The sequence below is a fragment of the Hungatella hominis genome (assembly GCF_014288005.1).
Taxonomy (GTDB): Bacteria; Bacillota; Clostridia; order Lachnospirales; family Lachnospiraceae; genus Hungatella; species Hungatella effluvii.
The window spans coordinates 692,058-749,728 of sequence record NZ_JACOPB010000002.1 but is presented as its reverse complement, the minus strand read 5'-3'; the positions used below and the strand labels follow the sequence as shown (position 1 = coordinate 749,728).

Annotated in this window: 51 protein-coding genes and 1 riboswitch (2 of these 52 cut by a window edge); of the genes, 46 read left to right on the top strand and 5 right to left on the bottom strand. The window is 51.7% G+C overall.

Annotation, left to right across the window (positions count from 1 at the left end):
• The 10 genes from H8S75_RS07615 to H8S75_RS07570 form a co-directional block, all read left to right on the top strand.
• A protein-coding gene (locus H8S75_RS07615) for a TFIIB-type zinc ribbon-containing protein (protein ID WP_147338527.1) crosses the window boundary here: on the top strand, positions 1-780 show its 3' portion. It extends 222 nt beyond the left edge of the window; 780 of the gene's 1,002 nt are visible here — the last part of the coding sequence; the start codon falls outside the window, past its left edge; the stop codon is at positions 778-780.
• A 228-nt stretch (positions 781-1,008) separates the two neighbouring features.
• On the top strand, positions 1,009-1,923 hold the full coding sequence (locus tag H8S75_RS07610) for a hypothetical protein (RefSeq protein WP_187020461.1): 915 nt from the start codon (positions 1,009-1,011) through the stop codon (positions 1,921-1,923).
• A 1-nt stretch (position 1,924) separates the two neighbouring features.
• Positions 1,925-3,235, top strand: a complete 1,311-nt coding sequence (locus H8S75_RS07605) for an adenylosuccinate synthetase (protein WP_187020459.1) — start codon at positions 1,925-1,927, stop codon at positions 3,233-3,235.
• On the top strand, positions 3,220-4,704 hold the full coding sequence (locus H8S75_RS07600; protein WP_187020457.1) for a sensor histidine kinase: 1,485 nt from the start codon (positions 3,220-3,222) through the stop codon (positions 4,702-4,704). The genes H8S75_RS07605 and H8S75_RS07600 overlap by 16 nt, the downstream gene beginning before the upstream one ends.
• A gap of 2 nt (positions 4,705-4,706) precedes the next feature.
• Positions 4,707-5,564: a response regulator transcription factor gene (locus H8S75_RS07595; RefSeq protein ID WP_187020456.1), complete on the top strand. Its 858-nt coding sequence runs from the start codon at positions 4,707-4,709 to the stop codon at positions 5,562-5,564.
• Between the two features lie 190 nt (positions 5,565-5,754).
• Positions 5,755-6,858 (top strand): TRAP transporter substrate-binding protein, encoded by a 1,104-nt coding sequence (locus H8S75_RS07590; RefSeq protein WP_187020454.1) that lies wholly within the window; start codon positions 5,755-5,757, stop codon positions 6,856-6,858.
• A gap of 281 nt (positions 6,859-7,139) precedes the next feature.
• Positions 7,140-7,667 carry a TRAP transporter small permease gene (locus H8S75_RS07585; RefSeq protein ID WP_187020453.1) on the top strand — a complete coding sequence of 176 codons (528 nt, stop codon included), beginning with the start codon at positions 7,140-7,142 and terminating at the stop codon, positions 7,665-7,667.
• Positions 7,664-8,959 (top strand): TRAP transporter large permease, encoded by a 1,296-nt coding sequence (locus tag H8S75_RS07580; protein WP_187020451.1) that lies wholly within the window; start codon positions 7,664-7,666, stop codon positions 8,957-8,959. Before H8S75_RS07585 ends, H8S75_RS07580 begins: the two co-directional genes overlap by 4 nt.
• Before the next feature lie 29 nt (positions 8,960-8,988).
• Positions 8,989-9,459, top strand: a complete 471-nt coding sequence (locus H8S75_RS07575; protein ID WP_187020449.1) for a YcxB family protein — start codon at positions 8,989-8,991, stop codon at positions 9,457-9,459.
• A gap of 67 nt (positions 9,460-9,526) precedes the next feature.
• Complete coding sequence (locus H8S75_RS07570) at positions 9,527-10,498, top strand: TRAP transporter substrate-binding protein (protein ID WP_187020627.1); 972 nt, start codon at positions 9,527-9,529, stop codon at positions 10,496-10,498.
• Between the two features lie 52 nt (positions 10,499-10,550).
• Here H8S75_RS07570 and H8S75_RS07565 read toward each other — a convergent pair whose 3' ends face one another.
• Positions 10,551-13,451 carry a hybrid sensor histidine kinase/response regulator gene (locus H8S75_RS07565; RefSeq protein ID WP_187020448.1) on the bottom strand — a complete coding sequence of 967 codons (2,901 nt, stop codon included), beginning with the start codon at positions 13,449-13,451 and terminating at the stop codon, positions 10,551-10,553.
• A 228-nt stretch (positions 13,452-13,679) separates the two neighbouring features.
• Here H8S75_RS07565 and H8S75_RS07560 point away from each other — a divergent pair, with 228 nt between their 5' ends.
• From H8S75_RS07560 to ttdB, 6 genes are all read left to right on the top strand, one after another.
• Positions 13,680-14,249 (top strand): DUF1847 domain-containing protein, encoded by a 570-nt coding sequence (locus H8S75_RS07560; protein WP_432764179.1) that lies wholly within the window; start codon positions 13,680-13,682, stop codon positions 14,247-14,249.
• 31 nt (positions 14,250-14,280) lie between these two features.
• Positions 14,281-14,919 carry a GntR family transcriptional regulator gene (locus H8S75_RS07555; RefSeq protein ID WP_187020444.1) on the top strand — a complete coding sequence of 213 codons (639 nt, stop codon included), beginning with the start codon at positions 14,281-14,283 and terminating at the stop codon, positions 14,917-14,919.
• On the top strand, positions 14,912-15,562 hold the full coding sequence (locus H8S75_RS07550) for a GntR family transcriptional regulator (RefSeq protein WP_025530027.1): 651 nt from the start codon (positions 14,912-14,914) through the stop codon (positions 15,560-15,562). Before H8S75_RS07555 ends, H8S75_RS07550 begins: the two co-directional genes overlap by 8 nt.
• A gap of 187 nt (positions 15,563-15,749) precedes the next feature.
• Positions 15,750-17,018 carry an SLC13 family permease gene (locus H8S75_RS07545; RefSeq protein ID WP_110321719.1) on the top strand — a complete coding sequence of 423 codons (1,269 nt, stop codon included), beginning with the start codon at positions 15,750-15,752 and terminating at the stop codon, positions 17,016-17,018.
• Positions 17,019-17,102: 84 nt separating this feature from the next.
• Positions 17,103-18,002 carry a L(+)-tartrate dehydratase subunit alpha gene (ttdA, locus tag H8S75_RS07540; protein WP_187020443.1) on the top strand — a complete coding sequence of 300 codons (900 nt, stop codon included), beginning with the start codon at positions 17,103-17,105 and terminating at the stop codon, positions 18,000-18,002.
• Positions 18,002-18,619, top strand: a complete 618-nt coding sequence (gene ttdB, locus H8S75_RS07535; protein WP_187020441.1) for a L(+)-tartrate dehydratase subunit beta — start codon at positions 18,002-18,004, stop codon at positions 18,617-18,619. The genes ttdA and ttdB overlap by 1 nt, the downstream gene beginning before the upstream one ends.
• A 114-nt stretch (positions 18,620-18,733) precedes the next feature.
• Here the strand turns inward: ttdB and H8S75_RS07530 are convergent, their stop codons facing one another.
• From H8S75_RS07530 to H8S75_RS07520, 3 genes are all read right to left on the bottom strand, one after another.
• Positions 18,734-19,798: a carbon-nitrogen hydrolase family protein gene (locus tag H8S75_RS07530; RefSeq protein ID WP_187020439.1), complete on the bottom strand. Its 1,065-nt coding sequence runs from the start codon at positions 19,796-19,798 to the stop codon at positions 18,734-18,736.
• A gap of 76 nt (positions 19,799-19,874) precedes the next feature.
• Positions 19,875-21,284, bottom strand: a complete 1,410-nt coding sequence (locus tag H8S75_RS07525) for an SLC13 family permease (protein WP_187020437.1) — start codon at positions 21,282-21,284, stop codon at positions 19,875-19,877.
• Positions 21,285-21,786: 502 nt separating this feature from the next.
• The gene (locus tag H8S75_RS07520) at positions 21,787-22,686 is read right to left on the bottom strand and encodes a LysR family transcriptional regulator (RefSeq protein ID WP_187020435.1); all 900 of its coding nucleotides are present in this window, start codon (positions 22,684-22,686) and stop codon (positions 21,787-21,789) included.
• A gap of 122 nt (positions 22,687-22,808) precedes the next feature.
• Between H8S75_RS07520 and mdcA the strand changes: the two genes are divergently transcribed.
• From mdcA to H8S75_RS07470, 11 genes are all read left to right on the top strand, one after another.
• Positions 22,809-24,446: a malonate decarboxylase subunit alpha gene (mdcA, locus tag H8S75_RS07515; RefSeq protein WP_187020434.1), complete on the top strand. Its 1,638-nt coding sequence runs from the start codon at positions 22,809-22,811 to the stop codon at positions 24,444-24,446.
• 20 nt (positions 24,447-24,466) lie between these two features.
• Positions 24,467-26,014 carry an acyl-CoA carboxylase subunit beta gene (locus tag H8S75_RS07510; protein ID WP_187020432.1) on the top strand — a complete coding sequence of 516 codons (1,548 nt, stop codon included), beginning with the start codon at positions 24,467-24,469 and terminating at the stop codon, positions 26,012-26,014.
• A gap of 10 nt (positions 26,015-26,024) precedes the next feature.
• On the top strand, positions 26,025-26,348 hold the full coding sequence (locus H8S75_RS07505; RefSeq protein WP_187020430.1) for an OadG family transporter subunit: 324 nt from the start codon (positions 26,025-26,027) through the stop codon (positions 26,346-26,348).
• A gap of 24 nt (positions 26,349-26,372) precedes the next feature.
• Positions 26,373-26,768, top strand: a complete 396-nt coding sequence (locus tag H8S75_RS07500) for an acyl-CoA carboxylase biotin carboxyl carrier protein subunit (protein WP_187020429.1) — start codon at positions 26,373-26,375, stop codon at positions 26,766-26,768.
• 97 nt (positions 26,769-26,865) lie between these two features.
• Positions 26,866-27,945 (top strand): sodium ion-translocating decarboxylase subunit beta, encoded by a 1,080-nt coding sequence (locus H8S75_RS07495; protein ID WP_432764182.1) that lies wholly within the window; start codon positions 26,866-26,868, stop codon positions 27,943-27,945.
• A 220-nt stretch (positions 27,946-28,165) separates the two neighbouring features.
• Positions 28,166-29,656, top strand: a complete 1,491-nt coding sequence (locus tag H8S75_RS07490) for a DEAD/DEAH box helicase (RefSeq protein WP_432764178.1) — start codon at positions 28,166-28,168, stop codon at positions 29,654-29,656.
• Positions 29,653-30,981 (top strand): sensor histidine kinase, encoded by a 1,329-nt coding sequence (locus tag H8S75_RS07485; protein WP_187020425.1) that lies wholly within the window; start codon positions 29,653-29,655, stop codon positions 30,979-30,981. Before H8S75_RS07490 ends, H8S75_RS07485 begins: the two co-directional genes overlap by 4 nt.
• A gap of 41 nt (positions 30,982-31,022) precedes the next feature.
• Complete coding sequence (locus H8S75_RS07480) at positions 31,023-32,018, top strand: alpha/beta hydrolase (RefSeq protein ID WP_187020423.1); 996 nt, start codon at positions 31,023-31,025, stop codon at positions 32,016-32,018.
• Between the two features lie 140 nt (positions 32,019-32,158).
• Positions 32,159-32,494 carry a hypothetical protein gene (locus H8S75_RS32605; RefSeq protein WP_243270195.1) on the top strand — a complete coding sequence of 112 codons (336 nt, stop codon included), beginning with the start codon at positions 32,159-32,161 and terminating at the stop codon, positions 32,492-32,494.
• A gap of 14 nt (positions 32,495-32,508) precedes the next feature.
• Complete coding sequence (locus H8S75_RS07475) at positions 32,509-33,267, top strand: hypothetical protein (RefSeq protein WP_243270194.1); 759 nt, start codon at positions 32,509-32,511, stop codon at positions 33,265-33,267.
• A 105-nt stretch (positions 33,268-33,372) separates the two neighbouring features.
• Positions 33,373-34,191: a MerR family transcriptional regulator gene (locus tag H8S75_RS07470; protein WP_187020421.1), complete on the top strand. Its 819-nt coding sequence runs from the start codon at positions 33,373-33,375 to the stop codon at positions 34,189-34,191.
• Here H8S75_RS07470 and H8S75_RS07465 read toward each other — a convergent pair whose 3' ends face one another.
• Positions 34,192-35,970: a hypothetical protein gene (locus tag H8S75_RS07465; protein ID WP_187020420.1), complete on the bottom strand. Its 1,779-nt coding sequence runs from the start codon at positions 35,968-35,970 to the stop codon at positions 34,192-34,194.
• Positions 35,971-36,130: 160 nt separating this feature from the next.
• Between H8S75_RS07465 and H8S75_RS07460 the strand changes: the two genes are divergently transcribed.
• The 19 genes from H8S75_RS07460 to H8S75_RS07370 form a co-directional block, all read left to right on the top strand.
• Complete coding sequence (locus H8S75_RS07460; RefSeq protein ID WP_187020418.1) at positions 36,131-37,852, top strand: sensor histidine kinase; 1,722 nt, start codon at positions 36,131-36,133, stop codon at positions 37,850-37,852.
• The gene (locus H8S75_RS07455) at positions 37,830-38,546 is read left to right on the top strand and encodes a response regulator transcription factor (protein ID WP_025531541.1); all 717 of its coding nucleotides are present in this window, start codon (positions 37,830-37,832) and stop codon (positions 38,544-38,546) included. Before H8S75_RS07460 ends, H8S75_RS07455 begins: the two co-directional genes overlap by 23 nt.
• A 158-nt stretch (positions 38,547-38,704) precedes the next feature.
• Entirely contained in the window at positions 38,705-40,078 is a 1,374-nt protein-coding gene (locus H8S75_RS07450; RefSeq protein WP_187020416.1) for an ABC transporter substrate-binding protein, read from the top strand.
• Positions 40,079-40,204: 126 nt separating this feature from the next.
• Positions 40,205-41,092, top strand: coding sequence for a carbohydrate ABC transporter permease (locus tag H8S75_RS07445; protein WP_187020415.1), 888 nt, complete (start codon positions 40,205-40,207; stop codon positions 41,090-41,092).
• Between the two features lie 11 nt (positions 41,093-41,103).
• Entirely contained in the window at positions 41,104-41,937 is an 834-nt protein-coding gene (locus H8S75_RS07440; protein ID WP_002604948.1) for a carbohydrate ABC transporter permease, read from the top strand.
• Between the two features lie 10 nt (positions 41,938-41,947).
• Positions 41,948-43,285: a sulfatase family protein gene (locus tag H8S75_RS07435; protein ID WP_187020413.1), complete on the top strand. Its 1,338-nt coding sequence runs from the start codon at positions 41,948-41,950 to the stop codon at positions 43,283-43,285.
• A gap of 344 nt (positions 43,286-43,629) precedes the next feature.
• Complete coding sequence (locus H8S75_RS07430) at positions 43,630-44,658, top strand: DUF6709 family protein (protein ID WP_187020412.1); 1,029 nt, start codon at positions 43,630-43,632, stop codon at positions 44,656-44,658.
• A gap of 56 nt (positions 44,659-44,714) precedes the next feature.
• Complete coding sequence (locus H8S75_RS07425; protein WP_187020410.1) at positions 44,715-45,473, top strand: hypothetical protein; 759 nt, start codon at positions 44,715-44,717, stop codon at positions 45,471-45,473.
• A gap of 42 nt (positions 45,474-45,515) precedes the next feature.
• A riboswitch (Fluoride riboswitch) is annotated at positions 45,516-45,597 on the top strand.
• 115 nt (positions 45,598-45,712) lie between these two features.
• Positions 45,713-46,891: a cation:proton antiporter gene (locus H8S75_RS07420; RefSeq protein WP_187020408.1), complete on the top strand. Its 1,179-nt coding sequence runs from the start codon at positions 45,713-45,715 to the stop codon at positions 46,889-46,891.
• A gap of 384 nt (positions 46,892-47,275) precedes the next feature.
• On the top strand, positions 47,276-47,671 hold the full coding sequence (locus H8S75_RS07415; RefSeq protein WP_187020406.1) for a hypothetical protein: 396 nt from the start codon (positions 47,276-47,278) through the stop codon (positions 47,669-47,671).
• Complete coding sequence (locus H8S75_RS07410; RefSeq protein ID WP_187020405.1) at positions 47,649-48,350, top strand: LytR/AlgR family response regulator transcription factor; 702 nt, start codon at positions 47,649-47,651, stop codon at positions 48,348-48,350. Before H8S75_RS07415 ends, H8S75_RS07410 begins: the two co-directional genes overlap by 23 nt.
• 130 nt (positions 48,351-48,480) lie before the next feature.
• Complete coding sequence (locus tag H8S75_RS07405) at positions 48,481-49,647, top strand: MFS transporter (protein WP_187020403.1); 1,167 nt, start codon at positions 48,481-48,483, stop codon at positions 49,645-49,647.
• A 1-nt stretch (position 49,648) separates the two neighbouring features.
• On the top strand, positions 49,649-50,686 hold the full coding sequence (locus H8S75_RS07400; protein WP_187020402.1) for an aldose epimerase family protein: 1,038 nt from the start codon (positions 49,649-49,651) through the stop codon (positions 50,684-50,686).
• A gap of 17 nt (positions 50,687-50,703) precedes the next feature.
• The gene (locus tag H8S75_RS07395) at positions 50,704-51,972 is read left to right on the top strand and encodes an ROK family transcriptional regulator (RefSeq protein WP_187020400.1); all 1,269 of its coding nucleotides are present in this window, start codon (positions 50,704-50,706) and stop codon (positions 51,970-51,972) included.
• Between the two features lie 53 nt (positions 51,973-52,025).
• A complete protein-coding gene (locus H8S75_RS07390) occupies positions 52,026-52,979 on the top strand; it encodes an aldo/keto reductase (RefSeq protein ID WP_187020399.1) in 954 nt (317 codons plus the stop codon).
• A 15-nt stretch (positions 52,980-52,994) separates the two neighbouring features.
• A complete protein-coding gene (locus tag H8S75_RS07385) occupies positions 52,995-54,119 on the top strand; it encodes a galactose ABC transporter substrate-binding protein (RefSeq protein ID WP_187020397.1) in 1,125 nt (374 codons plus the stop codon).
• A gap of 159 nt (positions 54,120-54,278) precedes the next feature.
• Positions 54,279-55,793: a sugar ABC transporter ATP-binding protein gene (locus H8S75_RS07380; protein ID WP_187020395.1), complete on the top strand. Its 1,515-nt coding sequence runs from the start codon at positions 54,279-54,281 to the stop codon at positions 55,791-55,793.
• 52 nt (positions 55,794-55,845) lie between these two features.
• Positions 55,846-56,859, top strand: a complete 1,014-nt coding sequence (gene mglC / locus H8S75_RS07375) for a galactose/methyl galactoside ABC transporter permease MglC (RefSeq protein WP_002604934.1) — start codon at positions 55,846-55,848, stop codon at positions 56,857-56,859.
• A 26-nt stretch (positions 56,860-56,885) separates the two neighbouring features.
• A protein-coding gene (locus tag H8S75_RS07370; protein WP_187020394.1) for an L-fucose/L-arabinose isomerase family protein crosses the window boundary here: on the top strand, positions 56,886-57,671 show its 5' portion. Its footprint extends 705 nt past the window's final position; 786 of the gene's 1,491 nt are visible here — the first part of the coding sequence; the start codon lies at positions 56,886-56,888; its stop codon lies off the right edge, out of view.

Below are 57,671 nucleotides of genomic sequence, written 5' to 3'. Positions count from 1 at the left end.
GTCAGGGAGGATGGGGAGATCATTGCCATCCGCTGCCTCTGGAGGATGAAGGCCGATTTCTGTACCGTGTATGTGGCGAAGAAGAATGTGATTTACACGTTTGATAAACAGTATGAAGCCTATGCGGACCGTTACATCAAGATGGTTTCGGAGGTGAAGTATCCGAACCGGGAGATGGAACAGGAGCTGAAAAACTACATTCCGCAGGTGGTGACCCACTGCCGCCTGGAAGACGGAGGCCGCATGGTGGCCATAGAAAAGAAGCCGGGCGTCTATCCATTACGGCTGTTAGGCATTCTGCTGGACCGCCATGCGGCCTGGGTGATCAGCCGGCTGGAGAATTTGTGCTGCCTCCTCTCCTATAGCGGAATCGTTTTAAATGGCCTGACGCTGGACAATTTATTTGTGGAGCCAGCCACCCATCAGATCTACTTATACGGCGGATGGTGGTTCGCCGGATATCAGAACGGAACGATGAGCGGAATCTCCGCGGACGCAAGAAAATGCATCTACAGGAAATACCTGGAGAGCAAGCGATGCCATTTCTCCACGGACTTGGAATCGCTGCGTCTTGCGGCGGCAAAGCTGCTGGGATGCGAGACAAGGGAGGCGGTGGAAGGCCTTCTGACTCTGCCGGAACCGTTCCGGGAGTTCTTGCTGGAGCCGGCAGCAGGCAGTGCTGGAAGCGATTTTGCCGAGTGGGACAGAGTGCTGGAGGCCTCGTACGGGGAACGGAAATTCATTCCCCTTCCCGTTACGGATGAGGAAATCTATAGCTAGTACAGCGTTGCATAAGTTCCGGTGAATTCTGCACTCGCTATTCACGCCAGGATCACGCCCACGAAGCTAGACGTAGGGTCCACTACGCCGTCGCTTCGCGGACGCGCCCCTGACGCAAATATCAAGCACACAATTCACCGAAACTTACGCAATGCTGTACTAGTACTGCGTATTATCAGGGCAGTATACCGCAATAAAAGATCTATCACATATGCAGGAGGAAACAGTATGGGACACGGAAGTTACCAGAGTAAGGATTGGAATAATTTACGATCAGCAAGAAACATCAATCAGAATTCCACGGTGAACGATATCTACCGTTCCAGGCAGATGAGACCGAACCTGGACCCCAACGGGGTGAAATACCGGGAATCGTGTGACTCTATGGACAATCCGGCGTCCACCGCAATTATTTTCGGGCTGGATGTGACGGGCTCCATGGGATACTTATCGGAAGAGATCGCCAAGGGCGCCTTAAACCGCACCATGCTGGAGATCTACGAGAAGGAGCCTGTTACGAACCCGCATATTATGTTCCAGGCCATCGGGGACTCCAAGACGGATGATGCGCCTCTCCAGGTGACCCAGTTCGAGGCGGATATCCGGATTGCGGAACAGCTTTTGGATGTCTGGTTCGAGGGACGGGGCGGCGGTAACGGCGGGGAGTCTTATCTGCTTTCCTGGTATTTTGCGGATAAGCATACGAAGATTGACTGCTATGACAAACGCGGAGAAAAGGGATTCTTATTTACCATAGGCGACGAGCGGTGCCATAAGATTCTGACGAAAGCGGAGATCAAGCGCGTGTTCGGGGATCTGGCTTTCCGGGATTGCAGCGCCGAGGCCCTCTATGAAAAGGCCTCCCGCAGATATGAGATTTTCCATATCGTGATGAAGGCCGGAGCCTACAAGGCACAGAACAGCGGGAAAGACTGGAAGCAGCTGATCGGATCCCGTGCCGTAGAGCTTGATCCGAATGATCTGGATGTGCTTCCGGAGGTTTTTGTCAGCCTGATGCAGGCGGCCAGAGGCATGGAGACAAAGGCAATTACCGCGCAGTGGAGCGGAAAGGCCGCGGACGTGGTTGCAGAGATTATAAAAGGAATCAGAAAAGAAGAGGGAGAGGGCTTCCTGACATTTTGACATGGGTGATTACGGGAAAGAGATAAAAGCGGTTATTGGCAAGAATTTTGGTGACGAGGGAAAGGGAAAATGTGTGGACCTCCTCTGTGCTGAGGCCATGGAACAGGGAAAAAAGGCTGTTGTAGTGCGCCATAACGGCGGCGCGCAGGCGGGCCACACGGTGGAAGGGGAAAATTTCCGGTTTGTATTCCACCAGCTGGGGAGCGGCTGCTTCAGAGAGACGCCGTTTTACTGGAGTGAGACATTTCTCCCCGATCTGGTAAAGCTGGGGGAGGAGGCGGAAGCATTTGAACGGATACGCGGTGACAACGGGGCCGGACATGACGCGGTGGCCGCCTATGCAAGCCCGGACTGCGTCTGTGTGACCGTCTTTGACGTGCTGCTGAACAGTCTGGCGGAGGAGCTTCGGAGGGAGGCGCGCCACGGCTCCTGCGGCATGGGGATCTATGAGACGGTCCACCGCGCCAGGTCAGTTACGGGCGGCGCAGTGACCTTCCGTCTCGGTGATCTGGAGGGAAAAAGCACGGAGGAGATTGCCGGGATGCTGAAAAGGATACGGGACTGTTACGTACCCGGACGACTGGAGGAAATATGCAGGGAGCTGGACGGCGGTCCGGAAGCGCCCTTTGACCGTCACGGTGACCCGTGCGCAGAGCGTGCGGGTGATCGTTGGGACAGGCTGTGGGATCATGAGTGGTTCCGCCTTCTGCGTGATGACAATGTGCTCTGGAACGCATCAGATCTGATGCGGGAAAATTTTAACCGCTACGTCATCACGGCAGATCCCAGCCAGGTCCTGGAACCGTTCGATACGGTGATCTGCGAAGGCGCCCAGGGACTTTTGCTGGACGAGGACAATACGGAGTACTATCCTCATTTGACGCCGTCCCACACGGGACTGTTCAATGTGAGCCGCCTTCTGGCATCGGCAAGAATCGAGCCTGCATCGCTGGACGTCCGCTATGTGACACGGTCCTACGTGACGAGGCACGGCGGAGGGCGGCTGGATCATGAGTGCCGGAAAGAGGAGATCAATCCCTTCATCCAGGACTTAACCAATCTGCCCAATCCCTGGCAGGGAGAGCTGCGGTTTGCAAAGCATCCTGACGTGAACGGGTTCTTTGCCCCGCTGGAAATGGATCTGGGGAATTTACCCGCACGGCTTAAGAAGCGCCTGTGTGCGCGGATCGAGGTGACCCATCTGGATGAGACAGACGGGCGGATTCTGTGCTGCGGCCGCCCCCGGGAACTGGAGGAGTTTCAAAAAGAATGTGAGAACATGGGGAAGGAAGTGCTATGTTTCAAAATATAAAAGAAATCTGGTTGACAATCTCTCTGAAGCGGAAGATCGGCTCTTTCGCCGTCATGGTAATTCTGGTCATGGGGCTTTCCGTGGCCTTTAATATTCGTATTATGGATTTCTCTCTGGGCAGTTTCAATGTCATACTCGACGATAATTCACGGTGTCACGATTTCCAGGAGGCGATGGAACTGGAAATAAAAGCGTTTGAAGTGTATGTGAGAGACCGTACACAGGAAAACAGGGATGAGTACGTCCTGGCCTGCGTCAGGTCGGAGCGGTGCCTCCGCTCCCTGCCCTTCGACTATGAGCGGATCGGCGAGGAACGGTATGCCAGGACCTGGAATGTGAAGAACGGTTATGAGGGGTACTGCATGGCCCGCGATCAGCTGCTGGAGATGGATTCCGGCTCTGAGGACTTTATTCCCCGTCTGTACGAAATTTATGATATGCAGTCTTACATTCAGACCTACGCCAGAAGACTGGTGCAGGTAACCTTAAAAGAGGGAAATGCGACCTACCAGGAAAAGGTTCCGGTGTTCTGCCAGCTGCCGTATCTGATCCTTCTGTTCTCCGCTGTTATGATGGTGGTGGCTTTATGTCTGACGAAGCTGCTGTCCAGCACCCTGATCGATCCGCTGGTCAAGCTGGCCCATACCTCCAGAAAGATCGCCAGAAATGATTTCAGCAGCAAGGACATAACCGTTGAAAATAAAGATGAGATGGGGGAACTGGTCAGCGCCTTCAACAAGATGAAGCACGCCACGGAGGGGTATATCAACACCCTGAAGGAGAACAACGAGATGGCCGAGCTTCTCCACAAGGAGGAGCTGGAGAAGATGGAGATGGAGAAACGTCTGGACGCCACGCGGCTGGAGGTGCTGAAGAGCCAGATAAATCCTCATTTTCTGTTTAACACATTAAATATGATCGCATGCACGGCAAAGCTGGAGGATGCGAAGACCACGGAGCGGATGATCGCCAGCATGAGCAACCTGTTCCGGTATAATTTAAAGACATCGGAACAGATTGTGGCGCTGGATCAGGAACTGAAGGTGGTGGAGGATTACATGTATCTTCAGCAGATGCGTTTCGGCAGCCGTATCGGGTATGAGTGCCGGATCGATGTGGATGCCAGGCAGGTGATGGTCCCGGCCTTCACGCTGCAGCCGGTGGTGGAAAATGCCATTATCCACGGCCTGTCGCGGAAAGAGCAGGGCGGAAGGGTCTTTTTAAAGGTGTGGAAGGACGGAAACAGCGTAATAATCTCCGTGGCCGACACCGGCCTGGGAATGGACGAGGAGACGCTGGAGGAACTGGTGACCGCGCTGAAGAACAGCCACACGGCAAAGATGGGAATCGGCCTGGGCAATATCTACCAGCGGATTCAGACCATGTACCAGAACGGCGGCCTGAGAATTTACAGCAAAAAGGGGCGGGGAACCGTCATTCAGATGACAATACCGCAGGAGGAAATATGAGTATGTACCGTGTATTAATCGCAGATGATGAAATGATTGAGAGAAAGGTTCTCTATAAGACGCTTACGGAGAATTTGGGGGACCAGTGCACGATTTTCCAGGCAGAAAACGGGCGGGAAGCCCTGCGGGTCTATGAAGAGGAGAAGATTCAGATCGCCATCTTAGACATCGAGATGCCGGGAATCACCGGAATCGAGGCCGCGCAGAAGATCCGGGAGCAGGATGGGGACTGCTGTATTATTTTCCTTACCGCTTTTGATGAGTTTGCCTATGCCAGAAGCGCCATTACGGTCCGGGCGCTGGACTACCTGTTAAAGCCGTATGACGAGCAGGAGCTGATGCTCGTCCTGGAGGAGGCCATGCGGCTGACCGAGGAGCGGATGGGAGAGAAAGCCGTAAGAGAGCAGATGGCCACAGGGACGTATTCCGGTACCGGATCAGACGGCAGATCTGCTTCCAAGACGGCCGGAGGCGACGGAGGCGGTACGGAAGCTTCCAGAGATGAGGGCGAGGATTTCGGCAGCCTCCGTCTGTCCAGAGTGGCAGAAATCATCGACAAGTATATACATGAGAATTACATGTTTGACATATCCATGCAGGACATGGCCAGGATGATGAATTATTCGGAGGCCTATTTCTGCAAGCTGTTCAAACAGTGCTTCCATAAAAATTTTACATCCTACTTAACCGAATTCCGTGTGGCGGAGGCGAAAAAGATGCTGGAGGAGCCGACGGTGAATGTAAAAGAGATTGGGAAAGCGGTCGGATATGCGGATTCCAATTACTTCGCAAAGGTTTTCAAACGGATTACAGGCCAGAGCCCCACGGAATACCGAATGGTTATTTTTCAAAGAATATAAAGAATGCGTTAAGAAGGTGTTTGTACGAAGTGCATAAAGAAAAGCAAAATATAGGTTAAAATAATACTATGATTCACAATTATTTACCGTTTCCAGGGAAAAGAAATCCTCTTATAATGAACTTAACGTAAAGAAAACGTTAAGAAATACACTGAAATGTAAAAAGAGTGTTAAGAGGAGGAATTGTGACATGAAGAAGAGATTTGTGAGCACAGTGTTATGCGCGGCAATGGTAGCGGGTTCCCTGGCGGGCTGTGGGTTAAAGACACCGGAGACGACGACGGCGGCGCCGGCACCTGAGACCACCACGGCAGCGGCGGCTGAGAAGACGAAGGCAGCAGAGGAGACTTCCGCGGCGGCAGAGGCTTCCGACACGCCGGAAGTAACACTTGTTTATGCCGAGGTAAACCCGTTAGACACCATCGTCGGACAGATGGCAACCGCGTTCAAGGAGAAGGTAGAAGAGCTTTCCGGCGGGAAGATCGCCATCGACATTCAGGCCAGCGGTGTTCTCGGTTCTGAAAACGATGTCCTCGACACCATGCTGGGCGGCGGCGGAACCATCGACATGTCCCGTATCTCCGCGTTCGCTTTGACAAGCTACGGCGTGGAAAAATCTGTACTTCTGTCTATTCCGTATACATTTGTAAACCGTGACCATTTCTGGAATTTCGCCAACAGTGACCTGGCGCCGGAATTCCTCATGGAGCCCCATGACAACAATCTGGGAGTAAGGGGCTTATTCTACGGCGAGGAAGGCTTCCGCCATTTCTTTACGGTAAAAGAGATCAGCGGCCTGGAAGACTTAAAGGGCATGAAGTTACGAGTATCCAATGACCCGATTATGAACGGTATGGTTCAGGGCCTGGGCGCAAACCCAACTGTTGTTTCCTTTAACGAACTGTATTCCGCTCTTCAGACCGGCGTTGTAGACGGTGCGGAACAGCCGATTGCAAACTACAAGTCCAATGCGTTCCAGGAAGTTGCGCCAAACTTAATCCTTGATGGCCACACCCTTGGCGCGGTTCAGGTTATCATCACGGACGAAGCATGGGATAAGCTGACAGAAGAGCAGCAGAACATCCTGATGGAAGCAGGAAAATACGCATCTGATTTCAACAGAAAGATCTCCGAAGAGGCAGAAAACAAGGTCCTGGATGAGCTGAAGGCAGAAGGCATCAATGTCATTGAAGTGCCGGATATCACCCCATGGCAGGAAGCCTGTAAGGATATCATCGATTCCTCTACGGCAGACAACAAAGAACTGTATCAGAAGATTCTCGATATGAAATAAATTCGCAACTATTTAGCCGTGCATCTTCTTGTTTTCGAAAAGCACGAAAACAAGAAGCCCGGGCGTTCAGCCCTATGCCAGTTTGTAAAAAAAAGTGCTTATACAAGCGAGCTTGTAACACTCTTTTCCGTACAAACTGCCGCACGGCTGAATAGTTACATAAATTGTTGCTGCAATGGAAACGGGCACAGAGGATGATTCTTGTTACGCCTCTGTGCCCCGTTCGTTACGGGGCATGTGCGCGGAAGTGGGCATGCGGCCGTATTGGAAAGGGGATCAAGATGCCGGGTATTTTTAATAAAATTGATAAGATTAAACCTGCCTACGATGCTACCTATCAGTCTGTCATGTTCTTATGCAAGCTGCTTCTGGTCGTGGATATCCTCATTACCACCATGTCTGTAATCGGGAGGTACGTTCCGTTTATTCCCGATCCGGCGTGGAGTGAAGAGGTGGTTTTAACCTGTATGTCTTATATGGCGGTGCTTTCGGCTGCTCTTGCAATCCGGAGAGGCGCCCACATCCGCATGACAGCTTTCGACTCGTATCTGCCGAAAAATGTCGTAAAATTTTTAGATTTACTCTCTGACGCGGCCGTTCTGGCCCTGGCGCTGATCATGATTTTTGTCGGTTGGAAGTATGCCAGGGGAATCGGCTCCAAGGGTTCCTATGTGAGTATGCCGAAGATATCCAGATTCTGGATGTATTTTCCGGTTCCTTTAGCGGGGGTGGCCATGCTGATCTTTGAACTGGAGGCTGTATACAATCACATCAAAAGCTTTTTCGTAAAGGAGGGGGACCAGTCATGAGTGGAGAAACATTAGCAATTGTCGTTTTGCTTGTCAGCTTTTTTGTCATGGTTTTTCTGCGCTTTCCGATTGCCTACGCGGTGGCGCTTTCCTCCGTGTTCTGTCTGCTTTCCCAGGGACTTCCGCTGACGACCATCTGCCAGCAGATGGTAAAGGGAATCAGTTCCTTCAGCCTCATGGCGGTACCGTTCTTTATCACCATGGGCTGTCTGATGGGCTCCGGCGGTATTTCGGAGAAGCTGATCGCGCTGGCCAACGCCTGCGTCGGATGGATGCGCGGCGGCATGGCAATGGTAAATATCGTTGCCTCCTATTTCTTCGGAGGAATCTCTGGCTCCGCGGCGGCGGACACCGCGTCCCTCGGTACAATTCTGATTCCGATGATGGTTGACCAGGGGTATGACGACGATTTTTCAACGGCCGTTACCATCACCTCATCCTGTGAGGGGCTTCTCGTTCCTCCCAGCCATAATATGGTCATCTATGCCACCACGGCGGGCGGCATTTCCGTAGGAAGCCTGTTCCTGGCCGGATATATTCCCGGTGCGCTGCTGGCGGTATCCTTAATGGTGGGATCGTATATTATATCGGTCAGACGCAACTATCCGAAGGGCGAGAAATTCAGCATTATCAACCTGTTAAAGCAGCTGGGCGTGTCCTTCTGGGCACTGGCGGCGGTTCTGATCGTGGTATTCGGCGTTGTCGGCGGTGCGTTTACGGCGACGGAGTCCGCGGCGGTCGCGGTTATCTACAGCCTGGTTGTCAGTGTGTTTATCTACAAGGGGCTGGACTGGAAGGGCGTCTGGAGAGTTCTCGGTGACTGCGTCGACACGCTGTCCATCGTTCTGATCCTGATTGCCACCTCCAACATCTTCGGCAACTGTCTGACACGCCTCCACGTTCCGGTTCTGGCGGCGGGTGCGATCATCGGCCTCACCGATAATCCGATTCTGCTGGCTCTGCTGTTAAACTTGATTCTTCTTGTACTTGGATGTATTATGGATATGGCGCCGATTATCCTGATCGCAACGCCGATTCTTCTCCCGATCGCCACGTCGATCGGTATCGATCCAATACAGTTCGGTATTATGGTAATTCTGAACTGTGGTATCGGGCTTTTAACACCTCCTGTAGGCGCGGTGCTGTTTATCGGATCCGCGGTATCCAAGACGCCGATGGAGCGGGTTGTCAAGGCGACGCTGCCATTTTACCTGTGTATGATCATTACGCTGATGCTGATTACGTTTGTTCCGGCCTTCAGTATGTGGCTGCCCACGGTATTGGCGAAATAACAGCGTTTGGCGGTTCGGAGGTGTGAGTGATGAAATATAAGTATACCTACAGGAATACCGCGGGCGAACTGTGGCAGCTTTCCATGTATTATACATACGGTTCAGTGGTCGGGATGTGCAATCTGATCTTCACGGCGGCGGTGATCGCCCTGACCATCAATAAATGGAATACAGTCAGCGGAGTATGGCGGTTCCTTCTGCTCCTCGCCTGCTGTCTCTTTACGGTTATCCAGCCGCTTGCCGTCTGGAGAAAGGCTGAGAAACAGGCAGCAGGGATCAGCAGGGATACGGAGATGGAGTTTGGAGACGGGGGAATCCGTATCCGGGTGGGTGACGAGAACTCTGCAATTCCATGGACCGCGGTCAAAAAGATTTCTAAGAAACCTACAATGATTATCCTGTTTTCCGATACCACTCACGGTTACGTGCTTACGAACCGGGTGCTTGGAAAAGACCGGAATGCGTTTTATAACTATGTAACATCGAAAAGTGCTGTATAGAGGGAACATGGCGGAAAGGAGGGACTGTGCTGTGAAAATAAAGACGGCGGCTCTGTTTGTCTTTGCAATGGTTATCCTGGCTGCGTGCGGCGGCCGGAAGGAAGATCAGACAAAGGCCGTAGATCCGGAATTTGTGTTTACGTATGCAGAGAATCAGGCAGAAGACTACCCCACAACACAGGGGGCCTACAAATTCGCCGAGCTGGTGGAAGAGAAGACCGGCGGGAGAATCGTGATCTCGGTCAACGCACAAGGCGTGCTGGGCGATGAGAAGACGGTGATCGAACAGATGCAGTTCGGCGGTGTCGATTTTGCCCGTGTGTCCTTATCGCCGCTGGCAGAATTTGTTCCCAGGCTGAATGTGCTTCAGATGCCGTATCTCTATACGGGAAGGGAACACATGTGGAAGGTCCTGGATGGGGAGATTGGCGACGATTTCTTAAATTCCTTCGACGGCTCCGATCTGGTAGCCCTGTCCTGGTACGACGCGGGAGCACGTAATTTCTATAGCTCGACAAGGCCGATCACGAAGTTGGAGGACATGAAGGGCATGAAAATCCGTGTCCAGGAGTCGGAGCTGATGGTGGGAATGATGGAGGCGCTGGGGGCCACCGCGGTGCCCATGGCCTACGACAAGGTCTATTCCGCCCTTCAGACCGGGATTATCGACGGGGCGGAGAATAACTGGCCATCCTATGAGTCCACGGCTCACTATGAGGTTGCCAAATATTATACGATCGACGAACACAACCGTGTTCCGGAGCTTCAGCTGGTGTCCCAGGCCACATGGGAGAAACTGACGAAGGAGGATCGGGATATCATACGCGAATGCGCACAGGAATCCTCCCGTTATGAGAGGAAGCTGTGGGAGGAGCGGGAGCGGACCTCTGAGGAAAAGGTGCGGGCGGCAGGCTGCCAGGTGGTGGAGCTGCCTCCGGAAGAAAAGGCCAGATTCCAGGAGGCCGTCACGTCCATGTACGGCAAGTACTGTGCGGAGTATGTGGATGTCATTGATGCGATAGTTGCGGTGGGGAAATAAACGAGGAAGGGAAGTGAGACGCCATATCCGGCATATCACTTCCCTTTCTCGTTTATTTCCCTATCGCATTTTCCAATTCACTGATCAGCATAGTTATATCCAGCGGTTTTACCAGATAGCCGTTCATGGAGGCCTCAAACGCCTTCTTCCTGTCTTCCTCGAAGGCGTTGGCCGTCATGGCCAGGATTGGTATCGTAGCGGAGTCCTCACGGTTCAGGGCCCGGATTCCCCTGGAGGCATCCAGCCCATCCATGACAGGCATGCGGATATCCATCAGAATGGCCTGATACGTTCCGGGTTTCTGATCGCGGAAGCAGTGGATGGCCGCTTCCCCGTTCCCGGCGACATCTACTGCGGCGCCGTTCATCTCCAGGAGCGTCTTTGCGATCTCCTGATTGAGCTCGTTGTCCTCCACCAGGAGGATTCGGGCGCCCTTCAGAACGGATTTCTGAGTCCGCATCTCGGCTGCGGCCGGTTCCGCGGAGTCTTTTTTGTCCAGCTTCGAAAAGGTATCGTAAATGACCGAACGGAACAACGGTTTGGCGATGAAGTAGTCGATTCCGGCCTCGCGGGCCTCCTCCTCTATGCCGCGCCAGTCGTATGCCGTAATCATGATAATCATGGTGTCAGGGCCAACCAGGCGGCGGATTCGCCGGGTGGTTTCGATGCCGTCCATACCGGGCATCTTCCAGTCAATCATGGCGATATCAAACATCCAGTTCTCCCTGATGGCCTTTTCTACTTCCCGGACAGCCCGGATGCCGGCGTCCACCCACAGCGTTTTCGCCCCGATATCGTCGAGAATCAGGGCGGTCTGTCTGCCAACAGAAGGATCGTCGTCTACCACCAGCACCTGAAAGCCTTTTAAGAGATTCTGACGTTTCCGTTCCCATTCTTTCTCCTCATCGTCGGATACCAGCTGGAAGGGAATGGTGACGGTGAACTGGCTTCCCTCCTGCTTGCGGCTCGTGACAGAGATGGTTCCGCCCATCAGCTGCACGAGGCTGTAGACGATGGAGAGGCCCAGGCCGCTTCCCACGTTGTTGCGGGCGTTGCCGGGGGCTTCCTGCTCAAAGGGCTGGAAGAGGCGCTTCATAAAGTCTTCCGACATACCGATTCCGTTGTCCTCAATGATGAACTGGATATAAGCGTATCCGTTGGTTCTCTTTTCTTCCGAGATATTAACGCGGATCGAGCCGCCTGGCGGCGTGAATTTCAGAGCGTTTGACAGGAGATTCATGAGAATCTGCTTCATACGCAGCGAATCCCCGATATAGTGGCTTTCCAGAGGCTCCAGGTGACGCATCTCATAGGCAATCTCCCGTTCCAGCGTCTGCGGATAGATAATCTGGTTGATCTCCTCCACAAATGCCGTGAAATCGAAGAGGTCATGAGCGATCTCCATCTTATCCGTTTCAATCCTGGACATATCCAGAATGTCGTTGATCAGGGAGAGGAGATACTTAGACGAGGTATCAATTTTTTGGAAGCAGTCCTTTACAGTCCTGGTATCGTTAAGCTTGATCTGGCCGATGGTGCTCATGCCGATGATGGCATTCATCGGTGTCCGGATATCGTGGCTCATGCGGGAGAGGAAGTCCGATTTGGCCCGGCTGGCTGCCTGGGCTGAAACGAGGGCCTCCCGGAGCAGCTGTTCCTGGCGGGCCTGTTCCTGCCGCAGTTCATCGAGGAACTTGATCAGACAGATCGTCAGAACGTCGTCGCTGAATGGATTCTCCACGGCAATCGCGTGAATAGACAGCCAGTGGTATTTGCCGTCGACTGCCCGCCCCTGTAGTTCCATATAGACTTCCTGTTCTCCGGCTGCAAAGCGGCGAAGAAGGGCGTCACGGCCGAAGGCATTGGTAAAATCCTCCTGATAGGTGCTGTAGATTCCCGGAATGCTGCCAGCCTGAAGGTCTGTATAGCGGCCTTCCTCAGGAAATTGATACTCCAGCTGGTCATTTACAAAGCAGTGGTACGTGTCATGAGTCAGATTGACGCTCACGATCAGGGGATAGGCGGTGCAGATCGCGGCACGCAGCGAACGGTTTTCCAAAATCCGCTCCTGCTCCTGAGCCTGCTCCAGACGCATTTGTTCAGTAATATCGGTAAACACCGCCTGGATGACCTCCAGACCGTTGCTGTTGATGATTCGTCCCATCACCACATTGATCCAGGCTTCCTCCCCGTCTTTTTTGATGCAGTGGCGCCGGTAGGAGGCGGACTCTCCGTTCAGGGTGAGGCGGTCGAGAAGCGCGGAGATCCACTCCTGGTCCTGTGTGTCAACCTTTTGGAGCGGGTTCCTGACCGCCTCGCGGTACTCCGACTCCGAGGCGTATCCGTAAAATCGCCATACCATGGGATTGACCGAGATGATGGTACGGGAGGGATCGGTGGAAAACTGGAGAATACCGCAGGGGAGCGTATGGTAAAGCTGTTCTAGAAATCGGGTCTGATGTTCGTATTCCTGCTTTTTCGTGTCCAGCGCGGATTTCAAACGCTCGAAGGCCTGGCGGCCCGATTCCACCGGAAAGAGTTCGTCGTCCTGAATCTCCGAAAATGGGACAGAGTTATGAATATGTACCGTTTCCAGGCCGTCCCCCTTTTCACGGAAAATAAAGGTAGCCCTCTGCTGGATATTTAGGCAGGTCTCGGATTCGGGCTTGCTGATCAGACGGCTGACCGCCTCGCATAAGTAGGAGCCGCCTCCTAAATCGATGGAATGATACTGTTCTTCACACATGTCGCAGGCGATCATCCCGTCCCTGCCGCTGCGGAAAACAGCGGCTACTGCTTCTTTTCCCTCCGCCTTCTGGTGTTCTCCGCTGCCAAGCCATACGATGTCATCGGCAAATGTCGAAATCATGAATTCCATGTCAGAGTCGCAAAAGTACGTAGTCAGTATTTTGCGGGCCAGTGACTCTATCTCAGCCAGTGTCTTTTTACCCAAAACAATTACCTCCCGGTTTAAGCCCAAAGTATATTTCTTTTATCATAGCACAGTTTGATACCGGAAGAAAGTGCGTAAGTTGGGAAACCATTGAAAATTAAGGGATTTTGCCTTTGACATCGGAACGATAATTGGATACAATATTAAATATAAAAAGAAAGCCGGGTAAGATCAATGTATATGTGTGCCAAATGTAAAGTTTATGCCTGCAGTGCAGGAGAGAAGAAGGTGCTTCCTAAAAACTGTCCTATGAGAAATGAGCCGCTCTTGAAGGAAGCGCTGTCCGAGTATGAAAAACCGGAAAATCACGATTTTTACGTGACTTCGTCGGAGATAGAGAGTCTGGGATACGGCCAGTGGGTGAGAGTGAGGGAAACCATAGAATTTTGCAGACGTATGGGATACCGGAAGCTTGGCCTGGCGTTCTGCAGGGGCCTCCGGAAGGAGGCGGAGATCGTTTCGGATATCCTGACGAGGCATGGATTTTCGGTGGTATCCGTGATCTGCAAGGCTGGAGGGACAGACAAGAGCCGCATCGGAATCGCCGAGGAACGGAAGGTCCATCCGGGCGAATTTGAGCCGATGTGCAACCCGGTTTTTCAGGCCAGCCTGCTGAATGAGCAGAAGACGGAGTTTAATATCGCATTGGGCCTCTGTGTGGGGCATGATTCCTTCCTGTATAAGTATTCGGACGCATTTGTCACCACGCTGGTGGTGAAGGACCGCGTGCTGGCCCACAATCCGGCAGGCGCATTGTACTGCGCGGAGGGGTATTATAAAGAGAAACTGAACGGCTGATACGCGATACCGGAAGAACAGGAGTGATAACATGGAGACAGTGAGTGCAGTACAGACAAAAGATTATATCGTTTCCGCCATACGCAGCGAGATTCTGGCCGGTAATATGAGGCCGGGCGAGGAGCTGACGCAGGAATTGATCGCGGAACAGCTGGGGGTGTCGCGCATGCCGGTCAGGGAAGCGCTTCAGTCTCTGGCGCAGGAAGGCCTGATTGTGCGCCTCCCCAACCGCCATATGCAGGTTGCGGCCATGGAAGAAAAGCAGGTGAGGGACACCTTTCGCATGGCCGCCGCCATGGAGACGGAGATCCTGCTGATGATACCGGAGGAAAAGAGGGACGAGCTCCTTCTCCGGCTGTCGGAACTGGCAGAGACGGCGGGAAACGGAGAACAGAAGGCCGCCGCCGGGGCCGAGATGGCCTGGCATAGGTATGCACTGGCCAGCCTCAAGAACTCCTATATTCATCAGCTGTTTCTGCGCCTTTTAGACAGCTACGTTTCCTATGCGGTCGAGAGATTAAAACGGGGAAATGCGGCTGCGGAACTGATGACCGATGTGGGGACCGCGCTAGCGAGCGGGGATGAGGGGGCGCTGAGGGCCGCCATGAACCGTTACTACGGCCGTATGGCGGACTGCCTGCTGATCAGTAAGGAGGAAACGTATGAATAATTTGGGTAAGGTAAAGCTGCTTCCGGCCCGGGAGCAGGTAGCGTCTATCCTGAGAAAAGCCATTCTTTCCAGGGAGCTGCAGGAAGGGCAGGAGATCACGCTGGAAGGAATCGCCGAGCTGGTGGGCGTCTCGACGACACCGGTGCGGGAGGCATTTCAGATTCTGGCCAGAGACGGGCTGATTAAGCTGCGCCCCAACAAGGGGGCTGTAGTCCAGGGGATCAATGAAAAGACCATCCGGGATCACTACGAGACGAGGGCCGTCCTGGAAGGGGAGGCCGCGGCCAGGGCCAGCGCCGAGGGCGTGGATTTATCCGCGGTGGATCAGGCGTATCAGATTGCCGAAAAGGCGCTGGAGGACAACGATTCGGCGGAATACTCCAGATATAACCAGGCGTTCCATATGGGAATCTGGGAGGCGGCGGACAACGAGAAGATGAAATCGCTTCTCTCCTCCATGTGGAATGGGCTGTCCATGGGACACAAGGTGACGGAAGAGGATTATGCCAAGATTTCCATCTACGAGCACAAGAAGATTCTCGACGCCATGAAGGCCCACGACGGCAGCCGGGCCAGAAAGCTGATGAATGACCATATTATCAGAAGCATGAAGAACATCCTCACCAGATTCGAGACGGACTGATGGGATTAAATAAAGGCCGGGATTGTTGGAATTGAATAAAAATCATCACTAAAAATCGTACAAAACAACGAAATCAAACAAACGCCTTGACAAATGGATCTGCCGAGGCGTATGATTAGGATAACAAATGGATACATTATCATATATCAAATATCAAAAGAGTATCCAATGAAAAAGGAGGGGCTTTATGGATCCAGTAGTTGTTACACTGTTGTTTCTCTTGTTTGCCATTGTGATGTTCGTGTGGGAACGGATTCCACTGGCAGTCACGTCGATGATCGTGTGTATTGGCCTTGTGCTTACGGGAGTGCTGAGCACGAAAGACGCATTTGCGGGTTTTACGAACAGCAATGTCATTCTGTTTGTGGCCATGTTTATTGTCGGGGGCGCGCTTTTTGAGACGGGAATGGCCAACAAGATCGGAGGCGTGGTTACAAGGTTTGCAAAGACGGAGCGCCAGCTGATCGTCACCATCATGATCGTGGTGGGCCTGATGTCGGGCTTCTTATCCAACACGGGTACGGCGGCCGTATTGATTCCGGTCGTAATCGGTATTGCGGCAAAGTCCGGGTATTCGAGATCCAGACTTCTGATGCCGCTGGTATTTGCGGCGGCTCTGGGCGGTAACTTATCCCTGATCGGAGCACCGGGCAACCTAATTGCCCAGAGCGCCCTGCAGGAGATGGGAATGAGCTTCGGTTTCTTCGAATATGCCAAGATCGGCCTGCCTATGCTGATCTGCGGCATCATCTATTTTGCAACCATCGGTTATAAATTCCTGCCGGACAAGACGCCGACCGACGGGGACAGCACCTTCGATGAACAGGTGGACTACAGCAGCGTTCCGAAGTGGAAGCAGAGCGTATCCCTGGTTGTCTTAGTCTGTACGATATTAGGAATGATCTTTGAGAAGCAGATTGGAATCAAGCTGGAGATAACCGGATGTGTCGGTGCGCTGATCATGGTCTTAACCGGAGTTATCAGTGAAAAACAGGCCTACAAGGCCATTGACATGCAGACGATCTTCTTATTCGGCGGAACGCTGGCCCTCGCAAAAGCGCTGGAGACCACGGGAGCCGGAGCAGCCATCGCCGATTTCGTGATTGGACTTCTCGGTAAGAATGCGTCTCCGTTCCTGCTGCTGGTAGCCGTATTCATGATCTCCTGTGTGCTGACAAACTTTATGTCCAACACGGCGACGACGGCACTGCTGGTTCCGATCAGCGTCTCGATCGCAGCCGGTATGGGCGCGGATCCGAGAGCCGTTCTCATGGCAACCGTAATCGGCGGCTCCTGTGCCTATGCGACACCCATCGGCATGCCTGCCAACACCATGGTCATCTCGCCAGGCGGGTATAAATTTATGGATTATGTAAAAGCAGGGCTTCCGCTCATCGTGGTATCCACGGTTGTGAGTCTGGTGCTGCTGCCCATATTCTTCCCGTTCTATCCGTAGGAACCGGGAAATAATGATTCTAGTACTGTACATAAGCGGCCCACAAACAGCCGCAAAGTGCATATAACAAGGAGGATGTAAGAAATGAACAAGGAACAGGCTGTTGCACAGATGACAGACACCATGGCGAAGTTCGTGGCTTATTCGGGAAAGGTACTGCCCGACGACGTCTATGCGAAATTGGAAGAACTGAGAGAGAAGGAGACCAGCCCGCTGGCCAAAACCATCTACGATACCATGTTTAAGAACCAGACGCTGGCGAAGGAGCTGGACCGTCCCTGCTGTCAGGATACGGGAGTCCTGCAGTTTTTCGTGAAATGCGGAGTCCATTTTCCACTGATCGGAGAACTGGAGGCGCTGTTAAAGGAAGCGGTGATCGAGGCTACCATCAAGGCACCCCTCCGCCACAACAGCGTGGAGACCTTTGACGAGTACAACACCGGCAAGAATGTGGGAAAGGGAACGCCGACCGTATTCTGGGAGATCGTCCCGGACTGCGATACGTGCTGTATCGATACATACATGGCGGGAGGCGGCTGTACACTTCCCGGAAAGGCCATGGTGCTGATGCCGGGAGCCGGATACGAGGGAGTAACCCAGTTCGTCATGGACGTGATGACCAGCTATGGACTGAACGCATGTCCGCCTCTTCTGGTAGGCGTCGGTGTAGCTACCTCCGTGGAGACGGCGGCCCTGCTGTCCAAGAAGGCATTAATGAGGCCCCTGGGAACTCACAATCCCAACGAGAGAGCCGCCTCCCTGGAACGCATGCTGGAAGACGGGATCAATAAGATCGGCTTAGGGCCTCAGGGCATGAGCGGAAGCTATTCCGTCATGGGCGTGCATATCGAGAATACGGCCCGCCATCCATCCACCATCGGCGTGGCGGTCAACGTCGGATGCTGGTCGCACAGAAAAGGGCACATCGAGTTTGATAAGGATTTAAACTATACCATCACATCTCATAAGGAGGTAACGTTATAATGGAGAAGAAGGTATTAACGACACCGCTTCGGGCGGAAGATCTGGAAGATATCCATGCTGGAGATATTATATACTTATCCGGCCATATCGTAACCTGCCGTGATGTGGCGCACCGCAGACTGATCGAGGAAGGCCGGGAGCTTCCGGTCGATGTGAGGGGCGGAGCCATCTTTCACGCAGGCCCTATTGTAAGGCCCATTCCGGGTTCTGATGACAGGTTTGAGATGGTATCCGTAGGTCCCACCACCAGCATGCGTATGGAGAAATTTGAGAAGGAATTTATCGAGGAGACCGGAGTCAGGGTCATCGTCGGAAAGGGCGGCATGGGAGAGAAGACCATGGAAGGATGCCGGGAAGGAAAGGCGATTCACTGTGTATTCCCAGCCGGATGTGCGGTCGTGGCCGCCACCTGTGTCGAGGAGATTGAGGACGCGCAGTGGCGTGACCTGGGAATGCCGGAGACACTCTGGGTATGCAGAATCAGGGAATTTGGCCCCCTGATCGTCTCCATCGATACCCATGGAAGAAACTTGTTCGAGGAGAACAAGGTGGTGTTTAACCAGAGAAAGGACGAGGCTGTGGAGGAAATTAACAGGCACGTCAGCTTTATCAAATAAAAAATAATCAGTTTTCTGCCGGAAGAAGGCCGGTTCGCATCTGCTGCGGACCGGCCTTCTTTTCTGGTTTGCTGTATGGGGCGGAATGGGGGAACGTTCTTCCTTCGGGTCGTTTTATTCAGTGTCTTCCTCTTCATAAGGGATATATTCGCGGGATTCTCCGATTCCCTCATCGTAGAAGTATGCCGGTTCCCGGGGCGTTTTGTTTACATGGAGCTGAAAGACGTCGAACCGCTGGTAGGCTCCTGCGATATCGTGGATTCCCTTTGCCGTGATTTCATTTGCAATGTCGCAGTCGGCGTAAATAATTCCTTCCTGGTTGTTCTCAATCGATGGGCAGCACGGCTGTCCGTTAGGGCCTGCGATCATGGTGAGGGCCCAGGACTGGTTGTGGAGCCATTCCTTTAAAGCGGGATCGCCCATGGACATCTGCTCCATGGCATCCTCATCGAGGGAGGCGGAAGAACAGATATTGAATACCTTTGCCTCAAATGCGTGAGCACAGGTACGGACGCGCAGGCAGTCGGCGTAGTTGCCTTTTTCTCTGCTGGTCGGCCAGCAGGGAGGATAAACGGAGATATGTACCTGCTCTCCCTGGGCTACCAGGGCGTAACGGGCCAGAGTATTGGAATTTTCGCCGCAGATCAGGGAACCGATCCGGCCGATCTCCGTATCATGAATATTGAGCGAAGAGCCGTCGCCGAACGACCATACCAGCTTTTCTCCCCATGTGGGAAGAAGCTTTCTATGGTGGCCGATCATGTTGCCTTCCCGGTCGAACAACAGGGTGGTATTCCACATCGTCCCAAAGTTGGACGTGCTCTTTTCGCAGATACCGACGGATAGGAAGATGCTGTTGTCACGGGCAATTTTCTGCAGTTCATGAAAGGCAGGTCCTGGAACGGTGACTGCATTTTCAAACAGTCTTTTGTAAAATGGATGCTGGTCTACCGGCGGCAGGAACAGGCACCAGAGCGGGAAGGTAGGAATAAAGGATTCTGGGAATACTACGAGATCCGCGCCGTTATCTTTTGCTTCCTTTGTCAGGCGTGCGACTTTCTGAATCGTCGCATCGCGGTTTAGGAATACGGGAGCCGCCTGAACGGCCGCGGCTCTTAATTTAGGCAGTGTATCACCGATTGTGTGAGTAATTTCTTTGACTGCTTCTTTTTTAGACATAATATCTGCACTCCTTTTCTCTTTGTTGTAAGTTTGAATTGTTATATGAGCGGCGGATTATCGTACCGCCGTTTTTCTACGGGATCAGTCCCAGAATCTTCCAGTAGGGCACGCTTGCGGTCAGCGCCAGAATGCTTACGATGTGGAAGACCAGACAGAACGGCACCAGCATGGTATGGCTGAGTTTCTCATCTCCGCCCGCCGAGTTGAACGCGGCGAGAAAGTTGATGTTCTGATACTTGGTAAAGTACGGGTATACCACGCAGTAGGACGCCATGGCCGCAATCCATGGACTCATGCCTGCATGGAGACAGAACGGAGTCAGGATTACGATAAAGAGCGTGTAGCAGGTGGTCATATCTACGATGATGAAACGTGCCAGCAGGGCGACTGTGGCAATGACAAAGACGAATAAAAACGGATTGCTGATGAGACTCGCCATGGAGGCTCCGAAGGTATTACCGAGCCAGGTGTCGATTCCCACGGTGGTGATGGCGTTGGCCAGGTTGATGGCGCCGCCCATAAATGCGATAATGCTCCAGTTGATACGGCTGTTATAGTCCTTCGGCGTAATGACGCCCAGGGCCAGCAGCGTGGACATGCCTAATACGGCTGTGATGGCTGCCGGAATGTTTAAGGTGCGTTCCAGAACCCAGAAGAAGATACAGGCAACGAGCACGATCAGCGTGATCTTTTCATTTCTCGACATGGGGCCTAAGTCGGTCAGCATCTTGTTGACGTCTTCCTTTGTCAGCTTCGGAGCCTGTGTGGGCCGGTAAAGGATCCGGATGGCGAAGTAGCTGGCAATGGTACAGATAATGAGCCACGGGAGCATGGCGCGCAGCCAGAACATCCAGCTGAATTGGGCCTGTACATTTTCCGGGAGTAGTCCCATGATGATGTAGGAAAAGAAGGAGGCGCTCAATACCGCCTGGCTTAACAGCGTATAGCCTGCGTACATGGCGGACCACATGCCGGCCATGCCCTTGGAGCGGTCCTCGAATCCCAGTTTCTCGCCGATGTCGGTGGCCATGGCGCCTACGATGGACACCTTGGCAATGGTGGAGGGAATAAACGGGCCGATGATGACACCGGACCCCAGCAGGGCCAGAACCTGCCCGTTAAAGGTCGGCGGGCAGACGCGCATGATCCAGAGCGCGACTCTTGCCAGCAGTCCGCTCTTCGTTACGGCGGCGCCGATTCCCATGGCCGCGATGAGCAGCCAGACCGTGGTTCCCGAGAAACTTCCAAATGCCGTCGTAAACGGCACAATTCCTAAGAGAACCCACGTACAGCACATGATGAAGATGCACACAAAATCGGGGATTGCGTTGGTCATCCAGTTGATAATAGCCCAGATTAACAGACCCATTGTCCACATCGCCTTCTGTTCCAGCCCCCCGGGTGCGGGAATCAGAGCGATGCCAAGGCCCACAGCGATGGCGACAGCTTCGCTTATGAGCTTCTTTTTTGTCTCTTTTGTCATGATAAAAGTACCCCTTCCTTCAAGAAATGAATGACTGGGCACAGCCGTCAGTACTTCTCCGCAGCAGCAGCATCCCCCCGGATAATTATGGTTCCTCCTCTCTTTTGCCCGATAGATTTGCGATAAAAAGTAAGTATCTGTGCCTTCTCCCAATTGCATACTGCAATAGTGACAAAAATATTTGCTATATAAGGAATTATATGTGCAAAACGCCATAATGTAAAATACTAATACATTCATAGACTTATGCCTTTTTTGTTATGTATCAGGGGAAATGATTGATGCTGCAGGTGATATGAATGGAGGTATGATAATAGCCTGAGGCAGAAGCCCCAGGCCGGTGTTGGTGTGTCTATTTTTCAATTCGCCCGGCGAATTGGTGCGAGCGCCCATCATGCCCTGCATGACATAATACCTTGGGGCGCTCTGCACATCCGCCGGAGGCTTCGACATTCAGAAGTGAATTGCACCACCACTGAATAAAATTTGCCTTAACCGCCACCTAAGAGGTGGGGGAATCTGCTTGTAAATGTTGGAATGTCTTAAAATAATCCTGAACAAAGTCGCGGAACAGGATTGCGGCAGGAGAGAGATATCCCTGTGCACGCCAGGATAAGTTGATGTAGCGTCTGCACTGCGGAAAGGAGATGGGGACCAGAACGATGTTCTCCGTGCCCATGCCCTGCCAGGTGATGGAGGGGATGAAGGAGATGCCGATGCCCGCGCGGATCAGTTCCCGGACGGTCTCCGGGCTGTCGCTCTCCAGCACGACGGACGGCTCGAAACCGGCTATCTTGCAGAAGGTGTCGGTGATGGTTCGCAAGCTCTTTCCCTGCTGGAGGCATATGAATTCTTCGCCCGCCACCTCGCTTAAGTTTAAGTTCTCCCGTTTGGAGAGCGGATTGGACTCCGGCAGGGCCAGGAGAATCTCTTCCTCGATCAGGGAGGCGGAATGATCCTGCGTGCACGGCTGCATGGAGGAAAACAGGGTCAGGTCGCATCCGTCGGGTTGATTCTTGGTTAAGTCTTCCTGGATAATCTGAAGCCGTATGGAAGGATATTCATGTTTAAACGCCATGACCAGTTCCGGCAGAAGCTTGGAAGCCGCATAGAGGGAGAGCGTTACGGTACGGCTGCGCTCCCCGGCCGCATCACCGATCTCCTGCTCGATGTCTTTCAGCTCCTGTAGAATCCGGTTCGTATGCTTTAAGAGAATCTCGCCGTAGGAATTCAGGATAATGTTCTTCCCGGAACGCTCGAACAGCTGGACTCCCAGTTCCTTCTCAAGCCGGGAAATCGTGCGGCTTAAAGAAGGCTGTGCTACGTGGAGTTCTTCGGAAGCCCTGGTGATGTGCTGAAGCTCCGCGACTTTCTTAAAATAAGTAAGAGAATGAATGTCCATGAATACGCCCCCTTTTATAACAATATAGATATCATTATGTAACAAAGTATATATTGGACGTTATAAAAAGTCAATGCTATTATTTTTTTATCAGGAACGCATTTTAAGAAAGGGGAGAGCGCATGATTTGGGATAAAGAACGCCGTTCAAAGGCGGAACGGATGGAGAAGGCCGCCGGTTATGCAAGGGGAAAACGAGTCGGGACAGAAGAGATCGTTCCATTTTTAGAGAGTATTTTAAGGCCGGGTGACAGAGTTGTTCTGGAGGGCTGCAATCAGAAGCAGGCTGCATTTTTAGCAGAGGCGCTTAAGGAAGTGAATCCGGAAAAAGTCCATGATCTGAATATGATTATTCCTTCGATTTCCAGGGATGAGCACCTGGATATCTTCGAAAGAGGGATAGCGTCGGAGATCAATTTTTCCTTCGCCGGGGTACAGAGCAGGCGGCTGGCGGAAATGGTGGCGGAGGACACCGTGAAAATCGGGGCCATCCACACGTATCTGGAGCTGTACGGCAGGTTGTATGTGGATTTGACGCCCAATGTCTGCCTGATTGCTGCGGACAAAGCGGACTCAAACGGAAATTTATACACCGGCTACAACACGGAGGAGACGCCCATGCTGTCGGAGGCAGCCGCATTTAAGAGCGGGATTGTCGTCGCACAGGTCAACGAGATCGTGGGAGAGGGGGACCTTCCTCGGGTTGATATTCCGGGCGGCTGGGTGGATTATATTGTGAAGGCGGACGAGCCGTATCCCATGGAACCATTGTTTACCAGAGATCCGGCCCAGATTCAGGAGGCCCATATTCTGATGGGCATGATGACGGTCAAGGGAATCTATGCAAAGCACGGTGTGGAAAGCCTGAATCACGGCATCGGCTACAACGGCGCGGCGATTGAACTTCTGCTTCCTACTTTTGGAGATTATCTGGGACTGAAAGGGAAAATCTGTACCAAATGGGTCTTGAATCCCCATCCCACTCTGATCCCGGCTGTGGAAGCGGGCTGGGTGAAACAGGTATGCGCCTTTGGCGGAGAACTGGGGATGGAGCGGTATACCGCTGCGAGACCTGACATCTTCTTTACCGGAAAGGATGGCATGCTCCGGTCCAACAGGGCGGCCGCCCAGGTGGCAGGGCTCTATGGGATCGACCTGTTCCTGGGAGGCACACTCCAGATGGATTATGAGGGAAACTCCTCGACCGTGACGGGCGGACGGCTCAGCGGCTTTGGCGGTGCCCCCAACATGGGAAACAGCACCGGCGGGCGCCGCCATACGACAAAAGCATGGCGCGACATGGCTCCGCTGACCGGTTCCATGGCCTCCGGGCGGAAGCTGGTGGTTCAGATGACAAAGAGCCAGAGCAAATACGGCCCGGCCTTTGTGCCGGAACTGGATGCCGTTCGGATCGGCAGAAAGGCCGGCATGGATGCGGCTCCTGTCATGGTCTACGGAGAGGATGTGACTCACGTGGTGACGGAGCAGGGAATCGCCTATCTCTACCAGGCGCAGAACGCAGAAGAGCGCACGAAGATGCTGGGGTGTATCGCACAGGGAACGCCGGTGGGCTCCATGGTGGGCAGCGGGGAGATCGAACGTATGCGGAGAGAAGGAAAGGTAGCGTATCCGCAGGATCTTGCCATCTCACCTGACGCGGCGAAGCGTGAACTCTTAGCGGCGAAATCTTTGGAAGAGATTGCCGATCTGTCCGGCGGTTTATATCGTGTGCCGGAGCAATTTAGAAAAAAGTCTGAGTGACGGTCTGGAGGGAAAGGGAGTTGGCTACAAAAAAACAGGAAGAACTGTTGATTTTAAAGGATAAACTACGTAAGGGAGGCGGTGAAAAGGCTATAGAAAGACAGCACTCGGCCGGGAAGATGACCGCCCGTGAGCGGCTTCTGGCGCTGTTTGATGAAGGAAGCTTTGTGGAGACAGGCTTATTTGTGAAACACCGCTGTACGAATTTCGGCATGGAGAAGAAGGCGTCCCCGGGAGAGGGCGTCGTAACAGGCTATGGAACGGTGAATGGCAGGCTTACATATGCCGCTGCCCAGGATTTTACCGTGATAGGCGGTTCTCTGGGAGAAATGCATGCAGACAAGATTGTAAAGACGCAGGAGGCAGCCATGAAGACGGGAGCCCCCATGATCTGCATCAATGACTCGGGGGGAGCGCGCATTCAGGAAGGTGTGGATGCCCTGGCGGGCTATGGACGTATCTTTTATAACAATACTATGGCTTCCGGGGTGATTCCCCAGATATCCGTGATCATGGGACCGTGCGCCGGCGGCGCTGTGTACTCGCCGGCCCTGACGGATTTTATTTTCATGGTAAAGAATACGAGCCAGATGTTTATTACCGGTCCTTCAGTAATCGCGGCCGTCACGGGGGAGTCGGTGACAGCGGAGGAGCTGGGGGGAGCGAGGACCCATAATGCGATCAGCGGAGTGGCCCATTATATGGCGGAGGATGAGGGCAGTTGTATCCGGCAGATCAAAGAACTTCTGGGCTATCTCCCTCAGAACAACATGGAGAACCCGCCGGAAATGGATCTGGGAGACGACTGGAATCGTATGGCTGACTCCTTAAATGAGCTGATACCTGAGAATCCGGGTAAGCCCTATGACATGAAGGCTGTCATCGAAGCCCTGGCAGATGGCGGTCAGTTCATGGAATATCAGGAGTATTTTGCTCCCAATCTCATTACAGGATTCATTCATATGGGAGGACGGAGCACAGGAGTGATTGCAAACCAGCCAAAGGCCATGGCGGGCTGCCTGGATATCAATGCCTCCGACAAGGCCGCGCGTTTTATCCGTACGTGTGATTCCTTTAACATACCGCTCCTTACACTGGTGGATGTGCCGGGATTTCTGCCCGGTACGATGCAGGAGCACAATGGAATTATCCGTCACGGCGCCAAGATGCTGTACGCTTACAGCGAGGCAGTAGTACCAAAGATAACGGTAATCACGAGAAAATCATACGGCGGGGCCTATATCGGAATGTGCTCCAGACATCTGGGAGCCGACGCGGTCTTTGCGTGGCCGGATGCTGAGATTGCAGTAATGGGAGCCGATGGGGCTGCTAACATTATCTTCTCCAAAGAGATAAAGAACACTTCCGACGGAGTGTCCAGGCGGAAGGAAAAGATCGCCGAGTACCAGGAGGCAATGATGAATCCGTATGTGGCTGCTTCCAGAGGATATGTGGATGACGTCATCTTGCCGGCCGAGACGAGAAAACACGTTATCAGCGTGCTGGAGGCGTTCCGCGGCAAGCGGGTTCAGAAAATGCCGAAAAAGCATGGAAATATTCCACTGTAGGAGGTGTGTCATGTTTGGTGATAGTGTGACTGTGGCGGATACGCTGTTGATTTCCGGATTCAGTATAATGATTGTGTTTCTGGTGCTGCTTCTGCTCTCCTTAATGATTGATTTCTGCGCCTGGCTTTTAAGACGGCGGGAGGGTGTGCCTTCCTCACAGGAGCCCGGCGCCGGGCCGACAGCTGGAAACAAAAGCGATGCGGTACTTGTCGCTGCGGCGGTTGCTGCATATCTGGCGGCGGATCCGGACGAAATTGTGGTGCGGAGAATTACCAGAGTGGAAGACTATGACAGCGCGTGGGCCAGAAATGCTCGACAGGAATCCATACGATAAAGAACAGGAAAAGGAGTTAAAACCATGGGAATAAAAATATTTCGGATCGTGCTTGACGGTGTGGTTCATGAGGTGGAAGTGGAAGAGATTCACCGGAATGCGCAGGACGGTGGTTATGCGGCGCCGGCGAGGCCTGTTTCGCAGAATCAATCCGCAGGAGGAACTGGAGCAGCTGCAGAGCAAAAGAGAAACGGCGCCTCCGCAGGCGGTGAAGTGATCACCGCGCCTCTTCAGGGAATCGTTCTGGGGGTTCCGGCAGCTTCCGGACAGACGGTAAAATGCGGCGAAGTGCTGGTCATCATCGAGGCAATGAAGATGGAAAATGAGATTATCGCCCCGCGCGACTGCACGGTGACCTCCATCATTACCTCAAAAGGCGCTTCCGTGGCAGCAGGGGATCCGCTGCTCGAAATCTCTTAAGGAGGCTAAAAGGATGAATGGAATTTTACTGGAGTTCTGGAAGAGCAGCGGATTTTCACAGCTGTTTCAGTGCGATACCGTGCTGTTTGGCCTGCATATGCCCGGCGAACTTATTATGATCGCAATTTCCTGTCTCTTTCTCTATCTGGCGATTCATAAGGGATATGAGCCTTATCTTCTCATTCCCATTGCGTTCGGTATGCTTCTGGTGAATCTTCCGAAAACCGGCCTGATGGCCGCCGCGGTGGGGGACGAAAATGGAGGCCTTCTATATTATTTATACCAGGGAACCAATTTAGGAATCTATCCGCCGCTGATCTTTCTGTGCATCGGCGCAGGGACGGATTTCGGTCCGTTACTGGCCAACCCGCGGAGTCTCCTTTTAGGGGCAGCGGCCCAGCTGGGAATCTTCTTAACCTTTATCGGAGCGATTATGCTGGGCTTTGTGGGAACGGAAGCCGCGTCCATCGGAATTATCGGAGGCGCGGATGGGCCGACGGCGCTTTACTTAACCAGCAAGCTGGCCCCGCATCTGCTGGGAGCCATTGCCATCGCGGCTTATTCCTATATGGCGCTGGTACCTATTATACAGCCGCCGATTATCCGTCTCCTCACGACAGAGAAAGAGCGGAAGATCAAGATGGAGCAGTTGAGAGCGGTCGGTAAAACGGAGAAGATCGTATTTCCTATCGTGGTAACCTTATTTACGGTCCTGCTTCTGCCGTCGGCAGGCGCGCTGATCGGCATGCTGATGCTGGGGAATTTAATAAAAGAATCAGGCTGTGTCCCACGCCTCGTGGATGCATTACAGAATTCCCTGATGTATATTATCTCTGTCTTTCTGGGTATTACTGTTGGGGCAAAGGCCAGCGCGGACGCATTTCTGCGGGTGGATACGTTAAAGATCATTGTTCTGGGCCTGATCGCATTTTCGGTGGGAACCGCCGGAGGTGTACTGCTTGGCAAGGTGATGTGTAAACTGTCTAATGGCAGAGTGAACCCCATGATTGGCGCCGCAGGCGTTTCCGCGGTCCCGATGGCGGCCCGCGTGGTACAGAAGGAAGGCCAGAAATACAACCCCTCCAACTTTTTACTGATGCACGCCATGGGCCCCAATGTGGCTGGTGTCATCGGCTCGGCGGTGGCGGCCGGAATGCTCCTGCTATTTTTCCAGTAGCAGGAAACGTCGTTCTCTGATCCGTATGCCCGCCTTTCCTTCCCAGGGCAGACCGGTGAGAGAGACAGTATGTATGGGAACTATATTTGCCAGTAGATTCTGGCATCAATCCATTGTATAATAAAATCAGCCGGCAGGTCATGGTATGGCCTGCCTTCTGATTTTATTTTATTGGGAGGAATCCGGAATTCGGTTTTCTTACTATGGAAGGAATTTAATTATGTCAGAGAATAAAAGTGGTTTGGAAATAGAGATGAATACAGATACGGTGTCCCCCAACGGATTTCTTCCGTACGCCCTTTCTAAGGAGATCGTCCGTGCATTGGAGCTCCTGGGGTATCACGAACCAACGGAGATACAGCGGGAAGTGATCCCTGCGGTTCTGGAAGGAAAGAATGTGGCGGCACGGTCCAGGACGGGGACGGGAAAGACGGCGGCATTCGGTATTCCGCTCTGTGAAAAGATTGTCTGGGAAGAGAATCTTCCGCAGGCGCTGGTTCTGGAGCCCAGCAGGGAACTGGCGGTCCAGGTGAGCAGCGAGCTGTTTCACATAGGACGAGGCAAACGCCTGAAGGTCCCGGCGGTCTTTGGCGGTTTTCCGATTGATAAGCAGATACGCACGATCAAACAGAAGTCTCACATTGTCGTGGGAACTCCGGGCCGCGTCATGGATCTGATTCAGAGGGACTGTTTAAAACTCACCGGGATCCGGTATCTGGTCATCGACGAGGCGGATCTCATGCTGGACATGGGGTTCCTGGACGAGGTGAAACAGATCATGGCTCTTCTGCCGAAAGGCGGAACTGTTCTTCTGTTCTCAGCTACACTGGATGAGAAGGTGCGGCTCCTGGTGGATGAGTATATGGCGGACGCCGTCATGATTGCCCCGGAGGCGGATACAGAGGAAGAGGAGCCCGCGATCTCCCAGGCGGTATACCGCACGGACCAGGAAGAGAAATACGACCTGCTGAAACAGGTTCTGATTCTGGAAAACCCGGAGAGCTGCATGATATTCTGCGGAACCAGAGAGATGGTAAATGTGCTCCTTCAGAAGCTTAAGAGAGACCGGATATTCTGTGGGATGATTCATGGAGAAATGGAGCAGAGGGAGCGTTTAAAAACAGTGGACGCTTTCCGGAGAGGCGGATTCCGCTATCTGATCGCAACCGATGTTGCGGCCAGGGGGATTGATTTCGATAAGATCGATCTCGTAGTGAATTATGATTTCCCGGGCGGCCGTGAGACCTACGTACACCGCATCGGCCGGACAGGAAGAAACGGAGAAAAGGGGAGAGCCGTAAGTCTCCTGTGTGAGAACGAGGAGCGGATGCTTCATATGGTGGAAGCCTATATGGGGCGCGAACTTCCGGTGACTTCATGCCCCGAACCGGATGAGGAGATGACGAAGGCCTTTTGGGCGCGTCAGAGGGAGAGGCGGGCTCCGAAAGCGCAAAAGGGAGCCGCCTTAAACGCTGGAATCACGCGTCTTTCAATCGGGGGCGGGAGAAAATCGAAGATGCGCGCAGTGGACATTGTGGGGACGATCTGCAATATCGATGGGATTGGGGCGGAAGATATCGGTATTATTGACATCAGGGAAAGCCTGACATACGTGGAGATTCTAAACGGTAAAGGTCAGGAGGTACTGGAAAAGCTTCAGGAAAAACCAATTAAGGGCAGGCTGCGGAAAGTGAGGATCGCGCGCAGATGAGTATGACGCTGGTGGATATGGCATGCATTACGCTGCGGGTGATGTGCTGCTGCTGCGTATTCGCATTTTTCCTGTTTTTCTCATTCAAATCGCGGCTGCGGCTGGGATACTGGAGGTCGGCTGCACTGTTTCTGTTTGATATAACGGTGACCGCGGCAGTTACCATCCTGTTTCTCGTTCCGGGATCGCCGCTGCGGGAGTATAACATTTATGGGATATGTCTGTGGCTTCTGGTGTCGGTGGTGGTATTCCGGATTGTGATAAAGGGCAGCGCCTTTGAAATCCTTTTTATAGTGCTGGTGACGCTGAATTTATATGTAAATATTGTGGCGATTGCAAAGGTGATCGGGAATCTGCTGAACCTGGATTCCGCGGCGGAGACGACGAAGATGGTGCTGGTTCTGGCCGTTTTGGCGGCCTATACGCCTCTTTTGCGGCTTTTAATGGCAAAGCTGTATAAGCAGGTGATTGATTTTCGGCTGTCACTTTCTTTCTGGAACTATATCTGGATTATTCCGGCGCTGACGTACTTGATATTCTATGTGAAAATTGTCAATGATTACTGGATAACCGGGGTCCATACGGGGCCGGGTGACGTGGTTTTCGTGATTCTCTGGTCGTTTGCCACCTATGCATTCTTTTACGTGACGCTGCAGATGTTAATTCAGGCGTACAAGGGAATTACGGCGGTACAGCAGGCGGAAACGGTTTCGGCCCAGCTCACGCTGCAGAAGGAGCAGTACGGTAAACTTCTGGAGAGCATCGAAAAAACGTCGCGGCTGAAGCATGACTGGCGGCACCATCTCCTGTCCATCAACGGATTTGTGGAGGCGGAGGATATAAAAGGGCTGAAGGAATATGTAAAAGAGCTGATTCCGGAGTATATAGAGGGAACAGAGACTTCCATCTGCCGGAACCATATTGCCGATGTCATACTGCGCCATTACGCGGCGGCAGCGGAGGCAGCCGGGATCCGGCTGGATATCAGCGCGGATCTTTCGGAGATACCGGATGTTTCCGATATGGATTTGTGCATTATTTTCGGCAATCTTTTAGAGAACGCGCTGGAGGCGTGCAGCGGTATGGAGGACGGCGCCGGTCATGTGGAGATTCAGGCGGAAATGAGAGGGAAACAGCTGGTCCTTCAGATTCAGAATACATATCAGCGGGATGTAATTTTAAAGGATGGGAAGTATTACTCCACAAAACACAGCGGAGTGGGGATTGGTCTCTCCTCCGTGGAGAAGGTTGTGGATAAGTATCATGGAATCATGCGGGTCAGCTTTGACGGCGTAATTTTTAAGGTCCAGATTCTGCTTTTCTGAATAGGATGCCATTAGAACATCATATCAGATGGGAGAAATCTATGAATCGAAGAGTACTGTTGGAACCGGCGGCGGAGACTGTCTGTATTGAGAATTCAGTTCCGCCGCTGATTTTTGAACTGCCGCCGGAAGAGGGACGCCGGGTGCTGGAGAAGGCCCAGGACGCGCCGGTCTACATGTATCCGGCCCAGGTGGAGGCTTCCATGGTCGAGACAGGCCATTGGGGAAGCATTCCCGTATACCGGGTAACACCGATAAACAGTGAATTTGCAGAAAATGTGATTTTCTACATTCACGGGGCCGGATGGGTATTCGGGAGTTTCCATACGCATGAGAAGCTGGTGAGAGAGCTGGCCGCCAGGACCGGCTGTACGGTCATTTTCCCGGAATACACCCGGTCTCCCGAGGCGTGTTATCCGACCGCCATTGAGCAGTGCTACAGTGTACTCTGCCAGCTGCCCCAGCTGTTTGAACAGATGGGAAGAAGGCTGAATGGTAATACATTGACCGTGGCCGGAGACAGCGTGGGCGGTAATATGGCGATCGCCATGACGCTGTTCTCCAAATACAGAAGGGGGCCGGCTATCCACAAGCAGCTTCTCTATTATCCCGTGACCAACGCCTGTTTCGATACGGCGTCGTACTGTGAGTTTGCGGAGTGCTACTATTTATACCGGGCGGGCATGATGTGGTTCTGGGATCAGTACACCACATCGGAATGCTGCAGAAACCAGATCACCGCATCTCCGTTAAGGGCATGTACCGATCACCTTACCGATCTTCCGCAGGCCATGATCTTAAACGGCCAGGCGGATGTGCTGAGAGACGAGGGTGAGGCCTATGCCGAAAAGCTGCGGGCGGCAGGCGTGTCAGTGACGGCGCTTCGTTTCCAGGCGACCATCCATGATTTTGTCATGCTGAATGCGCTGGATCAGACCAATGCGTGCCGGGCGGCGATGGACGTTTCCACGGAATGGATCAACAGGAAGAATATGGAGTGGTACCAGGACAACGAAGAGCGGTCAGCAGATCAGTGATATAGGGAGAGTTCCCGTTTATGTATGAGTATTTCTGCGTAAACGGGAACTCACATGGTGAAAGTGTGTAGTGAATGCACAACGAATAAACATTTCGTAAAATGCGCGATCAGGATAAAATGACATGGAGGTATGTTCAGTTGAATAGAAATACATATTTAAAGCTGCGTCTGGAACGCCAGCATTTTACAAAGCCCGCCGGGAAGAAGGAATATGGAGTGCTGTTTAAGCAGATGTCTCCCGTACTCTGCGTATACTGGAGCTGTCCGGGCTCTCCGCCGGAGCTTTTATACCGCGCGGCATTTGACGACAGGAAGTATTGCTATAAGATGAGGGGAAGCCGTACTATTTTAAGGGAAGATTCCAGAATGGTAATATTGCCTACATTTATGCGGACGAACTGGAGCTGTTCGCGGCTGTCTATCGGAAGGACAAGCCTCTTACGGATACGGAACTGGAACTCTTTGAACTTCTGAACCGGGAAGGCCCGATGACGATCCATGTGATGAAGGAGTTCACGGGTATGCTGACGAAGGAGATCACGCCCGCCCTGCACCGCCTGCAGGAGAAATTCCTCGTATTCGAAGATCAGGCGGACAGCGAATGGGATCGCGCCTGGTATCCGTTCGAATCTGAGTTTCCCGATGTGAATCTGGAACGGTATACGAAGGAGGAGGCGGAAGAGGAACTGGTAAGGCGGTTTGTGTGGCTGAATGTCTGGATTGACGCGGCCATGGTGAGGTCCTTCTACAGGCTTCCATTAAAGGAAATAAAAGGCGTGCTGGAACGGCTGGAATCAAATGGAACGCTGGCGCCGTATGAAGGGGGATACGTCCGCAGAGAGGACTTACAGCTGCTGGAGGGGGATCCGTCTGATACAGTGGAGAATGTACCAAAGGAAACGGAGAAACATTCCGTTTTTATTCTCCACAAAAATGATTTTCTGGTGAAGTCCAATGAGCATTGGCTGAAGGATACATTTACACACCCGGAATACGATGTGCTGGGATATCTGCTGATTGATGGTGCGTTTAGAGGATGCCTGCTGGGGCATTTCCGGAACGGGCCCTTTGAGCTGGAGGATGTGGCGCTATGGACAGAAACCGGGGGAGAGGAACCGGTTTGCCTGAGGAATGAGGCTGCTGATGGATTAAAGGCGGCATTAAAAGAGGATATTCTAAATGCAGTGGAGCTTCTGTATGATCCCGGGATCAGCCCGCTGAAGCGGTATATGGGGGAAATGCTGTAACAGTTCAGATGGCGGGAGAATATTTCAATTCGGGCTTGACTCTCACACTGTGGTACGGTCTATAGTGATATTGAGCTCAAAAACACATATATGTGAGGTGACAAAATGTTGAAGATTGGTGATTTTTCAAAGCTGTCGAGAATCAGTATCCGTATGCTGCGCCATTATGATGAAATCGGCCTTATGGAACCAAGAGTAGTCGATCCCGCCACCGGTTACCGGTATTATGGGGAGGACCAGCTCTCCGTGGCGGGGCAGATCCAGAGCCTGAAATCCATGGGATTTGGCCTGACGGTTATCCGCGAAATCTTAAACTGCTGCGGCGGACCGGAGGAAATGGAAAAGTTTCTCCGGGTTAAGAAGAAAGAGCTGGAGGACCAGCTGGGCGACATCGGTACGAAGCTGCAGCTTCTTGATAACACCATCGAATGGATCAGAGAGGATGGAAATATGATGGATTATCAGGTAACGTTAAAAACTCTGCCGGAGAGGTATGTCGCAAGTGTCAGAAAAGTGATTCCGGCCTACGACCAGGAGCATATTTTATGGGGAATTCTCCATGGGGAGACGGGCAGTCAGAATCTGCAGATGGCATCCCCGGTGTATGGATTGGCTGTCTTCCACGATGAAGGTTACAAGGAGCAGGATGTGGATGTGGAGATTCAGATTTCTGTTGCAGGAACATATAAGGACACGGAGCATGTGAAATTTAAGACCGTGCCGCCTGTGCTGATCGCTTCCGCTACCTACCAGGGAAGCTATGCACAGATTACCAGAGTCAACGAGGCGGTAGCCCGCTGGATTCACGACAACGGTTACGAGTACGATGGTGCTTCGTTCTGCATCTACCATGTCAGCCCCCACGACACATCGGATCCGGAGAAAATGGTGACGGAGGTGTGTTATCCGGTGAGGAAGAAATAGTTAAGGAAACAAAGGCGGCGCCAGCAGAATCTGGGTCAAATCGCCGCTCAGCCGTATTTCCCATCCATCAAAGCCGGAGGGCGGCTTTAAAAATGATTCCCGGTCCGTCTCGGTCAGCTGCCGGTAGGGAGGAGCCGCCTCGGCTATTACGATGGGAATGCCAGCGTCGTTGGGGCTTACATAGCCGGAGCTGTCAATCTGAATCCTGGAACCGGCGGCCAGCGGCCCTACGATCCTGACGATGGAGTTTTGCGAGGAGAGATAGACACCGTTTGTGATGACCCGTGTGTTTTCGGCCCGGAGCTCTCCGCTGTTGTAGATGCCCGGTGCGTACAGGGCGGCGGTGTTCGTGCCCTCACCGCCGAAATCCCCGGTTGAGGAGAGGGTGACGCTGGACTGCTCTGCGTTATAGATGCCGCCTCCCGCGTCCGAGCTGTTTCGGCTGACGGTGCCGCCGGTGATCAGCAGGGCTGCGCCGGTATCGTTGTAGAAGCCGCCGCCGTAGACGGCGTGGTTATCCAGGATTTCACCGCCGTTCATGGCAAATACACTCCGGTCACGGAGCCAGACGCCTCCGCCGTAGCGGGAGGAACGGTTGTCATGGACAGATCCGCTCAAGAAGGTGAGACGTGACTGCCCGGAAGCGGCAATACCGCCTCCGCGGGAGGAGGCCGTGTTATGGTTTATCTCGGTCCCGTTTAACGTTATGACGGCAGGCAGGTCAGCGGCGGTGTTCTTAAACCACAGCCCGCCGCCGGACCCGGAATCGCCGCTTTGCGCCGTATTGTCAGACAGGCGGCTATCAAGAAACGTCACGGCTCCGCCGAAATTCGTGAGCAGATAGATGCCGCCTCCGGTCCCCGCGGTATTGCCGCTGACAGCAGATTCGGTGATCAGGAGGTCCGCCCCCGCGGTGGGCGCCAGACAGCAGATGCCGCCCCCCGTCCCTGCGGCCGTATTGGCGGCAATTGTGACGCCATCCGTCACGATCATACGGTCTCCGCAGTTTGCTCCGTAAAAGAAGACGGCGCCTCCGTGAACGGCGGTATTCCCGGAAAGAACGACTGATCCATCCAGCACGAGAAGCGAGGGCGCGCTGTCTCCCGGCCGGTATCCCGAAAATGAGATGCCTCCGCCTGTAAAATGCGAAACATTGTCCGTGATCCGCGCCTGTTCCATGACAGCCAGGGTGCCGCCGAGGCAGGGGATTTCGGAAGTGAAACTGAGTCCGCCTCCGTTCAGAGCCGAATTGTGGTCGATCACGGCCTGGTCTGAGATGGAGATGCAGTCGTCGGGACTGCTTAAGGAGACCGCCGCCCCGCCGCCGTTTGCCCGGGTGGAACAGCCGGTGATCCTTGCGCTGCCGTTCATTTCAAAGCGGTTCGTACAGCCGGTGCCGCCGCAGATCCGGACTCCGCCGCCGTCGCTGTAGGATCTGTTATTTTTTAACACGGACTGCGTATCCAGACAGAGGGAGCCGTCCGTCACGCAGATGAGGGAACGCGCCAGCACGGAAGCCGGATCATGGTCCTCCGAACGACCGTCGAGGGTGATGTTTGCAAGCCGGAGGGCGCCGCCTCCGAAGATCCGGAACAGAAAGCCGTCATAGCCCGGATCCTTGAACAGCGTATGAAGGGAATACGGCGCAAGACTTTCTATCGCAACATCATACAGGATATTCAGCTGGGAAGTGAGGGGGAAATCAGCGGTTATCTGTATGGAGGGTTCCTGACGGTACAGCGCGGCGGCCAGCTGTGCCTGATTCGATACGTGTGCCATGTTGCTTCACCTGCTTTCTCATAGATATATCATTTTATGCGGAGGCCGAAGCTCGTGATACCGGAAGGAACAGGGGAAATTGTCATTTTCAGTCCGGGATGCTATAATAGAATCCATTAAAGAATAAATAAGAATTGGATAAAAACTGGATTGGGGAAATATGAAAAAAGTCTGGAAAATGGAACGCTACCGTAACGCGTCCATTCAGAAAAAACTTACTTTATCGACTTGGCTGGTGGCAATTATACCGATTATGATAATTTTTGCCATCGTTTTTTTCGTGTTTATAAATGTCAGCGTGGAGAATTCAAAACGCCAGTCTCAGATGCTTTTGGACAAGACGGTGGAAGAACTGGATTCGTATTTCGCACAGGCACAGGAGGGCATGAATCTGATGGTAACGGACATCAATGTACAAAATGCCATTGATGATTACGTGACGGGAACCTATAAGGAAAAGCTGGATTTAAGGGATTTTATCAGGAACCGCCTGACCAATATGAGCACTGTGGGAAGACGAACAGGCGCGATATCCATCTACATTAAGGAGGCCGATAAGACGTTTTCCAGAGACTTTTCCGACAAGGATCTATCGGCGGCCTGTGCCGGTGCGCCCTGGTTTGAGGCACTGCTGGCGGGGGATACATCCTTTGTCCGGGAGGACGGAGATTCCCTGCAGGACGGGAGGCCGGTCTGGATTCTGGCGTCCAATATAGTCAGCGTCAAGAACGGAGAGGTACAGGGTCTGGTCTATGTGGAGCTGGATAAACAGAAGATGATTCAGCCTTTTTACGATCTGGTGGAGGGCAGCGGGGATGAGATCATCTGCAGTGGAAACGAGATTATCTCCGACTCCTACAGGGAAGGCGGCCATTTCGTCCCGGTGTACTCCCATTCCTCGGCTCTTGGGCAGGACGTGGAGTTCCGGCTTCAGTTAAAGGAACTGCAGAGAGGCTACGGCGCGGCCCTGATTTATTTCCTGATCGGCATGGTAGTCCTTATTATCCTGATCTATCTCAGCGACAAGCTGCTGGCGGACTGGTTTTCCAGGAGAATCATCACGCTGCGGGATGCGACGAGGGAGATCGCCACAGGGAATTTAGACGTGGTCGTCTGCGATGATCATCCCGATGAGATCGGAGAACTGGTACAGAGCTTAAATACCATGGTAAAGGATATGAAGCGCCTGATTGAAAGCGAGTATCTGGTCAAAATTGAAAGCCAGCAGGCTACTCTTAAGGCGCTTCAGAGCCAGATTAACCCTCATTTTATCTACAACACGCTGGAGAGCATCTCCATGCTGGCGCTGATTCGGGATAATTATGAGATTGTGGATATGGCACAGGCATTTTCCATGATGATGCGCTATTCCATGGAGCCGTCCACCCTTGTGGCGGTCAGAGAAGAGGTCGAGAATGTGCGGAATTTCGTGACCATACAGAAAATCCGTTTCCCGGACCGTTTTCTCGTGGAATACGCAATAGATGAGGAGTGCATGGCGGAAAAGATTCCGAGACTGACCATGCAGCCGCTGGTGGAAAATGCATTTAAACACGGTTTCGAGGATACGCCGGAGCACAAGCGCCTGCTGGTTTCCGTTTTAAAGCGGCGTGGGTTCCTTGTAATCAGGATTTTTAACGACGGTATGGCGGTTCCGGCAGAGCGCATCGCCAGAATCAGGGAACTGTTAATGCCGGACAGCCAGGAGGAGACTCTGGATTGTTTTGCGCTGCGGAATTTAAGCAGGCGCCTGAAGCTTCTGTTTGGGGGAAACAGCCGGGTGACGCTGCGTTCGGGAAATGGAATTGGAACGATTGTTTCGTTGAGAATTCCGCTGCGGAAAGAGGGGGAAGAGGACGATGATAAAGATTTTGATCTGTGACGATGAGGCGATCATACGACAGGGGATCAGAAAGATTCTGGAGAATTTCTACGGGGATATCGAGGTGAGGGAGTGCGGTGACGGCATGGAGGGTTATAAGACCATGGCTGTGTGGAATCCGGATGCGGTCATCACGGATATCCGCATGCCGGTGTTGGACGGGCTGGCCATGATCGAGAAGGCGCTGGCCGCGGGAATTACGACCCAGTATGTGGTGATCAGCGCGTATCGGGATTTTGAGTATGCCAGAACGGCGATCCGGTGCGGAGTGCGGGAATACATTTTAAAGCCGGTCAACCGTTTTGAACTGACAGACTGCACCTCGCGCCTCCTGGGGATCAGAGAGCAGGCGGAGACGAAGGAAGAGAAGGGGACGGTGCCGGAGGAGAGCGGAAGCATCGGCAGGGCGGTCCAGTACATAGAAAATAATTTTTACCGCAACATCAGCCTGGAGGAGGTCAGCCAGGTGGTTCACATGAACACGGCCTACTTCTCCACGCTGTTTAAAAAACAGACGGGGAAAAAGTATATCGATTACGTAACGGACTTACGCATGGAAAAGGCGAGAAAGCTGATTTTAAATACAGATTTAAAAATCGTGAATATCGCGGAAATGGTAGGATACAGCAGCACAAAGCATTTTGCACGAATCTATAAGGAGAAATACGGAGTCACACCCAATGGGGAGAGATAAAGTGCACAATAATCATGCATAATAAACTTAAAAACTATAAAAACAGCACTAAAACAAAATTTTGGGTCCCTTCTCTTTTGATCAGCCTCTGTTATAATGAGAGTATAAAAGTTAAGCGGAATGAAGCAAACCGAAATAGAAAAAAGGAGGATTTTTTTATGAAAAAAACGCTTGCTGTTGTACTGTCAGCCGTAATGGTCAGTGGGTTAGCCTTAAGTGGATGCGGAGGTAACAACACATCAGCTACCACCGCCGCGCCGAAGGAGACGACGACTGCCGCACCGGCGGAGACGAAAAAGGAAGAGACGAAAGGGGAAGGCGCATCCGGAGAACAGGTGACGATCACCATGAGCAACTGGCTGGAGGCGGAGGAAGCCACTTCAGATATTTTCAAAGAGCTTCTGAATGATTTCATGGCGGCCAATCCCGACATCAAGGTGGAGTCCCAGGCGATCCCGTTCAACCAGTATAAGGATCAGGTCTTAATCGCAGGAACCTCCGGCAATGCAGCCGATGTCATCATGGGAAATTCTCAGATGATGAGCGCATTTAACGGAGCGGGAATCCTGGCAGAACTGGATGATCTGGCCTCCGGAGATGTGCTGGACGATATTTATCCCGGCTATTTATCGGGAACGACGTATGGCGGAAAGGTAAAGGCCTTATCCTGGGCACCGCATCCCATCGCCATGTATTACAATAAGGACTTATTTACCAAGGCCGGTTTAGACCCGGAAAAAGCGCCGGCAACATGGGAAGAGATGACGGAAGCGGCCAGGGCCATTGCTAAGCTCGGAAAAGACGATGCAGGCAATACACTCTATGGCCTGGGAATCCCAACCGGCAAGGTAGCCCACACCGGTACCGTGTTTAACGGCATTTTCTATACGTACGGCGGTCATTTTGTTGACGACAGCGGAAACGTTGATTTAAATAACGAAGGCAATGTGGAAGCGCTCACGTGGACCAAACAGCTGGTGGATGAAAAAGTAATTCCGGCAGGTCTGGAAATCAAGGATTTAAGAGGTTTATTTGCATCAGGCCAGATCGGCATCATCTTCGATGGCGATATGGGACGCAGCGCATTCAGAAGCAGCAGCGGACTGGGAGAGGATTTTGACAAGAAGATGGGAATCGCCGTGATTCCGACAGGAAAGACCGGACGCAGTGAGACGGTGTATACAGAGCATCAGCTGGGTGTATTTGCAAAATCAGAGCATAAAGAAGCAGCAGTCCGCCTGGTGGAATATTTAATCGGAAAGGATGCCATGGTGAAATACCACAAATCCAACGCAGTGCTTTCCGCAAGAAAATCCATAGCGACTCTTCCGGAGATGAACGAAGATTACTTCATGGAAGTATTTAACAAACAGTCTGAGACGGCCAGCCCGCTTCCGGCTACCAATGCGATGTTTGACAATGCCATGAATGAGGTGACAAAGGCGATCGAACGGATCGTTGTCAATAATGAAGATATTAAAACCGTACTGGAAGAAACCAATAAGACGATCAAAGAAATGTACGGTCAATAAGAATGGAACTGAACTCATCAGTCTGAACGATCACTCGCCCGCACTGCGCGCGAGCCACCGTAGCAATCAGGAGCGGCTGCAGATCATCCTGCATCCGCTCCCTTTGTATCTATTGGAGGTTGTATTATGGGTGAAATAACGCGAAAAAAGAAAAAAATTAACTGGTTCATGGTGATGCTTCTGGTACCCGCTCTGGCGATGCTGACAGTCACCATCATCATCCCGGTTTTTGTAGTGGTTGGAATGAGCTTTTTTCATTACAATCTGCTTGATATGGGTAATATTAGATGGAACAATTTTTCCAATTATAAAGCGGTCTTTACCGACTCGGAGTTTATCAGGACCTTCGGGAGAACGCTGGTCTATGTGTGCGGGACGGTCATCGCCCAGTTTTTTATAGGTTTGGGGGTGGCGCTGCTGCTGAATAGCGGAAGCCTCAGAGGAAGAAAGGTGTTCAGAAGCCTTTTATTCCTTCCGTGGACGATCCCGTCGCTGGTGGTGGCGGTCACCTGGATGTTTATCTTTCAGCCGCAGTACGGCATTGTCAATTACCTTCTGGGTCTGGGGGATTACAGCGTCCTGGGAAGCCCGAAGACGGCCATGCTGGGCGTTATCATTTCGGCGGTATGGAAACAGATGCCGCTGATGATGATCATGCTTCTCTCCGGACTGCAGACCGTGCCGGAGGACTTAAAAGAGGCGGCGGAGATCGACGGAGCCACCGGAGCACAGAAGTTCTGGTGCATCACAGTGCCGTGCATCATGCCGGTTGTGAAAACGGTGACGCTGACCTCCATCGTGTCGAATTTCCAGATGTTCGTTCTGTTCTTCACCATGACAGGAGGCGGTCCGGTCCGCGCGACCACTACGCTGCCCCTGTATACGTATGAGACGGCATTTTCGGGCTTCAATCTGGGCAAGGGCGCGGCCATCGGTGTCTGCTGGCTCGTGTTCCTGGTAATCTTCTCTACGGTTTATAACAGGGTTCTTTCTTCCAAAGAAGTGGAATATTAGGAGGTGGGCAAATGAAGAAGAAAACTTATCGGAAAATTCTTATGTATGCGGCGATTCTGGCCGCCACGATCTGCTTCGTATTCCCTATTTACTGGATGCTGCTCACGTCCTTAAAGCCCAATGAAGCGATTCTGCGTCTGCCGCCCCAGTTTCTGCCGGTAAACGCCACGCTGGCCAATTACAAGGGGATTTTAACCGACGGAAAATTCCTGATTTTCTATAAAAATAATATTATCGTCTCGGGAATTACCACACTGGTGACGCTGACGCTGGCAGTGCTGGCGGCCTATGCATTTTCCCGGTACCGGTTTAAAGGCGACAAGTTCGTGATGATGCTGTTTCTCTCAACGCAGATGTTTCCGGCCATGACGCTTCTAATCGCTCTTTACAACATGTATTTCCGTCTGGGCCTGTTAAATACGTATACGGCGCTGGTTCTGGCCTGCTCCACCAATGCGCTGCCCATGTCGGTATGGATTCTGAAAGGCTTTTTTGATACGATTTCCAAGTCCCTGGAGGAGGCGGCTTACATCGACGGCTGTTCCAAGGGGAGAACCCTGGTGCAGGTGATACTCCCGCTGGTTAAGCCGGGAATTCTGGCTGTGGGCCTGTATTCCTTCCTGATTTCCTGGGAAGATTTCCTGTGGGGCTTAACTCTGGTGAATAAGACGGAGATGAGGACGCTGGCCTCCGGTATTGCCATGACGTACCTGGGGGAATACAACTACGACTGGGGCCGTGTTATGGCCGCCGCCGTGGGAGCCGCAGTTCCGATTCTCGTGATTTTTATTTTCCTTCAGAAATATATGATTGCCGGTCTGACGGCCGGTGCGGTGAAAGAATAGGAGGCAGTTTATGAAACAGAGACAGAACATTGTATTTTTCTTTTCCGACCAGCAGCGGGCGGATACGCTGGGCTGCAACGGCCAGCCGCTTCCCGTATCGCCCAGGCTGGATCAGTTTGCTCGTGGGGACGCGGTGAATTTTGCCAATGCTTTTACGCCCCAGCCAGTCTGCGGACCGGCCAGAGCCATGCTCCAGACGGGACTGTATCCGACACAGACCGGCTGCTACCGCAATGCGGTTTCCCTGCCGCTGGATCAGAAGACGCTGGCTAAATATCTGCGGGAAGCCGGATACCGGGTGGCTTACGTGGGGAAATGGCATCTGGCATCCGATGAAGATGAGAACCATTATGAGACGGTCCCTGTGCCGGCCGAAAGGCGCGGAGGTTACGACGACTACTGGATGGCGGCCGATGTGCTGGAATTTACCTCCCACGGATACGGCGGATATATCTTTGACAAGGACGGAAATAAGCTGGAGTTTACCGGATACCGGACCGACTGTCTGACAGATTACGCGGTGCGCTATATTGAGGAGTATGAAGATGAGAAACCATTTTTCCTGATGGTTTCCCATATCGAACCGCATCACCAGAATGACCGGGCCGATTACGAGGGGCCGGACGGAAGCCGGGAGCAGTTCGCCGGATTTGTACCGCCCTCGGATCTGGAGCCTGGGAGGGGAGATTGGGAACGGTTCTACCCAGATTATCTTGGCTGCTGCCATGCCCTTGACCGGAATTTTGGCCGCGTCGTGGATGCGCTGAAGGAGAGAGGGATCTACGAGGATACCATGGTGATATACGGCAGTGACCATGGCTGCCATTTCCGCACCCACGCAGATGAGGTGGCGGAAGGCGGATATGATGACTATAAACGCAACAGCTTCGAGGGAACCATACACGTTCCGCTGCTGATCAAAGGGGCTAAATTTGAAAAGGGAAAGCGGGAGGAGAAGGTGGTAAGCCTTTTAGACCTGCCGAAGACGATTCTGTCTGCCGCCGGATTCGATACAGAGCTTCTGGGACTCCAGGGGCGGCCGCTTCAGGAGGCGTGTAATCCTGACTGGGAGGAGGCAGTCTATATCCAGATCAGTGAGAGCTTTGTGGGCCGCGCACTGCGCACAAACCGGTATAAATACGTGGTTCACGCCCCGGACCGCGATCCATGGAAGGAGAGCGGAAGCCCGGTTTATAAGGAAAAGTATCTGTTTGATCTGGTCAATGACCCGTTGGAAAAGGTGAATCTCGTCGATGACCGGGCGTATGAAGAGATAAAGAACGCGCTTAAGGAGAGACTGATCAGCTTCGGTGAGGAGGCGGGAGAAGCGTTTATCGTAGAATGTTAATTGGAGATTTTAAGTGAATTGTCAAGGCGGCAGGAGAGCGGGTGAGTTCTTTTGCCGCTTTTCTATTTCACAGGAAAGTTCGTCCTATAAAATAGAAACCCTCCGGGAGGATGCACACTTCGCGCCAAGGAAATATGGTTGCTGAAGCAACCGCGCGCCGGCGCGCCGGACTCTTTGTTCCAGAGAAGCATCGGGAAAATACTTTTAAACATAAAATCAATCATTTGAGACAGGATAAACAGCAGAGTCCGGAATATCTGTTATACTTGGATAGAATAACTTTATGGTGAGGTACAGCGTTAAACTATAGGATTCAAAAGTACAAGCGCAGGAGGAAATGAAGTATGGAACAGAACCATGGCAGGAACAGCCTGTTGGAAAAGGAACTGAAGAAAGGCGTTGTTAAGTCTACCGCTCCGGTCGGACTGATTATAACGGCCCTTGGTCTGGGGATCGTGATGATCATTGGGAGCTATCTGATCAAATATATCCGCGGGCCGCTGCCGCTGAATGAAGTTTATAACACCGAACAGGTTAAAAATGAATATGTGACGCTTCATGTTCAATATGTGCTGGATTCATTTATGGAAACCTACAAGACGCGCAGTGGAATCAGGACGAAGTCCGATACCTATTATCTCATCCTGGATGAGGAGCTGGGAGCCATACCGGTGCGTTCCTCCGTTTCGAGGAGTGAAGAACTGGAACGGATTATGGATGAAACCTGGGATTATTTGAATGGGGTCCGCGAGGCGCCGCCTCAGGGAAGCACTATTACCGGAACCATGAAACGAATGAAGGATGAAGGCGAAAAGTATTACCAGAAAGCTCTGGATTACTACGGGCTGGAGGGCAGCGGCGGGAATTACTACCTGTGGGATGGACTGCTGGACAACCAGACGCCAAGCAGCGCCATGATGACGACTGCTTTGGGCACTGTCCTTATGTGCCTGGGACTCTTCATTTTGTCCAGGCTGTTCAAAAAAGGCCACCTAAAGAGTATCCAGTCATTTTTAGACAGCCATCCGGAGGTAACCATGGATTATCTGGAATCTGATTTCCAGAGCGCGGAAAAACTGGCCGGCCGCTTCTGGGTCGGGAGGTATTTTACCTACGGTGCATACGATAAACCGGAGATACTGTCTAATGAGGAGATAACCAGGGCGTGGTATCAGGTGAGAAGTGTTGGGAGAAGTTCCGTCCAGGAACTGGTATGTCTTACCAGAGACGGCAGGGAACACAGCTTCTCCATGAACCAGAAGACAGCGAATCAGGTAATTTCGCAGTATCAGACTATTAATCCTGAACTTGCAAAGAAGATGGGACTCCGCGACAAGGCCGTAATGAACGGCGGCCTGGAGGATAATTCATGACAATATACGGTATTTCCGTGGGTAAAGCCATCGGCGGGAGATAAGGAGGCAAAAAAATGGAAGATTATTTTAAGCGTATGAATGAGGAATACATAAAGAAGAATTACCCGGAGAGATCCGTTTTTAAAGCATACAAGAAAAGCATGGGAAGCCGCGGCAGGACCGGCTGTATTATTATGGGGCTTTTTATGGCAGGAGGCCTCGCAGGGCTGATCTGGTCCGTCAGGAAGACTCTGGAATTTATGCAGTCCGGGGATGATGAGACCATGAAGGTTGGGATTGTGATTGGAATCTTCTTCCTGATCGTGACGCTGTTTTTCGGAGGAATCCTCTTTCTTGTGACAAAGGATATGAGAAGAAGCATGGAAGAATGGATCAGCAGAATTGCCGCGGCAGGTGGCTGCAGCGAGGGAGAGATGCGTGAGTTTGATAACCAGGCTGTAGAGCCGGACAGTCTGATCGTAAATCTTCTGGGAAAGATAAAGGCAGTAACAACAGGTCAGAAAAGCGGCATACTTACCAGGGATTATATTGCGCTTTACAACAGCACCAGCCTTGGCGTATTAAAAGTCAGCCGGATCACAGGCGCGTACTTAACGGACAATGTCTATGATGTGAAAGTAGGCAATTCCATAAAACAGGCCCATTATCTGACGATAAATCTCATCACTGCGGATAAAAAGAATATTTGGGCGGAAACCTCCAAGGAAGCAGGACGGGCACTGCAGGCCATTCTGATGGAACGCTGCCCGGAGATCGATACCGCCGGCGGGGCAGTGCTGCCGGAGTCAGAGATTGCGATGATGAAGAGATAGTGTTTGATAATCCACTTGCATTTCCGGCCTTTGTCTGCTATACTGTTACCCGGGAATGAGGTCTCCCATGGTAGTGTAATATTTACCAGAACCGCTTATGACAGCTGATGGCTTCTGCATTGTGCAGGAGTCACCAGCTTTTTTTGTGTCTGTCCTGCAGGTCAAACACGCCCTGAGAGGCAGCCATTTTGCGGTGCTGCGGGCGGAAACAAAATACAGGAATTCGGAGGTTGCAACGTATGCTTACAAGTTTATCACTGGTTTTTCTTCTGGGAATGCTGCTCAGCCGGGCATTTCAGAAAATCAGGCTTCCCGGGCTGCTGGGAATGCTGCTGACGGGCATGATATTGGGGCCATATGCCTTAAACATGCTGGATGGATCTATTCTGGGTATTTCGGCGGATTTGCGCCAGATTGCGCTGATCATTATCCTGACGCGCGCCGGTCTGTCCCTGGACATTCAGGATTTAAAAAAGGTAGGGCGCCCGGCCGTGCTCATGTGCTTTGTGCCGGCCTGTTTTGAAATAATGGGAATGATCCTTTTGGCGCCGCGGCTTCTGGGAATCTCCGTATTGGACGCGGCCATCATGGGAGCTGTGGTGGGAGCAGTGTCTCCGGCCGTGATCGTTCCCAAAATGCTGAATCTGATGGAGAAAGGATATGGAGTTAAAAAGAGCATCCCGCAGTTGATTCTTGCCGGAGCATCGGTAGATGATGTGTTTGTCATTGTTCTGTTTACGGCGTTCACCGGGCTGGCGCAGGGCGGAACATTTTCACCGGCCAGCATCCTGTCGATTCCGGTTTCCATTGGAACGGGTATCGTGGCCGGCGGACTGGCCGGGATCCTTCTGGCACTGTTCTTCCAAAAGGTTCATATCCGGGATTCTGCCAAGGTGGTGATTCTCTTAAGCATCTCATTTCTGATGATTGAACTGGAGAACCGTTTGAAGGGATATGTGCCTTTTTCAGGTCTGCTGGCAGTTATGAGCATCGGCATTGCCCTGCAGAAAAAACGGTATGAGGCGGCGGCCCGTCTTTCCGTCAAATACTCCAAGCTGTGGGTGGCCGCTGAAGTATTGCTGTTTGTACTGGTGGGAGCAACCGTAGACATCAGCTATGCGCTGAAGGCAGGAGCCGCGGCCGTAATTTTGATTTTCGGCGTTTTGATTTTCCGTATGGCGGGCGTTTTTTTCTGTCTGCTGGGGACGGATATAAACCGGAAGGAACGGCTTTTCTGCATGATTGCTTATATGCCGAAGGCGACAGTCCAGGCTGCGATCGGCGGGGTGCCTCTGGCTATGGGACTGGGCTGCGGCAAGATTGTTCTTACGGTGGCGGTGCTTGCGATTCTGATCACTGCGCCGCTGGGAGCCTTTGGAGTCGAACAGACGTATAAGCGGCTGCTAAAGGCTGACTAAATGAGGATTTGAAAGGCAGAACCGGTATGAAGGGCAGGATTAGAGGAAATGTGGCCGGGATAGGATAAAGTAAATAGAAAGAAAAAATGGAATTGTGATGCTTTGCGGTAAATCGAAAGATTTCCGCAAAGCATTTTTTGTTTTTATGGAAGTTTTAAATCTGTGAAATCATAATTCCCAACATCCACCCCTCTGTTTTTCCAGTATACAAATTTTATTCTAAGAAAATGTATTAATTAGAAGTAAAATATTTAAAAGTAATATTTACTTATAAATATAGTGTAATCAGATAAAATATATAATATATGAGATGTTGACACAAAATTGAAAAGCTGATATTCTGAGAATACATTGAAAGATCTATATTTATACAGGGGTATATTTATGAAGAGAATATTGGGGTTTTATATTCCGGATAAGGAAGAACGAAGAAAACGGGATGATGAAGTGCTGCATCGTTATTTCCGCTACGGAGCAAGGCACAGGGACAGGGTAGGAGAGCTTTTGGAAGAACTGATTCCGGGAGAGAAGCGTGAACATCTGATTCTGTATTATATGCAGATCAAAGACCGGCTGGAAACAAACGAGGCGCGGACATTTGAGGAGGCGGTAAAGCAGATCAGGCGTAAGTATATTATTATTTCAGCGAATGATTCAGTAAACCGATATTACAAGGCGGTCATGGAAGCGGATGCGGCGATACATGAGGATCTGTGCTTTCCATGTGCAGACGAGATACGAAAGATGGTTGAACAGGATGGGAAAAATTATACTGTATGATCCGGAAAAACGGCTCGCTGGACTGGGGGATTCGTTTCCGGCCGGAGAAATGGCGGAGCACAGGACCTTACATACGTTTACGGCAGAAGACCAGCTGCTCTTTTACTTAGAAGAAGTGGACGAGGATGTGGATATTCTGATTGTAAATCTGGTGCGGCAGAAGGATAAGGGAGCAGGGCTTGCAAGAGCATGCAAAAATAGAATTCATCATTTAAAGCTTGTTCTTGTGATTGACCGGCTGGAATGGCCGGAGCATTTATTTGAACTGCAGCCGGACTCTCTGCTTTTCTTTCCCCTGGATCAGGATGATTTCCAAAGAACCATTCTCCGCCTGGAACAGATGGCAAAGCAGGAGTACAAGCGGTGCCTGACACTGGTGACGAAAGGGAAGATCTACCGGATTCCATACCAGAATATTCTGTATGTGGAGAGCAGGGGGCATCAGCTTAGCGTAAAGACATGGGAAGAAGAGATACGGGCTTATGGGAAGCTGGATGATCTGCTGAAGCGGCTGCCGCCGTATTTTCTTCACTGTCATAAGAGCTACCTGATTAATTCGAACTACGTCCGTCAGCTGGAGATGTACCGGATACGTCTGGAGGGGAAAGAGGAATGGATCCCCGTCAGTCAAAAATATTATAAGATAATCAAAAATACCCTTCTTGCCGAGGCAGAATGATAAAAATGATGTTTCCGCCCTCGATTTTGCAAAACCCCCCATATAAAAATAACAGGATATATAATGACAACAGAATATAGTTTACCGAGGTTAGTAAATAAAGTTTACTTACTAAAAAGCGAGGAACGCCATGAAAGGGCTGAATCTGTACCTGATCAACGGGATGTATTGGATTACAGCATCTCTGTATCTGCCTTTTATTACGATGTATTTTTCACAGAAAGGGATGGATTCCATGCAGATCGGGATTCTGTCAGCACTCCTTCCGATTGCGTCTCTGACAGTACAGCCTCTATGGGCGGCACTGGCTGACCGGACAGGAAGACGGCGCCGTGTCCTGATTCTGCTGAATCTTTGCTGTGCGGCGGCAGTTCTGCTCTTTCCCGGAACGGGTTCCTTTGGTGAAGTCCTGGGAGCGGTATCCTGCTATGCTTTATTTAACAGTGCTGTGCTTCCGATCTGTGACGCATTGGTGGTGAGTCAGGCGGAAGAGAAAGGAATCAACTTTGCATGGGTCAGAATGTGTGGGACGGTCAGTTATGCAGCTATCGTTTTGGGTACGGGATTTTACTTGAAAAAACATATGAACCTCATGTTTTATGGAAACAGTGTATGCTTTCTGTTATTTACACTGCTCTGCCTGACGCTGCCAAAGGACAGAAAAACTTTGAAAGCGCAGGAGCAGGAGAGACGAGACCCGGAAGCTGATCAAACCGTAAAAAAGGCAGGGAAAGGTCCAACCTTCCAATCGAAGGAAATTTATCTGATCCTTCTCTTCGCCTTTGCCATGCAGTTTGGAATCAACTACTATTCGGCTTTTCTTGGGGTATACCTGCTGGAGCTGGGATACAGCCAGTCGCTTCTGGGCGTGCTGAACTGTATTTCGGCGCTCAGTGAGATTCCCGTGTTGCTGCTGATTCACCGGCTGTCACGCCGGTATAAGGAGACCGTGCTGCTGACGGCGGCTGTAGGCTGCATGGCCTTAAGACTTGTATTGCTGTCCGCCGGGAACGTAGCGCTTATGGCGGCGGCGCAGCTTTTGCAGGGGCCTTCGTATATGGTGTGCTACTTTGTCTGCGTCACTTATATCAACCGCATGGTGGTGCCGGGAAAGATATCCCAGGGGCAGAGCACGCTGGCATTCGTCCAGATGGGGCTGGGCAGTCTGAGCGGCAGCCTGCTGGGCGGAGTCCTGGCCAGTGTGTACGGGATAAAAGAGGGATTTATGATTATAGCTTTTTTACTGCTGGCCATAACGGCCGCGGCAGGCATAACGGCAGGATGGAGAAGAACGTGAAATGAAGATCAGGAGAATGGGAACACTTCCGGATTGTACCGATGTTCAGGAAGTGGTGATTGCGAACGAATCCGGAATGGCGGCCCATATCATTACTTACGGTGCTGTCATTAAGAATCTGAAGGTTCCGGATGAGAATGGGAATATGGCTGACCTGGTGCTGGGACAGGATACGCTGGAAGAATACAGAAGGAATCCATCCTGCAGCGCGGCTGTTATAGGCCGGGTGGCGAACCGGATCAAGGGCGGTGAATTCCATGTGAACGGACGGGGTTACTGGCTTGAACGCAACGACCGGGGCAATTGTCTTCACAGCGGAAGCGCGGGCTACGCATCGAAGAATTTTCATATAGCAGCTGGCGGAGACGACTGGATTACGCTGTACTGGAAGGATTCCGCAGCAGATGGGTTTCCGGGGAGTGTCTCACTTGAAGTCACCTACCGTGTGACGGCCGATGATGCACTCGATATTCGTTACCGGCTCATACCGGAAGAGGATACTCCGGTAAACCTGACCAATCATGTTTATTTTAACCTGTCTGGCGGGAAGGATGCAACTGTTTTTAACCATGAGATGAGAATAATGGCTGATTTCTATACGCCGGTAACCTCAGACAGGATTCCAACCGGAGAGATCCTGAAGGTAGCCGGAACGAACCTGGACTTCACCAATCGGAGAACGTTAGGCGAGGTGCTGAACGAAACGTTAGGCCTTGATGATAACTATGTGCTGCGCGGCTGGGGCTACCGGAAAGCAGCGGAGTTGTGGCATGAAAAGAGCGGAAGATGGATGGAGGTCTATACAGACCAGCCGGGGATTCAGATATATACGGGGAATCACTTTGACGGCAGCCTCGCCTGTAAAGGCGGAGTACGCTATGAAAAATATGCGGGTATCTGTTTCGAAACACAGGGATTCCCCAATGCAGTCAACTGCAGCCATTTTCCGGGCTGTATTGTAAAAAAGAACACGGTGTTTGCCTCAAGGACGACATACCGGTTTCATATCGGACCGCAGCCGGAAGGGAATGGAAAATAAAGTGAGGATGATTCACCATGCTGGATGCAAGAAAGGTGAAGGCAGAAAAGCCCAGGAATATCAAGCGAAGAAACCAGAAGGCGATTGTCGCACTGCTTCAGAACAATACGGAGATGACAATACCGGAGATCGCTGAGCGGCTGGAACTGAGCAGGACATCGGCCACTCAGATTGTAAATGAACTGTGCAAAGAAAAGGTATTGAAAAAGGTGGGTACCAGGGACGCGACGACCGCCGGGGGAAAGCCCCCCAGAGTTTTTTCCATGAATGCATCATTCCGTTACACCATTATTGTAACTATAGGGAACGATTTTATCAGTTGTAATATTTCCAATATGAAGTGCCGCGTCATTCAGAAAAGAGTGCGGGATATTGCTGATATCAGCAAGTGGAACGGCTGGAATCTGGCGATGGAGGTTACTGTGGCTGAAGTAAGGCTTCTGCTGAAAGAAAGCGGTATCCGCAAGGAACAGATTTGTATGATGGTAGTGGCATGCGGGGGCGTTGTTGACAGAAAAAGAGGAGTATGTTTGTTTCCTATTGGAACAAAGCGCAGGAACGATTTTCCCGTTTGCGAATTTCTTCGGACAGAACTTCAATTTTCATTTCCAATTATTATTGACAATGTGGGGCGTTTTCTGGGGTATGCAGAGTTGTTAGAGGACCCATCCCTGAATCACAAGACAGTGGCTGCATTATTTATGCACTCTGCGGGCAGCGTGGGAGGCTGTGTGATTGAGAAGGGGGAACTTTTGTATGGCAGGCACGGTTATCAGGGTGAATTTGGCCACCTTCTGGTAGAGACACATCAGGGAAGAGCGTGTGTCTGCGGAAACGACGGATGCCTGGAGAGTATGATGTCACCGGAATCCTTAAGAGCGATCTGGAAAAAGCATGAGGCGGCGTATCCGTCTGTCATCCTGGACCGGCGGAAAGCAGGGGATATACGGGAAGTCTTCCGGGAGGCCAATGGCGGTAATCCGCTGGCCAGGGTCATGGTGGATGAGTTTGCCGTATATGTGGCGAGAGCGATTTATAATATTGTTTTGATGTATGATCCGCAGCAGATTATTTTACAGGGGCTGCTGGCTTACGGGGGAGAATATTTTGAAAAGAAACTGAATGATCTGGTAAGGATTTTTCCTTCCTATGGCAACGCAGAGACAGGGATAGTCACATATTCGAAGATAAGCGATTCAGACGGAGGATTTATAACCGGGGCGGCACTATACGCGCTGAATACCTGTCTGTTTGGTGACAAATACCTTTTTGATATAGAGCAGTAAAGAAACTTTGGGGATTATTAAAATTCACATATAAGAAAAAGGAGGAGGCAGTTATGAGGTACAAGCATTTTAAAAACGCCGATGTATCCGTCTCGGCACTGGCGGTGGGCACCTGGGCGATCGGCGGCCAGAATTATGGCCAGGTTGACCGGAGTGATTCGGTAAGAGCGATCCGGACCATGATTGACCAGGGAGTCAACCTCGTAGACACGGCGCCGTGCTATGGAAACGGTGCGTCCGAGAAGATTGTGGGGGAGGCGCTTCGGGGGATTCCGAGAGATCAGATTCTTATTTCCACGAAATTTGGTCTGATCACAGACGTCTATTCCGGCGAATACATAAAACACGCCAGCTATAAGAGCGTCATGCGCGAGGTGGAAAGCTCTCTGATGAATCTGGAGACGGATTACATCGATTTTTACTACGTCCACTGGCCGGATGTGAACACGCCCATTGATGAAACCATGGCGGCATTAAACACACTGAAAAAACAAGGAAAGATACGGTTCATCGGCGTATCCAATTTCAGTGAGGAACAGATTCTGGCAGCAGAGGAATACGCCGATATCGATGTTCAGCAGCCCCCGTATTCCATGGTAAACCAGAAGTTTACCGGTCTGATGAAGTGGGGATATGAAAGAGGAATCGATTCTATGACCTATGGATCTCTCGGCTCCGGAATACTGACGGGTGCGATCCGTACCATGCCTGATTTCGAACCGGGTGATATGAGATTGACATTTTATGATTTCTTCAGAGAGCCGGTATTTTCTAAAATCATGGAATTTTTAAAGACCATGGACCGAATCGCCGAAGGTCACGGCGTCCCCGTGGCGCAGGTGGCGCTTAACTGGAGTACCCAGAAGGATTTCGTGGGAACGGCGCTCTGCGGTGTCAGAAATGAGCAGGAGGCAGCCCAGAACTGTAAGGCGTTTGAGTGGAAACTGGCCGAGGATGAGATCGCGGCTTTGGATCAGGAACTGGTAAGATTAAATATAGGTTTTTAAAATGGGAGGAAGCATATGAAAAAAACAGTTAAAAAGGCACTTGCATTAACCATGACAGCAGCATTATTTATGACAGCATGTTCCCAGAAGGCGGCGGAGACGCCTCCCGCCACGGCAGGAGGGGATACAGGGACGGCGGCTACAGAAGCGGCAGCCGCGGCCACGGAAGGCAAATCAAAGGCAGAGCGTCCGGTTGCAGGCATGACATGCTATATGTATTCCGATACCCATATTGCCAACGTACGCAATACTGTGTTAAAAGCAGCGGAAACAGGCACTGTTTCTGTCGAGACTTCCGATTCCCAGTTTGATGTGGGCCTTCAGATGAACGCCATGGACGCGTTTGTGACAAAAGGCTGTGAATATCTGGTGATCAATAATATCAATACCAATGCGAAGGATCAGGTTATCGATGTAGCACGCAAGGCGGATCTTCCGATTATTTTCTGGAACACAGATTCTCCTTCGGACGAGGAGATGGATTCTTACGGCCCCTGCTATTTTGTCAGCTCTGCGGCCGAGCAGTCCGGTGTGGTGCAGGGAGAGGCTGCAGCTAAATACTGGAAAGAGCATCCGGAGGCTGACCGCAATGGAAACGGCAAGATGGATTACGTCATGCTGATGGGACAGATCGGAAACTATGATACGGAGATGAGAACCAAGTATTCCATCGATACCGTCAAGGAAGCCGGAGTGGAAACCAACTGCCTGCTGGAGGTTGTCTGCGAATGGCAGAGAGCGAAGGCGCAGGATCAGATGGCATCCGTAATTTCCGCTAATGCGGATGATATTGACATTGTATTTGCCAATAACGATGACATGGCCCTTGGAGCAATTGAGGCGCTGAAGGCAGCCGGATACTTTACTGACGAAAGTAATTACATTCCGGTACTTGGCGTTGACGCGACCAAAGTGGGACTTCAGGCACTGGAGGACGGAACGATGCTGGCAACCTCATTAAACAATCCGGTAACCATGGGGAAATGTATCTATAAGATCCTGGAACTTCTGGAAGCAGGAGAAGAAATCACATCAGAAAATCTGGGATACGATATCGACGAACATAAACGGGTATGGCTGGATTATGTGGCGATAACCAAGGATAATCTTGAAGACGCGGATCTTTCAAAATACGAATAGTCGCCAGTCCTTTTTTGGTGGACCGGTATGATACATACCGGTCCACGCTCATTGTCACGGCTATTTCTGCGGACCGTATTCCGGACGGATGTGCCTGCAGGCCTGTCTGGCGGCTGCCGCAAAGGGATGACCGTATAAACAGAAGCAGGAGAAGACAGTATGGAAGATAAGAGTATCATATTGGAAATGAAAAACATCAGCAAAAGCTTTCCGGGTGTAAAGGCATTGAACGGCGTTTCTTTTACGCTGAGGCCAGGAACGGTACATGCTCTGATGGGAGAAAACGGCGCGGGAAAATCGACTCTGATGAAATGTGCTTTCGGCCTGTATGATCCGGATGAGGGAGAGGTGTATTTTAAAGGAGAAAAAGTACACTTTGATAATCCCCGCCAGGGTTTGGAAGCAGGAATATCCATGATTCATCAGGAACTGAATCCAATCCGCAGAAGGAGCATAGCGGAAAATATATGGGTAGGGCGGATGCCGGAGAAGAAGATCGCGGGACTCTCTTTTATAGACCATAAGAAGATGTATGAGGAGACGAAACGGCTTTTTGACCAGCTTCATATGAACATAGACCCCAGAACACAGGCGATCGAACTTTCGTCATCTGTGCTGCAGCTTGGTGAGATTGCGCGCTCGATCTCTTATGGGGCGAAGGTCATTATCATGGATGAGCCCACATCATCTCTTACAGAGACGGAGACCGCTACGCTTTTTGAAGTAATCCGTAAGCTGACCTCGGAAGGAATTGCTATTGTATACATATCTCATAAAATTGATGAAATTCTCAAGATATCCGATGAAGTGACAATTATGCGTGACGGCTGCAAGATCGGAACGTGGCCGGCGGAAGAACTGACAGAGGAACTGATTGTTAACCGGATGGTGGGCCGTCAGATGGATAACTGGTTTCCGGAACTTGACAACAAGCCGGGAGACGTGGTTCTGGAGGTCAAAAATTTCACCTCCCCCAATCCAATGTCGTTTCAGGACTGCTCGTTTCAGCTGCGCCGCGGGGAGATTCTGGGGCTGGGCGGACTGGTGGGAGCACAGAGAACCGAGCTGATGGAGGCGCTGTTTGGAATCCGCGGCGTTCAGTCGGGCGAGGTCTATAAGGACGGAAAAAAGATTTCCATCAAATCATCGGCGGATGCCATTGCCAATAAAATTGGACTTCTGACGGAAGAACGAAGGGCGACGGGAATCATACCGGGGGCAAGTGTGCTGGACAATACAGTAATTGCAAAGCTTGGAGAATACAGCAATGTCATGGGAATGCTGGATTTGAAAAAATGCCGCCAGGATACGGACGAGTATATTAAAACCATGAATATAAAAACACCGACCAGGGACACGAGAATTGCCGATTTATCGGGTGGAAACCAGCAGAAGGTACTTCTTGCCAGGTGGCTGTTGACAAACCCGGATATTTTAATTCTCGATGAGCCGACTCGAGGAATCGATGTCGGTGCCAAATACGAAATTTATACCATCATGCTGAATCTGGCAAAGGAGGGAAAGTCCATTATTATGATTTCCTCAGAGATGCCGGAACTAATGGGAATGTCAAACCGGGTGATGATCATGTGCGAAGGGCATGTGACCGGTTTCCTGGAAGGACCGGACATTGATGATTCCAAGATTATGCAGTTTGCCAGCAAGGTGAGTTAAATATGCCGGGGACCGGCGGTGGGTACGTCCGGGCCCGGATAAGGAGAAAGGATTGGTTAATATCATGCAGACGAAGCAGTTTGATATAAAGAAATGGGCGCAGAACAATGCGATCTATCTTGTCTTAATCGCAATTATTATATTGATAACAGTAAAGAATCCGGCATTTCTGTCCCTCCGTGTATTTCGGGATATTTTAATGCAGTCTTCAACGAGACTGATTATGGCAATGGGGTGTATGTTTGTTATTCTGTCCGGTGGTGCGGATCTGTCCGGAGGCCGTATGCTCGGCGCGGCGGCTGTCCTGGCGGGGTCACTGGCACAGATGTCCACTTACGCCAATAAGTTTTTCCCAAATCTGCAGGAACTTCCGATTATCGTTCCTATCATTGCCTGTCTTCTGATGGGGATGGCTATGGGGCTGTTAAACGGAATCGTAGTGGCGAAGCTAAATGTTCCCGCTTTTATTGGCACGTTGGGCGTTCAGCTTATCATTTACGGCGGAATCTCCATTTACTATAACATGGAGCCAAACCGTTCCCAGCCGTTAGGCGGTTTTTTAAAGACATACTCAAAGCTGGGTACCGGTTCCTTCTTCGGTATACCATACATATTAATCATTGCGGTCGTTCTGATGATCGCCTGTCATATCGTACTGAATTATCACCGGTTTGGAAAGACGCTGTTTGCCGTGGGCGGCAATCAGGAGGCGGCCAGAGTCTCAGGAATCAACGTCCAGAGAATTATTATGATCGTCTATATTATCGCCGGAGCATTTTATGGACTTACAGGAGCGCTGGAAGCGGCCAGAACCGGCGGTGCTACGAACAATTATGGGCAGGGCTATGAACTGGATGCCATCGCTGCCTGTGTGGTTGGCGGCTGTTCCGTGGCCGGAGGTGTCGGCGCGGTTCCTGGTGTAGCGATTGGTGTTACGGTATTTACCGTAATTCAGTACGGAATGACCTTCGTAGGAATCAATCCATACTGGCAGAATGTTGTAAAAGGAGCAATCATCGTAATTGCAGTAGCTATTGACGTTCGTAAATATGCAAAGAAACGGTAAGCGTTTCTTCGCGGAGAGGATAACTTATGATTCGATATACACAGGACAGAACGATCGTACTCGGTATGGTTCCGGTCCGCAGGGATATGTTCCCGCCGGAACCGGCAATTGCTTTAAAGGACCGGGTGGTAAAGCGGTTTGAAGAGATGGCGGAAAGTAATGGAGATATCCGTCTGGTAACCATAGATGCGGTGGTCGACGGCGGTATGCTTTGGGATCTTCGTGATGTGGAAAAGGTCGTGGCTTTATTCCGGGCGGAGAAGGTAGATGCGATCGTCTTTCCGCACTGTAATTTCGGACAGGAGGAAGTGGTAGCAAAGACTGCTGCGGAGATCGGAAAGCCGGTTCTCTTATGGGGGCCTAGAGATCCTTCTCCGGAGACGGATCAGTCCGGCAAGACCGGCCCGAGAGATTTCGACACACAGTGCGGAATGTTTGCAACCTCCAGAGCTCTCAAGCGTTACCATGTTCCGTTTACCTACGTAGAAAACTGCTGGCTGGACAGCCAGGTGCTGGACCGTGGTTTTGAAGAATTCCTGCGGGTGGCTTCCGTTGTAAAGGCATTCCGTGGCATGCGGATCGGTCAGATCGGAGTGCGGCCGCGGCAGTTTTTATCTGTCAAGATTAATGAATCGGAGCTGCTTTCCAAATTCGGCATTGAGATTGTCCCGATATGGCCGGAGGAGGTAAAACGTACCGTTGAGAAATTAAAGAGAAACATGCCACTTTCACCGGAAGGCTGTGAGCTACCTATGGGACAGCAGCCTCTTCCGTTAGAAGAGGGAATGTTACCGGATCCCCGGATTGCCAAT

Bases quoted from the DNA above. Each gene is read 5' to 3' on its own strand.
- H8S75_RS07610 (WP_187020461.1), top strand. From the start codon at position 1,009: ATGGGACACGGAAGTTACCAGAGTAAGGATTGGAATAATTTACGATCA.
- H8S75_RS07605 (WP_187020459.1), top strand. From the start codon at position 1,925: ATGGGTGATTACGGGAAAGAGATAAAAGCGGTTATTGGCAAGAATTTT.
- H8S75_RS07600 (WP_187020457.1), top strand. From the start codon at position 3,220: ATGTTTCAAAATATAAAAGAAATCTGGTTGACAATCTCTCTGAAGCGG.
- H8S75_RS07595 (WP_187020456.1), top strand. From the start codon at position 4,707: ATGTACCGTGTATTAATCGCAGATGATGAAATGATTGAGAGAAAGGTT.
- H8S75_RS07590 (WP_187020454.1), top strand. From the start codon at position 5,755: ATGAAGAAGAGATTTGTGAGCACAGTGTTATGCGCGGCAATGGTAGCG.
- H8S75_RS07585 (WP_187020453.1), top strand. From the start codon at position 7,140: ATGCCGGGTATTTTTAATAAAATTGATAAGATTAAACCTGCCTACGAT.
- H8S75_RS07580 (WP_187020451.1), top strand. From the start codon at position 7,664: ATGAGTGGAGAAACATTAGCAATTGTCGTTTTGCTTGTCAGCTTTTTT.
- H8S75_RS07575 (WP_187020449.1), top strand. From the start codon at position 8,989: ATGAAATATAAGTATACCTACAGGAATACCGCGGGCGAACTGTGGCAG.
- H8S75_RS07570 (WP_187020627.1), top strand. From the start codon at position 9,527: ATGGTTATCCTGGCTGCGTGCGGCGGCCGGAAGGAAGATCAGACAAAG.
- H8S75_RS07555 (WP_187020444.1), top strand. From the start codon at position 14,281: ATGGAGACAGTGAGTGCAGTACAGACAAAAGATTATATCGTTTCCGCC.
- H8S75_RS07550 (WP_025530027.1), top strand. From the start codon at position 14,912: ATGAATAATTTGGGTAAGGTAAAGCTGCTTCCGGCCCGGGAGCAGGTA.
- H8S75_RS07545 (WP_110321719.1), top strand. From the start codon at position 15,750: ATGGATCCAGTAGTTGTTACACTGTTGTTTCTCTTGTTTGCCATTGTG.
- ttdA (WP_187020443.1), top strand. From the start codon at position 17,103: ATGAACAAGGAACAGGCTGTTGCACAGATGACAGACACCATGGCGAAG.
- ttdB (WP_187020441.1), top strand. From the start codon at position 18,002: ATGGAGAAGAAGGTATTAACGACACCGCTTCGGGCGGAAGATCTGGAA.
- H8S75_RS07530 (WP_187020439.1), bottom strand. From the start codon at position 19,798: ATGTCTAAAAAAGAAGCAGTCAAAGAAATTACTCACACAATCGGTGAT.
- H8S75_RS07525 (WP_187020437.1), bottom strand. From the start codon at position 21,284: ATGACAAAAGAGACAAAAAAGAAGCTCATAAGCGAAGCTGTCGCCATC.
- H8S75_RS07520 (WP_187020435.1), bottom strand. From the start codon at position 22,686: ATGGACATTCATTCTCTTACTTATTTTAAGAAAGTCGCGGAGCTTCAG.
- mdcA (WP_187020434.1), top strand. From the start codon at position 22,809: ATGATTTGGGATAAAGAACGCCGTTCAAAGGCGGAACGGATGGAGAAG.
- H8S75_RS07505 (WP_187020430.1), top strand. From the start codon at position 26,025: ATGTTTGGTGATAGTGTGACTGTGGCGGATACGCTGTTGATTTCCGGA.
- H8S75_RS07500 (WP_187020429.1), top strand. From the start codon at position 26,373: ATGGGAATAAAAATATTTCGGATCGTGCTTGACGGTGTGGTTCATGAG.
- H8S75_RS07495 (WP_432764182.1), top strand. From the start codon at position 26,866: ATGCCCGGCGAACTTATTATGATCGCAATTTCCTGTCTCTTTCTCTAT.
- H8S75_RS07490 (WP_432764178.1), top strand. From the start codon at position 28,166: ATGTCAGAGAATAAAAGTGGTTTGGAAATAGAGATGAATACAGATACG.
- H8S75_RS07485 (WP_187020425.1), top strand. From the start codon at position 29,653: ATGAGTATGACGCTGGTGGATATGGCATGCATTACGCTGCGGGTGATG.
- H8S75_RS07480 (WP_187020423.1), top strand. From the start codon at position 31,023: ATGAATCGAAGAGTACTGTTGGAACCGGCGGCGGAGACTGTCTGTATT.
- H8S75_RS07475 (WP_243270194.1), top strand. From the start codon at position 32,509: ATGACGATCCATGTGATGAAGGAGTTCACGGGTATGCTGACGAAGGAG.
- H8S75_RS07470 (WP_187020421.1), top strand. From the start codon at position 33,373: ATGTTGAAGATTGGTGATTTTTCAAAGCTGTCGAGAATCAGTATCCGT.
- H8S75_RS07465 (WP_187020420.1), bottom strand. From the start codon at position 35,970: ATGGCACACGTATCGAATCAGGCACAGCTGGCCGCCGCGCTGTACCGT.
- H8S75_RS07460 (WP_187020418.1), top strand. From the start codon at position 36,131: ATGAAAAAAGTCTGGAAAATGGAACGCTACCGTAACGCGTCCATTCAG.
- H8S75_RS07455 (WP_025531541.1), top strand. From the start codon at position 37,830: ATGATAAAGATTTTGATCTGTGACGATGAGGCGATCATACGACAGGGG.
- H8S75_RS07450 (WP_187020416.1), top strand. From the start codon at position 38,705: ATGAAAAAAACGCTTGCTGTTGTACTGTCAGCCGTAATGGTCAGTGGG.
- H8S75_RS07445 (WP_187020415.1), top strand. From the start codon at position 40,205: ATGGGTGAAATAACGCGAAAAAAGAAAAAAATTAACTGGTTCATGGTG.
- H8S75_RS07440 (WP_002604948.1), top strand. From the start codon at position 41,104: ATGAAGAAGAAAACTTATCGGAAAATTCTTATGTATGCGGCGATTCTG.
- H8S75_RS07435 (WP_187020413.1), top strand. From the start codon at position 41,948: ATGAAACAGAGACAGAACATTGTATTTTTCTTTTCCGACCAGCAGCGG.
- H8S75_RS07430 (WP_187020412.1), top strand. From the start codon at position 43,630: ATGGAACAGAACCATGGCAGGAACAGCCTGTTGGAAAAGGAACTGAAG.
- H8S75_RS07425 (WP_187020410.1), top strand. From the start codon at position 44,715: ATGGAAGATTATTTTAAGCGTATGAATGAGGAATACATAAAGAAGAAT.
- H8S75_RS07420 (WP_187020408.1), top strand. From the start codon at position 45,713: ATGCTTACAAGTTTATCACTGGTTTTTCTTCTGGGAATGCTGCTCAGC.
- H8S75_RS07415 (WP_187020406.1), top strand. From the start codon at position 47,276: ATGAAGAGAATATTGGGGTTTTATATTCCGGATAAGGAAGAACGAAGA.
- H8S75_RS07410 (WP_187020405.1), top strand. From the start codon at position 47,649: ATGGGAAAAATTATACTGTATGATCCGGAAAAACGGCTCGCTGGACTG.
- H8S75_RS07405 (WP_187020403.1), top strand. From the start codon at position 48,481: ATGAAAGGGCTGAATCTGTACCTGATCAACGGGATGTATTGGATTACA.
- H8S75_RS07400 (WP_187020402.1), top strand. From the start codon at position 49,649: ATGAAGATCAGGAGAATGGGAACACTTCCGGATTGTACCGATGTTCAG.
- H8S75_RS07395 (WP_187020400.1), top strand. From the start codon at position 50,704: ATGCTGGATGCAAGAAAGGTGAAGGCAGAAAAGCCCAGGAATATCAAG.
- H8S75_RS07390 (WP_187020399.1), top strand. From the start codon at position 52,026: ATGAGGTACAAGCATTTTAAAAACGCCGATGTATCCGTCTCGGCACTG.
- H8S75_RS07385 (WP_187020397.1), top strand. From the start codon at position 52,995: ATGAAAAAAACAGTTAAAAAGGCACTTGCATTAACCATGACAGCAGCA.
- H8S75_RS07380 (WP_187020395.1), top strand. From the start codon at position 54,279: ATGGAAGATAAGAGTATCATATTGGAAATGAAAAACATCAGCAAAAGC.